Genomic DNA, 57,671 nt, shown 5'->3' on the forward strand with positions numbered 1-57,671 from the left:
GGTGTTCTCCTTTATCATATTCTTCCCATGTCGGGATATTTGATGTTTTCACTTCTTTACTTCTTCCCTGATCTTTATAAAACCAAGAAAGGATTGTCGCTTTATGGTCTTTATAGGTCTTTCCGGTGCTTTTGATATATGCTGATAGTCTTTCAATGTAATTATCAAGCTGTGAGTTCATTATGATTTGTAAATCGGATATATCTTCAGCAGCTAAAAATACATTTTGAAATGTTCCAAGTCCGTTTACACCAAAACTATATTCTCTCTTACTATACTTACTCTTATTATTCTCTATATAGTTACGGTCAACATTTTTAACCTCTTGAAGTTCATTTTCTTTACTTCTGAGGTCAACATCTTTTACTTCTGAAGTAAAGTTTTTTAACTTCTGAAAGTCATTTTCTTTTACCTGAAATACACTCATGAAATCTTTGACATATATGATATTCGGTTTACCAAGTCCAAGCCTTACTCTTTCAATCAGTCCTATCCCTTTTTTGCTGTCTAACTCATCTAATGTTTTTATGGCAGTAGGCTTTGAAATATTTCTTCTTTTCATAATTTCCTCTACTGTGAAATAGATAAATACTCTACCTTCCTTGTCTATCCAGTTATTCTTAAAGGACATTCCTGTTCGTTTCAAAAGCATAGAATAAAGGATAATTGCTTCAGCAGACAGTCCCTTAAATTCTTCTCCGTCTACCAATATTTCAGGTACTTTTAGAAAGTTAAATCTTTCTGCTTCTCTGTTATAGAAATAGTCAAAGTCCATCGCTTTACCTCCTTTCCTTAAAATTTTGCAAAGAAAAAGACGATAGTTTTCTTCTATCGCCTTTGGTAACCATTTTTATGAAATTTTTTATATTGATTTTATTGCTTCATTGATACCTTTAAGAAATGCTATAACTGTTGCTCCAACCATTGGTATTCCATATGGACTAACTAAGAATCCAATAATCAATGCTTCAATACCTAGTGATACATCTTTCTGCATAAACGAGCCTATTGCAGCAACTATACACATCAGCATTAAGAAATACAGAATAGTTGTTCCTATGCCAAGTATAAATGTCAGAAATGCTGTGAGGATACTCAGCAGCAAGCTGATTGGAAACAAGATTATTTTTACTATCCACCTAATCATTTCTTATTCCTCACTTCCCAATTCATTCCTTGTGTCTCCACACACCATATCAATGCAAACATTCACATCTATATAATTTTTTAGGACTTTTTTTCGTCCACCTTCGCCATCTTCTACAAATACATAATGCTTGTAAAACTGCTTAAAATGCAGGATTTTCACGATTTCACTCTTTGTATCAACGCTATGCACTCCACATGCATCGTCGCCACAAACATATCCACCGGTGTTGCCTCTATGAACTCGTATCCCAGCTCGCCCAGCACTTTCACATCTCTTGCCAGCGTACCCGGATCGCAGGACACGTACACTATCTTGTCCACATCACAGCTTGCGGCTGCTCGGAGAAGTGCCTCATCGCATCCCGCGCGCGGTGGATCAAGGATGGCGATTTTTAGAGCAGTTTCGTCGATATAGTCTACGAAAAGTTTATCTTCCTTGTCGAGAAGTCTCGGCATCATCTGTTCTGCACGGCCTGCGTAGTAGCGCGCATTTACAATACCGTTGATTACGGCATTGCGGTTTGCGTCGATAACTGCGTTTTTTACAGATTCTATTCCGATAATCATGCCAGCCTCAGATGCCATGCTGAGGCCGATAGTTCCGATGCCGCAGTAGAGGTCAAAGACTGTTTCACCGCCCTTGAGACAGGCATATTCCCTGACCTTGGCATAGAGCTTGATCATCTGCTTAGTGTTGACCTGATAAAATGCAGGTGCGGAAATCTCGAACTTCATGCCGCCGCCAGTTATGTCGGTGACAGTGTTTGAGCCAGCCACAACCTCATAAGCAGTCGCGGTTTCACGGATGTCCTTTGCCTTGTTTACCTCGACAACTACACTCTGCAGGAAGTACGGCTCCTCATCGGTCGAGACCGCATCGATTGCATCGCTGATAGTGTAGATGACCTTTTCGGCATTTGGCAGCTGCTTGGATGTGCCTGTAAATATTAACATCATCTCGCCCGTGCCCTCGCATACCTTGATGGTAAAGCCTCTTAGAAATCCGTTACCGTGTCTCGCATCGTACACGGAAATCAGTTTGCCTCTTAAGAGTTTGCGGATTGCATTGGCTGCCGCCATTGTTGCGCGCTTCTGGAGGAGACAGTCTGTGCAATCGACTATTTTGTTGCTACCGCGCTTGTTGAAGCCGACGAGCGGGCCGGAGCTCATCATTGCTACCGCGAATTCGGCTTTGTTGCGGTATCTGAACATGGGTTCGTGGACGGCGCTTTCGAAGCTGGTCCCGCTCTTGGCTCCCATCGCATCGGCGGCGCCCGCGATATTTGACTCCGAGTCCTGATTTTCTGATTTAAAGCCTTGATTTTCCAGCTCCGAGCCCTGATCTGTCGTTCCTATATCCGAACCCCGAATATTTGATTCCGAGCTCCTGCTTGTAATTTCTGTATCTGCAGCTTCAGCTTCGCTATTTGATTCCACATTCCGGAATTCAGAATCCGCATACGCCGATTCTGGTGTCAGCTCCGAATTACGGCTGCTTAATGCCGACTTCCGGCGCTCAAGCACCGCATTTGCGCCCGCAATATTTGATTCTGAATCCGCATATGCCCCTATTACATCCCTGACTGTCGGATTCTCAAGGGCGCCTATACGCTCGAGCTTCGTGATTATATTTCTGCGTTTAATTCTGAGCTGCTCTTCATAGGTAAGCTCGAGCATAGAGCAGCCGCCGCACTCCTTGTAGTATGGACACGGCGGCTGCACTCTGGCAGCGGAAGGCTCAAGAAGCTCCACCGTTTCAGCTATAGCGTAGCGCTTCTTGAGCCCGGTGATGCGGGCGCTCACCTTATCGCCCGGAACAGCGCCCATCACAAAGACAGCAAGGCCCGACAGCCTGCCCAGACCCTTGCCATCATCAGTCATATCAGTAATTTCGAGCTCTACTATCTGCCCTTCGGAAACTGCTGCAGCAGTCCTATGAATGTTGTCACTCATCAGTACCTCTACGATATTGGTTATATCAATCCGTCTGCGCGTCATACCCTTTTCATGTCCTGCATTAATATCAGATACATTCCTTCAAAACCGCAAGCAGCTCTTCATCCGTGAACTTCTTCACGCAGCCGTCTGTACGGATAGTGGATTTTGCAATCGCCTCAAGGTCAATATCCGCAATTCCCATCTCCGTGAGTGTAGTCGGCAAGCCGATCTCTTTGATGAAATCAGATAAGGCCGTGATAAAGCTCTCTGCAAGCTCCGCTTCGCTCTTTCCGTCAGGGGACACGCCCCAAACCTCTGCTGCCAGCCTTGCGAATTGTCTGTTTGCCTCCGGAATCATGTGGCGGTACAGCATGGGATGCAGCACGGCAAGCCCCCGTCCGTGGTTGCAGTCGGTATACGCTCCCAGCTGATGCTCCAGCATGTGGCACTGGAAATCCGTAACCTTGCCGAGCTTCAGAATTCCGTTTTCCGCCATCGCCGCCGCCCAAACCAATTCGCTCCTTGGCTGCCTGTCAGCCGGATTGATAAGCATTGCTCGGATATTGCGTATGATATTTCTCTGAGTCGCCTCGTTGATCTCGTCCGAATAATTCACTTCACGAGGAGAACCCATATATGTCTCCATGCTGTGTGAGAGAGAATCGAATGCGCCGGAGATCACCTGGTTCATAGGCATGGTCATCGTATATTCCGGATCAAGAATCGCAAAATCATAGAACGCTCCCATGACACCGTTCTTCAAGTTCTTTTCTTCATGTGTAATGACCGCGCCGCAGTTCATCTCCGCACCCGTCCCAAAGGCTGTCACAACAGCCCCCATAGGGATAAACGTCATCGGAAAGCGATGTTCGTCAAATTCCATCTTCCAGATATCGGTATCCGACTTTGCCTGTGCAGAAACAATCTTGCAGCAATCAATAACGCTGCCGCCTCCCACAGCAAGGATAAAACCAACATTCTTTTCTTTTGCCAGTCTCGCACCTTCCTGGACTTTGACATAGGTGGGATTGGACATGATGCCTGTGAATTCCGCGATCTCTTTTCCGGCTTCCTTCAAAATACCGACCAGTTCGTCATAAATGCCGTTTTTCTTAATGGAACCGCCGCCGTAAGCAAGCATGACGGTCTTTCCTGTTTTTGCCAGCTCGGCGGGCAGATGCTTCGTTGCCGCCTTTTCGCCAAAATAAACCTTTGTAGGATAGCTGTAAGTAAATGAATTCATCTTTCCTCCTTTATCCCAGCTTTTCATACTGTACGTCATCTACTGCCTCGCACCATTCCGTTGAGCCGTTTTCTGAAGGCACTTCAACAGCCAGATGCCGGAACCAGGAATCCTTCCTTGCCCCGTGCCAATGCTTTACGCCTTCCGGAATATTAACCACATCACCCGGATTCAGTTCTACAGGATCTTTCCCCCATTCCTGGTACCAGTCCTGTCCATAAACGCATAACAGCATCTGCCCTCCGCCTTTTTCCGCATGATGAATATGCCAGTTGTTCCGGCACCCGGGCTCAAATGTTACATTGAAAATCGGAACCTGCGAAGAACTGACCGGAGCCAGAAAGCTCCGACCGCTGAAATATTCCGCAAATGCCGCATTTGGTTTTCCAATCGGGAAAATGGAAAGTTGGGAAGGAATACCTTCCTCTGTTTCATTACCATATACCTCCTCAATAATCGGGAAGGTACTCCACGCCTTCGGCCATCCGCAGTAGAATGCAAGCTGCATCACAATCTCGACGACTTCACTCTTGGTGATCCCATCTTCCTTCCCGAGCACAAGATGCGATTTAAGCTGCGGATACAGCCCCGCGGAAAACAGTGCCGCAATGGTGATCATGCTGCGGTCTCTCGCGCTAAGCTCTTCCTCTCTGGACCACACTTCTCCGAAAAGAACATCATCGTTCAATTCCGCGAACTTGGGAGCGAGTGTCCCGAGTCTCTCTCTACCTGCTGTCTGTTTCTTAGCCATTTCTTTATCTTCCTCCTGACAAGGCTCAGTCTTTTGACTGAGCGGCTTTCATAATTTCCTTTCCTGCGTTCCATGCCTGTCCGACTTTTTCGGTCGCCACATAGTAGCCGGACTGGAACTGATCGAAGATCAGAGCGTTCAACTTCATAGGATCAATCTTGCCCTTTTCTCCGATCACTTTCTCATCAGCGCTGACATTGACGATTGTTCCGACTACCGCATGAAGATTTTCGGTATTGACAATTTCTGCAAGCTCACATTCAAGTGCAACGGGGAACTCCGTGATGATCGGTGCGTTCACATGTGCGCTCTTTTCCGCATGATATCCGGATTTTGCAAACTTATCCGGCATCTTGTTGCCTGTGGCAATGCCGTAGTAATCCGCCGCGTCCATGTGCTCTCTGTCCGCAAGGCTGACGGTGAACGCTTCTGTCTTACTGATCGCCTTGGTTGTAGCGTGATCTTTATTGATAAAGAGAGCAATCTTGTCCATGCCGCAGATCATACCCCATGCGGCGTTCATTACCTGCACGGTGCCGTTTTCATCATATGCCGTTACCATCAGAACCGGCATCGGGAATACTGCAGGCTGTTTTCCTAAATCTTTTCTCATTTTAAGTTTACCTCCGTATTTTTCTTTTCATTTTCAGCAGCTTTACGGTATAGTACACACCGCAAGCGAATATCACCATGATCGCCGGATAATCGGCAAAGCAGAGTATATCCGGAGAGTATATCCGGCTCACTGTAATCTGGGAATGCGAATATCTTACCTGTCTCACAGCCTCATACCCTTGCTCCATCAATGAAGATTCAGCACGAACTTCACAAATTCCGGATCATCGTGGTTGACGATCTCGCTGTGTTCCAGATCTTTCGCAGCGACTTTTGCCATCTCTTCGTCGGTCAGTGCAAAGTCACAGATATCAATGTTCTGCTCCATGCGCTCCACATGAACGGACTTCGGAATGATTGATACGCCGCGCTGTACATTCCAGCGAAGTGCGACTTGTGCCGCACTCTTGCCGTACTTATCTCCGATTTCCGTAAACTCCGAATCGGTGAAGATACCGTGCTTACCCTCTGCCAGAGGCCCCCATGCCTGCGGAACTACACCATAAGCCTTCATATTCTCCAGAGCTGCTTCCTGTGCAAAGAACGGATGAAGCTCTACCTTATTGACGGCGGGAGTCACCTCTACCGTCTCGCAGAGATTCGCGAGAATCGCCGGATAGAAATTCGCCACGCCGATTGCCATGGTCAGCCCTTCTCTGTAAGCCCGGGTTATACCCCTGTAAGCCGCGAAATAATCGCCCATCGGCTGGTGCAGAAGGATCAGGGCTACATAATCCATCGCCAATCTGCCGAGGGAGGTCTTTACCGCCTCATAGGCCGCATCCTCGCTCGTCATGTCGCTCACTCACACCTGGGTGGTGATGAAAAGCTCTTCACGGGTTGTCAGTCGATCCGCTATCGCACGTGCAACCCCCTTACCGACAACCTCCTCATTCGCATAGGCTGCCGCTGTATCCAGCAGCCGATATCCGCTCTTGATGGCGTTGTAAACGACCTCTTCGCACTGTGCGGTATCCGAGATCTGAAATACGCCGAAGCCCTCCAACGGCATTTTTGCTCCTGTATTCAGTGTTATATATGTCATTTTACTATCCTTCATTTCTATCAATTCAGGCTTTTTAGCCAGTTTTCTACTGCCTTCTCGGGATTGTTCTCCGCGTCTCGCATTGCGACGGGCAGACCTTCGAGCACCCTTGCCCCCGGTGCCAGTTCACGGATCGTCTTGTAAGTCCCGCCATCCTTTGAACCCATGTGAGTGTTAAAAGGTATGATTGTCTTTCCGCTGAAGTCATACTGCTCGAACAGCGTATAAATGATCATCGGGAAGGTATACCACCACATAGAATATCCTAGATAGATGCGATCGTAGGCCGTGATATCGATCCTGTTTTTGATCGCCGGGCGCTGATCCTCATCGTGTTCCTTTTTTGCGAGCCTGGTCAGTGCATTGTAATGATCACGATTGCTGTCATAAGGAATGACAGGTTCGATCTCTCTTATATCCGCTCCGGTCTGCTTCGCAATTTCCTCCGCAACGATCTTGGATGTTCCGTACACGGAGAAGTACAGCACCAGTTCTTTTGCCATTTTGGTCTCCTTTCAAATCGCATTATGCGTGACATTTTTAGTTTGCTTTCTTCTGATGCCCTCATTATATGCGGAAAGAGCGCTGGATGCCAACCGGGAGATGATCAATCGGGTAGTCATGTTCGACAGGTCCTTAAGAACCGTGAATCTGGGCTCCTGCGCACCTTTTCCGATCAGTGAGATCATGCCCTTGCTGCAAGAACGGCTTCCCGGGAAAACCCTGTCTGCAGAATTGCAGGACAGCGATGAAAAGCTGATCCGCGGGCTGAAGAACCAAATGTACCAGATTATCATTATCCATGAAGATCCGGACGATAAAACGCTGTACTGTCAGCGTTATATGGAAGAAAAGCTGTATATCACAGTATCGGAGGACCATCCCCTGGCAAAGAAAAAGAGCATTTCTTTTGATGATCTGAAAGGACTCCGTATTCCGATGACTGCCGGCATCGGCTTCTGGATGGATATCACGCTCGGACATCTTGCTGCTTCAGACCTGCTAATACAAAGCAGCATGGATGCACTGATGGAGCTGATCGATGCGTCCAACCTTCCGTTCTTCAACTCCGACCGGATGCTTAAAATCGGATATGAGATACCCGGAAGAATCTCCATCCCGATCACGGATCCGTATGCTCATGCCACCTACTGGATTGCCTGCTCGTCATCGGAACAGAAAGCTTATCGACCTTTGTTTAATGCGTTAAGAGGAAATCTAATCAGAGGCAAATGATAAAAACGGCAGCTCCCGCTTCGCATCGCTTAGCCGGTTGAGCTGCCTACTGTTTCCTATTCAATATAATTACCGATCTCTACAGCGGGGAAACGCGTCCTTGCGTTTCTACCTTGCAGCCTCTGCAGTCCGCTCACACACTGCAAACAGAACGATTTTACTATTTATCCAGACTCTCCGCTATCTCCTTGAGCTTGGCGAAGCGTTTGCTTACGCCCGGTTTCTTGATCGGAGGTCTGAGCGCTTCCCCTATATCGGTTAGACTTGCTCCGGGCAGCTCCAGTCTGAGCTGTGCCGTCTCGCGTAGCACCGGATCGAGGTTATCCAACCCCAGCTTCGCATCTATCAGTTCAATATATTTGATCTGCTGCTCGGCCGCCGATAAGGTCCTGTCCACATTGGCATTGTCGCAATTTGAAATGCGATTGACCTCGCGCCTGAGACCTCTGCCAATCCTGATATTCTCAAACTCCAGCATCGCCTCGTTGGCACCCATGATTCCGAGCATATCACTGATATACTCGGCTCGCTTCATGTATACGACGTGCTCTTCTCCGCGTTCAATCAGACCTGCGGAGAGATCTACAAAGCTGCCTATGAGCCTCTTCAGATCCTGTGCCACCTGAGAGCTGTTCAGCACGAACTCCAGATGATAGCTCTTCCGCGGATCTGACATGGTACCTACACCGAGGAACAATCCTCTGAGATACGCCTTCTTGCAGCATTTATTCCTGATTATCGGCTGATAGATACCGTCGCTGAGAAAATCATTCCCCTCTTTTATGAGGATCATTCCAGTCTCACGCAATATCTGTAAGCTCTTTTCATCCGGTCTTATCACCAATGAATATCTGTATCTGTAGCTGCCACGCGCCTTGCCCGGCACCTGTGAATTGCCGACTTCTATGCCGGCATTGCTTCCGAAATACTCCCTTATCAAGGTCTTGTAGTGCCTCGCAATTGCGGGGTTCTCCGTAGATGCGACAATGGTAAATTTGCCGCCGCCTACAAGTCTAAGGCTGCCGGCAACTCTGAGGAAACCGGTTATCTCTGCGAGCATGCAGCACTTCTTGGTCGGAACGACGCGCGCCAGCTCGCCCTTAGTCTGTGATGAAAATGACATCTACTTTTTGCTGTCTCCCTTCGCGATAAAATCGAGGTCACGATGCGTCACGGTAACTCGGAAACCGTCCGCCTTGAACAGCTCCGCCATCTTATTTGCAATAGCAACCGACCTATGATGACCACCCGTGCATCCAAATGCGACATTCAAATGATATTTCCCCTCGTGAATGTACCCGGGGATCAGCTCCTTAATCAGCGCATGATATCTGTCGACAAACTCGTTTGCCAGCTCGGACTTGAAGACGTAGTTGACGATTTTCTTGTTATTGCCGGTCAACGGCTTGAGGCTCTTGATGTAATATGGATTGGGGATAAACCTGACGTCGACCATTATGTCGGACTCGCTGGGAATGCCGTACTTGAAGCCGAACGAAGTGACGTTGATATTGAACTGATTGCCCTTGCTTCCGAGGAATATGCGAGTCATAGCCATATTGAAATCGGCAACCTTCATGGTGCTGGTATCGATGATATAATCGGCCTTCTTGCGCACGCTCTCCAGTCTTGCGCGCTCATCTTCAATTATCGACTGGTTGACCTTGCCGGGCGCGAGCGGATGATGTCTCCTCGTCTCATTGAATCTTCTGACCAAGGTTGGTGTTGAAGCATCTACAAAGAACACCGCGCTCTCGATATCCTCCTGCTTCTTGAGCTGGTCGATCACCTCGACTAAATCGGAGAAAAACTCACCTCCGCGTATATCCGCCACGAAAGCGATTTTATCCATACCATTTGCCTTGGACAAATCTACAAAATTCATCACAAGCTTGGGTGGCATATTATCTATGCAGTAGAAGCCTTGATCCTCAAGCCAATCTGCGGCCTTGGTCTTGCCTGCCCCCGACATACCTGTAACTATGATAATTTTCATACTCTACCTCTTCTCAATATTTACAATCCGCTCAAGATCGAGCCCGGCCTCGATTGCTCGTTCCACCCCGGCTATGTAGTTTCCGACTTTGTCAGGCACATGCGCGTCGCTGCTGATTGCAAACTTCACGTCGTAATTTGCAGCAATCCTAATCTCCTCAGCTGTGAGGTGAGTGTGCCTGGTACTGATCTCCATCAGGGTGTCGGTTTCCTCGCACGCCTTGCAAAGTGCCCTCATGTCGAACGGTCCCTTATCGCCGGGATGAGTGAGCAGAAATATGTCATTTTCATAGAGCGCTCTGAGCGCCATATCGGTATTCTTGTTGCGCAGCTGCGCTGTGCTTCCCGCCGGAAGTCCGGCGTGCCAATAGATGTAGTTTGTAGTCATGTATCCGCGTGGAAGTCCGTAGTGATACCCGGCATTGACGATATCGAACCGGTCGAACTCATCCTTGCTGACATCCAGGCCGTTAGCCGTGTTAACTATGTTAGCTTCCACTCCGAGGATGACCTTGACGTTAGGAAACTTCCTCATCGCTACCTCTATATCCGCACGCATCGCCGGAAGCTTGCTCATCTTGAGACCGTAGAATTTGTGACCCGGACCATGATCCGTAATCGCAAGCTCGCGCAGTCCTTTCGCGGAAGCGGAGGCGACATTTTCAAGAACTGTACCCTTGCCATGCGCATATATCTTGCCGTGCGAATACCTCGTATGCGTGTGGTAATCCGCAGTTAATCCATATAGCTTCTTAATGTTGTTTTCCATCTGATTATCTATTTCCTCTTTCCAGGCTGCCCCATGCCTAAACGCCTTCCGGCTTCGGCTCGGCATCTATAATCCTCACCTCGGGCTCCAGCTTGATCCCCGAACTTTCCTCAACCTCTCTAGTCACAATGCCGATAAGCTCCCTGACATCCTTGGAGGTCGCCGCCCCGACATTGATAATAAAACCTGAATGCTTCTCCGACACCTGTGCACCACCGACTGTCCTACCCTTGAGTCCGGCATCTTCAATCAGGGCTGCGGCATATCCTCCCACAGGTCTCTTGAAGGTGCTGCCGGCGCTTGGAAAGTTGACAGGCTGCTTGGTTCTGCGCTTATCAGCCAGCTCGTCCATTCTGTCTGCAATCACTTTCTTGTCCGCCTTTTTAAGACTGACCCTTGCAAAAAGTGCAATATCTTCGATTTTCTGCAACACACTATTTCTGTATGCAAAATCCATCTCTCGGCCTGACAGCTCATACACTGTGCTTCCATCCGCTTTCATCAAAGTCACGCTCTTGACCACATCCCTCATCTCTCCGCCGTACGCACCGGCGTTCATGAACAGCGCGCCCCCAAAGGTTCCCGGAATCCCCGATGCGAACTCAAGACCGCTGAGCCCATTATCTCTTGCAAAATTAGCAGTGCTCGACAGCATCCGCGCCGCGCCGACTCTAAGCTCCTCATCGTCACACGGCAGCACCTCGATGTGCTCAAATTTGCCCCCGAGCTTGATGATCACTCCGCGGTATCCATCGTCATCAAAGAGCAGATCCGAACCGTTACCAATCAGCAGATGTCTGACATTCTGACTGTCCAGCAGTCTGAGTAAATCGCTCAGCTCCTCTTCATTGCACACGATGACAAATACATCGGCAGTACCACCGATTCGGAAGGAAGTATGCTGTGCCATAGGCTCATCTGTCCTAATCCGGACATCCGGAACAATCTTGCGTATGCTATTTATTATGTTTATGCTCGACATATTCATCTTCAAAAAGTTCTCCTTGTTCAATACCGAACTTTGCATAATCCGTATATGATCTGACGTCTATCTCCTTGTTGCGCTTCTTGAGCTTGTTATTTGTAAGCTTTCCGGCATACCTGTATATTACCGCGAACACCGGTACTCCAAGAGCCATCCCCAGAAATCCGAACAATCCGCCGCCGATGAGAACTGCGATCAGTACCCAAAAGCTGCCGATTCCGATTACGCTTCCGACGATCTTAGGCCCGATTACATTGCCATCGAGCTGCTGGATAACCAGTATCATGATGATGAAATACCCTGCCTTGACCGGATCCTCGAGCAGCAGCAGGCAAATCGAAGGAATTGCTCCCAGAAACGGTCCAAAGAACGGAATTACATTGGTAACTCCAACGATTACTGCAATCAGCAAGGCTAACGGCATGTGGAATATGAGCATGCACACATAGGTGATGATTCCGATTATAATTGCATCAAGAATTCTACCGACAATAAATCCGATAAAGGTTTCGTTGATAATCTTGGCAAACTCATAGAGATTCCTCGCCTTTTGCTCGGAGCAGGTTGCCGCGACAATCTTGCGAGCGCCTGCGAATATTGTCTCCTTGTAGTTGAGAAGGTATATAGAAATCAGGATTCCGATAAACAGGTTTGCCCCACCTCTCACGACATTGATAATCTGCGTAGATACGAGGCTGGCCAGATTCTGGAAGTTATCCTTCAGGATGTTCTCCCTAATCCAGTCTATAATCTCGTTAGTCCCCGCATTAGCTGCTTCGTTGATCCATTTCACAACCTGGGGGAAGCGCTGCAGATGTTTTGTCGACCACGACGTGAAGTACGCAAGCTTCTCCGGCATGGTGTTCATCAGATTGACAATGCTCATGATTATCTGCGGTATTACAAAATATCCGATCAGAGCAAAGAATGCGACTATCAGAAGGATTGAAATCGTGCTCGCCCCTATCTTAGCTATAGCAAGATTGCGACGCATCTGAACAGTTATATCCTCTGCCGGCATACGGCGTCCGCCGGCAAGCTTCATGCAGACCGGCTCGTCACATGTTCCTTCTGCTACCCTGACGGTTCCCTTGAGCTTGGTATATATGACCTTGACCAGCTTATTATATATCGGGCATAGCAGGAATGCGATAAATACGCCTATATATACCGGCATCAGGGTCTTGTTGACGATTTCAATGCCTTTGGTAAATTTCGTCTTATTGAGCACGTTGAACAGCATGATCAACACGGAACCGCTGACCACAAGTGCAATTGAAGCCTTGATATAGGGACTTTTTACAAATTTCCTTAACAAGATTCTACCTCTCTATTCGTTTACACTTACACATAATTATATTACTATAAAAACGACGTCATTTGTGTTCTATCTTTGTGAAAATACACGTCAATCACGCAAACACCGCTCAATATTACATATTTCTATTTGAAGTAAATTAGCTGCGCTGTTATCATAGTGATGTATTTTATTTATATTATGAATTCGGAGGTATCGTACGATGAGACTAGATGCAGCAGGCAAGGCATGCCCAATCCCTGTAATCATGGCAAAAAAGGAACTGGACAACGGCACTCAGAGCCTCGAGATTATCGTTGACGGACAGACACAGATCGATAACCTGGAGAGACTCGGTAATACATACGGCAGACCAATCAGCACCAGCCCGAATGGCGACAAGTTCCTCGTAAGCTTTGCTGATGGAGACGGCAAGATTCCTGAAGCTGCAAACAGCTTTAAGGACGACAGCTATGCCGTATTCTTCAACAAGGCAGCCGTTGGAAGCGGAGATGCAGAGCTCGGACTAAACCTGGCCAAGATGGCTATCTACACGCTGTCCGAATCTGAAAATATTCCGACCTACGTTCTGTTTATGAACGATGGTGTCAAACTGACAACAGGAATTGAGCCACAGATCATTGACAATCTGAACACTCTTATTGAAAAGGGAGCTAAGGTTCTCGTTTGCGGAACTTGCCTCAACTTCTTCGGGATTAAGGATGATTGCAAGATTGGAACTGTAAGCAACATGTTCGACATACTCGGAGCGATGCAGGCTGTGTCCAAGGTTATCACTCTGTAACACCGGAGCAACGTTTATGACTGAAGAATATTTCCTGTATACTTTCGAGTCAACACACGGAGCTATCGCTACCGAGAAGCTGTTAAAGCCGATCGGTTGTACAGTAATGCCTGTCCCTCGTCACATCTCGACAAGCTGCGGCATCGCTGTGAGAGTAGAGAATGACAAATTTGCCAGTTCAAAGCGGACCTTCCTCGGCAAGACCGACCTCACACCTGAAGAATATCACGTATATCATATTAATGATGACAGGTCAGATAGAGACCACGGCTTCAGGTTTGAGTTGGTAGAGCTATAGCACTCGTCATGACCGGGGATTAATAATCGAGACAAGAAGAGGAGGCTGCAAGCATCGTTTGCAACCCCCTCTTCGCTTAACATTGCAGGCAGATTTTCCGAGTTATAGGTCTGTATTTTCAATCTGCACATTCACTCTTTCCCTGTTCCCATTCATTTACCAGAATAACCTCATTCTCAAGGCCTGAACGTTTCCAGAGCCAAAGCCCTGAACATATTATCAAAAGGCCTCCTCCTATCAACTCAATTTCGTAAATGATGTTATCACGTGCAGTACTCATTATCGGGAGTGCCGAACAGCAAATCGCAGCGCAACACAATGCGGTCTCCCACCAAGTCAAGAATTTCGCCAATCCTTTGTTTTTCGTCATAACATATAGACTATCTATGTCTTTCTTCTCCCGCTTTATTTTGCCGTAAGCTAAAAACAGGAGAACGTATGGGAAAAGTGTCGTCAGAGCCGTCATTGTAACGAGGATATTATAAATTGCGTCAACTCCCGGGAAAATCGACACTGCCGTAATCAAGGCTGTAATCAAAATTGCCTGAAACATGACAGCCTTTTCAGGGATTCCGTGCTTGTTCACCCTTGTTATATTTTCCGGAAATATCCCCGGCTCGGCAAAGCCAAAGAGCATTTTGGTAGGCTGCGCTATGTACAGCACAAGCGCTCCGAGAACAGAGAGTGCAATTCCGAAAGCTATTAGCTGTATAAAGCCGGAAGGAATTCCCAGCAAACGGCATGCTTTAAGCATTGCATCCAAAATTCCGGTTGATGATGTTATCTTCGAGGTCGGCAGCAACATAGTCATACATATTGATCCAACTGCGTAAAGAACACCTATGATTGTTGCAGCAACTATTATCGTCCGTGGATAATCTCTTCGAGGGTTTTCCATCTCTGAACAAAAGTTAGCCGTAAGCTGAGCACCTGTATATGCAAACATAATACTTGAAATTGCAACTAACGAGTTCATATTCAATTTAGGAGTTAAAGATGCTGCATTGTAGACAGATGCACTCGGGGCTTTTTGAAACACAACAATCGCCAGTAATGCAAAAGCAATGAGCACTATGGTAGGGGCTGTAGAACCTAGCGAACCTACACTCGTAAAATACTTCCCAAACTTCATCCCTCGCATACTGGCAAACGAGAGAATCCATATAACTACTATTGACATAATGAGTACAATCGGCTTATTGTCAGCCAGTTCGGGACGCCCTATCATATAGGTTGCATTTATCGAAAAGAACGTAAGAAACGATGCAAACCAAAAAATAAGGGAAGTCCAATTCATCCACGATACCAGAAAGCCATACTTTGCTCCAAATGCAATTTTCACCCAGTCATTTAATCCCCCATCGGTAGGGTAAGATGAAGCCATCTCGGCACACATTAGTGCTTGTGGAACAAAGAACACGAACATCAAAACTATCCACATAGGAATTGCTCCAAGTCCAAGGTACCCCTCTGAAGTCGAGCGAGCGATCCAGCGTATACCATACAGAGCAGATAAATTCATTAGAACGAGCTCCCAAAAGGTTATTTTTTTCTTACCCATAGCTCCCACTCCTTTCGAAAGTTTTCTCTAAAAGCATAAACAGAAGCATTGTCAGCACAAGCCGTTGTCATAAAAGCTGTTAGATAAAGAAGCCGCCCGGAAAACAGGGCTTATTTGCGTTAATCCGGGCTTTTGAAACAAATAATATTAATTTAATCGCGTTATACGTTATGCCTATGCGAATTTATTATATTCCGTTCCTTGGAATCTTAGAATTGTACTCTCTGTGAAAGACGTGCTCACCATTTATTGATGCATCCATGAAACCGGTAATATAGAAGTATTCCTTATCCGATGTTTGCGTCACATCAATATCGCAGTCCGTAAGCCAGCCATCACGACCGTTCCTCATCTTCTGGATGATCCTATATTTAGCAGACAGCGGATCTTTGTTTGACAATGTAAGCTCTCTTTTGAGGTTATGTTCTACAACAGTACCTATATCATCAAAACGATATACCCCTTCACCAAACACTCCGCCAACTCCATTTGTAATGGATATCCATGAATCATTTACAAGATCGTACTCAATCTTTCTTTCCACGATTCCTTCAGAAAGCGTAGTCATAGGGGTAAGTGGGGCACTGTATACCTCCTCACTCGGACCTTCCGTATCATCACCACTGAAAACAGGTAATGTAAACCTTGCAGTGGACAAATCCAGCTTCAGAGTCGCTAACTCCGGTGATGGCCAAATCATAGGCCAGAACGAATTTGCAATTGAAACTCTTATTCTGTGACCTTGAGGGAATCGATGTCCGCACACATCTAATTTTACTGTAGCTCTATATTTTTCTCCTTTTTTCAGATACACAACCTTCTCATGCCCTTCGAGATGTGTAAGATTCATCAATCCATAGGACACACGCGTTGAAGCACCGTTTGGATGAATATCTGACAGCTGAGCATACAGGAAGGCATTAGGCTTATCGCACGTAAACTCAACCGTAAATGTCGGATACCCCACAATTTCCAAGTCTTCCTTTAACACATCAGAATCAAAGGTCATGGACATGCCATCATCTACTCGCATATCTGCCGGGCTCTCTCCCGGAACACCTGCACCCATCCATTCGTTTGCAAGCAACCCATGGTTTGGTAAGGTGCAAAGCTCCACTACCTCAGCATTGATATTTTCCGTTTCTCCAAGATGACCATACGTCATGTACATAACCTTGTCGTTAATTTGCGACCAGTCATCTACACCAACCCACCGGCCATCGCTCACAACATGCACAGTTTCCGGCAGCATGCTATCTTCCAGCCACACCGTACTTTGAGGTCCCTCAAGACAATCATTATCTATTCCGCGAAGCCATTTGTCCCACCATTTCGTTGCCTCCCCGAGGAAGTCTACAGCAGGCTTAGGAGCCCCATCATGCGCAAAAACATGTGCCCATGGACCAATCCAGGCTTTTCTTGGTACGTTTAGCCCCTGCATAAGAGTAGGTACACTGTTGGTATATGAATCTGCCCATCCATCTATTGCAAATACAGGAATGTTAATATCGTCATAATTCACGCTAACAGAACCGTGCTTCCAATATTCGTCACGAGTCTGGTGATTAAGCCAATTCTCCGGCCACAGCGGCATTTCTTCAAGTCGTTTTATTGATTCTTCATACCATGTATCCGGCTTAATCTCTTTGTCGATCGCACGGCACATATACGCAAGCATAATATTACCCCACCAAAAATTGTCGTTGAGGAGACAACCTCCTTTATAGTGAATATCCTGAGTATACCTGTCGTCAACATAGCCCACACAGATTATTGCCTTAAGAGGTTTAGGCCGCCTTGCAGCTACCTGCAGACTATTAAATCCACTCCAAGACTTTCCCATCATACCGACATTGCCGTCAGACCAATCTTGCTCAGCAATCCAATTGATTGCGTCAATTGCGTCATCCTGTTCCTGTTTCAAATACTCATCATAAAAGCACTGATCGGATTCTCCCGCTCCTCGCATATCAACACGAACGACATTATAACCATGCCCTGCAAAGTATCCGTACATAGGTTCATCTCGTCCGCGCATACCGTCTCTCTTGCGATAAGGTTGCGTTTCAAAGACTGTCGGTAACGGAACATCAGTCCTGGGACGCCAGATTCTGGCAGAGCATTTGCAACCATCCGCCATAGGAATCCAAACATTTTCGATTACATCCCACTGATATGGAAAGTCTTCCATTCTAAGTGGAGTTTTTGAATTGAATACTGCTTTTGACACGATATCTCCTCCTTACTAACAAATCAGTTATTTTGCATAAATCCGACAAGTAAGCTGTTACAATCGATTTATTGCCATCACTTCACACTGTGCAGCGATTCTGAACTACTATTTCCGCACGCTGTTCATGTTGTTATTTTTCTTAATGTACCTCTTATAAATGGTAAGCATTGCAGCACCAATAAGCATCATTATGGAGAGGAAAATGAATATTTTTGTATATCCTGCGTTACCATATCGGTCGAGAAGAGAACCTGCCATAAGAGGGCAGAAGACCTCCGGAAGGTACCCTATTGTACAGATCAGACCAATAGCTGTCCCTCCTACAGCTGCGTCAACCCCACTTTCTTCAAGCATCGAATAAACCATACTGTATGCAGCATACATGCCAAAGTAAATCACTGCGCAAATTATGATAAAGGCTGTAGGTTGCAGCTTCTTTGCCAGGATCAGAATCACTGTCATCAGGAACATAAGTCCAAATGTAATATACATAAAGTTGGCTCTTCCAATTTTATCTGCCGCAATTCCTCCTGAAAAGCTTGCAATCGGTCTTACATACTGAGCCATGACCACAACCATCCCTCCTGCTGCCGCAGTCATGCCCATAGTCGCAGTAGCATATGGAGTAAAATAGTAAAATAACATATTCATAGTGTACGAGCAGCACATAATTATAGCCAGCATCCATACGGCCGGAAGCCTAACAACCTTGCCTATATCCTTTATACTGAATTTTCCTGCTTCATCTACCTGAGATTCCTTTGAAAAATCGGAGTCTTTCATAAATATAAATACAAGTATTCCAAGTATAATTATTATTGATGAATAAAATATAATTATTCCGTTGATACCGGCCATTTTGCCTGCTGCTTTTGTAACCTTTGCAAAAATTACAACTATAAGCGAGAAATGAATTGCATTAACAATACCTCTTCCCCCGTCCATAAACCCATACGCCTTGCTCTGCTCGCTAGGGTTCGCCATAGCACGAAGGCTCTTGAGCAGAGCCGGCCAAAATGCAAAAAGTGAAGTGAACCCCCAAAGTAGGTATATGAATATCAACATATTATAGCTTGGGTGAAATAGATGCAGCAAGCCTCCCAAACCTGTGAGGATAAGTGATACAGACATAAGCTTTCGAGGCTTTATCATATCGGCTACAACTCCTCCGAACAAGTAAGAGCAAGCTCCCATAACACCAAATATCGAACCGAATGTGCCCATTTGTGTATTAGTTAAACCATATGCTTCAAGGTATGCATCATAAACGTATGATCTGAAATACGGGAGTCCGTAAATGAGCGACCCGCATAAAGTAATCAATATAAGACGCCAAATATTCTTTTTTAATTTTGATCCTTGAATGTCTGTCATGACAACACCTCTCAAATTTCTCATAAAAACTGCTAACTTTTATTCTGCGACAGGTGGCCAGTGCGCATCAAATTCTAAACACTCTGATCCTTCGAAAAGACTCCCCCTTTGATTACCATTCTAATTAACAGAGTTAAACACGGCAAACTGATAGAATTTCACATAAAGAAACTTCTATTGCTAATATTTTCACAGCAATAAAATATATGCTTACTATTGATTTTTCCCGGATATAAGTCCTGTTAAAATATGCAAAAATAATCAATTTTTTTCATAATGCGACACATTTAATCGAATATAGGTGATTTTTAGAAAGAAAGAACTTAAAATATAAACAGAGGGGATTTCAGAAAGAATCACCGGCGGAGGCCTGTAATGGATAATAAACAATTGTACACAGAAATCGGTTTAAAGATTCGTTCATTCCGCAAAAGTCGCGGGATGACCTTAATCGAGTTGGCGCAGTTAATAAACAAGAGCGTTCCTACAGTTTCTAAATACGAACATGGAGAAGTATCAATAGGAATAGATATCCTCATAGATATTTGCCGTATATTCGATGTGGATATAGATATATTCCTGCCCTGCACGTCGACACATCCGGAGAATGCAGATATTGTCCGATATGAAAAATTTTTTGAAGATATCCTCTACATTTACTGGTACAACGGCGAACACAATCGAATCAGGTCTGCGCTGATTGATAATAGAAGTGCATCCAGAACAAAATCCATACTGTATTATGACATCGAGAGCACCAAGAATATCGATAATTCGACATTCATCTATTTAGGAACTATGAACTATAGTGATACCGGAAGTGTATTCGTATACACCAACTCACTCCCTCCGTTTGACAAAATGACAATACGGATTCCTTCATTTACGAGGGCACAGAATTATCGCTTCGGCTTGATGACAACGCTGTCATACTTTTATCAGAACGTTGCCACTAAAATCATCGCAGCTTCAAAACCGTTAAGTGAAGCTGACAAAAAAGCACTGCTCCCGCAATTAAAGATTTCAGCAGAAGAGATAAAGGAAATCAAGCGTACCAACTTTTTTATTGTTTAAAAGTCTCGACATTTGTATTTTATGCATTTTAAGACGTATTTGTTGCAAAAGAACAGGCAAATAGAGTAAAACTACATTAAGGCTTAAATACAGTTTATTGCCGAACTGCACCCCTCGCTCATTTCTATTTCTATTTCTTGTCCCTATTCCCTTTATGTCTCTTCTCGATATGCATTACCATGCCGGTTAGTGCAAAGAGCGCGATTACGTTAGGAATTACCATCAGCTGATTGAACATGTCCGAGAGCTCCCACACAAGATCATTGGAAGCACAGGTTCCGAGGAATATGAACACCAGCGCGATAACCGTATACACCTTGACCGACTTTTCTCCAAACATATAGATCATATTGATCTTGCCGAACATGTTCCAACCGAGAATGGTAGAGAAGGCAAAGAAGAACAGACACACCGCTACAAACACAGGTCCGGACTTGCCGCCAAATGCCGCCGCGAATGCGGTCTGCGCGAGATTGGTCTTGTCAATTCCATACGGAATAACACCTGCGCTGAGCGGCCCGTCCGGCGTATAGAGCGTCGAAATTACCACCAGCGCGTTGAGCGTAAGAATTACGAATGTATCGATAAATACTCCGATCATCGCGACGGTCCCCTGCTCATGAGGATCCTTCACATTTGCCTGTGCGTGCGCGTGTGGAGTAGAACCCATACCGGCCTCGTTGGAGAAAAGTCCCCTCTTAGCACCCTGCGAGATAGCCGTCTTGAGCGCTATACCGAATCCACCGCCGATAATAGCCTGTGGACGGAACGCATACTTGAATATCATGCCGAATGTCGCCGGGATGTACTTGATACGCATAATCAGCAGGATCAGTCCGCCGAGAATAAAGATGGCAGCCATGATAGGCACGACCTTCTCAGTTACGGAAGCCAGTCTCTTGGTTCCGCCGATAAATATAAATCCGCACAGAGTAACCAGCACGATTCCAACCGCCCATCCGGGCACTCCGAAGGCTGTGCTAAATGTAGCTCCGATGGAGTTGGACTGCACCATACATCCGAAGAATCCGAGGGCAAGAGTAATAGCTACTGCGAAAAATCCGGCCAGAAACCTGCCGCATCCGCCCTTGAAAGCCGTTCTTATATAATATACAGGTCCTCCGAGCACATGCCCCGACTTAGATATCTGTCTGGTCTCGACAGCAAGTGTCGCCTCGGCATAGATGGTAGCCATACCGAAGAAGGCGATAACCCACATCCAGAATATAGCCCCGGGTCCGCCCGTCAAAATCGCGCCGGACGCACCTACGATATTGCCCGTTCCCACCTGTGCTGCAATCGCTGTAGCCAGAGCCTGAAATGAACTCATGCCGCTTTCGTGCTTACGACCCTTGAGCGACAAGCCGCCAAAGGTTCTCTTGAAGCCCTCCTTAAAATATCTGATCTGGATAAACCTCATCCTAAAGGTATACCACAGTCCGACGCCGAGCAGCATGAACACCAACACGTAGTCGGATAGATAAGCATTAATGGTCTGTACAATCGGAAGCATCTGTTCTCTCCTTGCTAATTCTTGCTTGATCCTGTCAAGCCCTCATGATGTGCCGCTGAGCTCTCAACTGCAGTAACATTGCAGCCTCAAGGTGTTTCACATCACGGGTTAATATTAGCAAAGAGAAATATTTGTGTCAACATCATAAATTATTTTTTATTTTATTGTAATTTTCGATAATTTATATGTCTAATTTTGTGATGCAATACAAGTAAGTATGTGTGGAAAATCCAACACTTTTTTAATGAGCCTGAATAAACGATCATCCCCGTACTCAAGCAAAGAGAGCATCCATAATGGTGCCCTCTTACTTTCACAGTTTTATTTAACCTTACATTTACAGTTTTATTTAACCTTGTTTAACACATATGTGCGGCCGTAGTTCGGATCCCATTCTTCGCCTTCGGTTTTATTTAACCTTGTTTAACACATATCTAAATATCATCTATAATTATAATCGAGCAGCTTTAAGACAACTTGTTAGTTCCGAATGTAGTTTTTACATTATACTTCTTATCAAAGGTTTCCCTCGAGAGAACTCTCGTACTCAACGAGGATTGCGAGCTTGTCTTTACAGTATTGGAATATTTCCCTGTTACCGTAACCGCCACGTCACTATTTCCCTTGACCTTTGTCTTTCCATTCACCTTGATTGTAACAGTTTTACCGTTTGAATCTACAATCTTTGCTCCCTTTTCAGCATTCAGGTTTGTTACTGAAGTATTCTTCGTTACAACCCATTTCGACGTTTTATCGACATTGACAGTCAGTGGTGCTCCGGACGAGCTTCCTGACGAGTTAGTCTCGATCTTTGCAGATCCGGTCCATGTTGTGTTCTTTGTAAGATACAGATTCACACTGCTGATAGTATCTACCGTAATATTACCCTTTAACACCTGGCTAACTCCCGTAAAGGTGAGCTTTCCTCCGTTATTACCCCGGCTTCCCCAGTTATTGGAATTGTTTCCGCCGGCATTGATCAGGTCAACATTTGCACTGTCGAAGTCAAGCTTTGTTTTCTTAAGTACTACCTTTGCGTTTGTATTTGTCACATAGAACATCGCCCCGCCGGAGATAGTAGATTTAAGTGTTGAATTCACCGCCTCAAAATCCCCCAGCTGCGAACTCACCGTTTCCGCATCTCCCGATGTCGACTGGTAGATGATGACTCCGTTTTTTATAGGATCACTTCCGGAAATTGCATCATTCGTGCTTGTAAGCGAAGAATTATATACTAAAATTCGATTCTTCCCTTCTATACCGGCAATCTGACTTCCTGTAGCTGTCCCTTTTACCGCATCGAGCTCGATATCGCCTGTTGAATAAACAATAGGTGATCCTGAGCCTGCTGTCTTAAGCTTACTGTTTGTGATGGAAATATACCCGCCGCCGCGATCTGTAGCTGTAGCTGCACTATGGTTTCCTTCCGTACTGATATTCATCTTATTGGCATAGATTTCACCGCCATAGGTTGCATCGAGGCCTCGTGAATTACCGCCATTTTTTGTCGTAATTTTGACGTCATTTGCATATACCTTCCCATTATCGGTTGAGAATATTCCGTTGCTGCCTTCGCTGGTTGATGTGATTGAGGTCTTGGATATGAATAACTTTGAACCCTTCCCAACAGCCAGTGCAGATGAGTTGATTCCATAGAAATTTACGTTATCCCCATTTGTATCATCACCGGACTTTGTAACTTTAGAATTCTTTACAGTTAATGTACCGCCACTCTTTGCCAGGAGCGCGTTCACATCTGCCGTGGCTGAATTTACAGTCTTATTGTTCGCTGTAACACTCTTCTTGTTCGCAGTCAGCTCACCCTTATTTGTACCGCTGTAGTCGTAGCTCTGTGTGTTCGCTCCACCGCCCTGTCCAAAAGCTCCGTTCTGACCATCCGGCGGTTGTTTTTTGCCTGACGGAGGCTGTCCGTCGGAACCCCCATGTCCATCTGATGGAGGCTCGCCCTGTGCATCTCCCGACGACTCATTCCCAGGCTTTGAAGATTGCTTGCTCTTTGATTTAGCAGTTTTGTCAGATTTAGATGATTTCTTCGCCTTGTCCTTAGACTTATTTGAATCACTGTATATCTTTGACGGACTCACATACGTGAGTTTAACTGAGTTATCAGCTGCTGAAGCCCGTCCACACAGCGATGTCCATCCACTCACGGCGGATACAACTACCATCACTGCTATGAGCACTGCCGCCAGCTTGCTTTTTACCGTTAATTTACTCATCTCGCCCACATCCTTTCCTGTATCGCTTGCCTGTATTATGCAATACTAAATTGGAGATGAATTGTGATTATATTGACGGGAATATAAATCTAAAAAGGTCACAACGTGGATAATTAATGACTTGCAGACAGAGGTGCTTTGCACAGATACAATAAGACCTGTATTGAGTTTTCAATGGTTACAGAAGCTTTTATCAACACATTTCGGCTTATAACTCTCAGTCCCCTATCATCCGGTTGGGAACTGTTTTCAAATCCTTCAAAAAGATATAACCGCTGTAGCCATCGGAATTCCAATGACCACAGCGGTTTTCATCGACATGTTTTACCTATAAATCTCAAGTCGGTTGTAATTAACCCGTCAGCATCATCATAAACTGCGCTTCGTTAATCTATGCGGCTAAGCATTGGTAGCTGCAGCCTTTGCCTCTGCTGCCTTAGCAGCCTTCTCAGCTGCGGCTTTTTTCTTAGCGTTGATTGCCATTTTGGCATGTCTCTCATTGTAGCTGTTGATTGCGCCTGTTGGACAAACAGACATGCACATGCCACAGTTCTTGCACTTATCATAATCGATAGATGCCAGATTATTCTCCACGTGGATAGCATCGAATTTACAGGTCTTAACACACTTCATACATCCGATACAACCGTTTGAACACTGCTTGCGAGTAACCCCACCCTTCTCGGTATTCTGACATAGAACGTGAACTTCCTTTTTGAAAGGAACCATCTTGATAATGGACTGAGGGCAAGTGTGAGCACATTTTCCGCAAGCCACACAGGTGTCCCTGTTAACCTTAGCTACGCCGTCGATAATTCCGATAGAATCGAAATCGCATACGTTAACGCAGTCGCCAAGGCCTATACATCCATGCGAGCAGGCCGAGTTGCCGTTAAAGAAGGTCTTGGCACCGGCGCAAGACCGCATTCCCTGCCACTCGAGGATTTTCTTGGAAGCATCGCATGTCCCGTTACACATTACCTGAGCAATCTGCTTGTCAGCACCGCCTGCCGAGCGTCCCAGGATTGCAGCAATCTGCTCCGCACAAGCTGCTCCGCCAACCGTACAAGCACTGCAGCTTGTCGACTCGTCGTTGACTACTGCATTTGCATAGTCATCGCATCCGGCGAATCCGCAGCCGCCGCAGTTAGCTCCGGGAAGGATTTCTCTCACCTCGGCGACTCTCTCGTCTACGGGAACGTAGAAAACGTGAGAAGCGATTACGAGCAAGAGAGAAGCAATGAAGCCTGCGCAAACTACAAGTACTACTGCTGTCATAACTGCATTCATCTGTACCCCTCCTTACTGGAATAATCCTGAGAATCCCATGAAGGATAACGAGAGTATTGTTGCACTTACGAGCACCATAGGCACTCCCTTAAATGCAACGGGAACTCCTTCGTCGTTCCAGAGCTTCTCTTCACGAACACCTGCAAACAGCACCATCGCAAGTCCGAAGCCGACTCCTGCTCCGAAGGTGTATACGATAGCCTGAATGTATGTGTAGTTATAATTGATAGCGTTGATTGTCGCACCGAGAATAGCGCAGTTCGTTGTGATCAGAGGGAGATATATACCGAGAGACTTCTGAAGTGCCGGCATAAACTTCTTCATGAACATCTCTACGAACTGTACTAGAGCCGCGATTACAAGAATGAATACCACGGTCTGCAGATACGCAATATCGAGTTTGTTGAGTAGCTGCTGGATTGGCCATGTAGCAATTTCCGCAATTACCATTACGAATACTACCGCACCGCTCATACCAACTGCCGATTCCATCTTGTTTGAAACTCCGAGAAATGAGCAGACTCCGAGGAACTGCGAGAGAAGGAAGTTATTTACAAGAACGATCGACATAAATATGATGACTAGATTTACCATTATGCCTCAGCTCCTTTCTCCTCTGCTGCAATCTCCTTAGCCTCTGCCAGGTTGCAGGAGTTGTACATTGGGCATGTGCCGCAGCTGAATGTCTTTTTCTTAAGTGCCTTACCCTTGGTGATTACGTTGAGCACCGCGATGAGCAGTCCAAATACGAAGAATCCGCCAGGTGCGAGGTTGAAGAATCCGATTGGGGTGAACCATGAACCGAATACTGTCATTCCGAACCATGTTCCGGCTCCGAGAAGCTCTCTGATTGTACCCATTACTGTAAGTGTGAGTGTAAATCCGAGACCCATACCGATGCCGTCGAGAGCAGAATCAACAACCGTATTCTTGTTTGCAAATGCCTCCGCTCTTCCCAGGATGATGCAGTTTACTACGATTAGAGGGATAAAGAGTCCGAGCGACTTGTATAGCGCAGGGACATACGCCTCCAGCAGGAACTGTACTACTGTTACGAATCCGGCGATTACTACGATGTAGCATGGGATCCTAACCTTATCCGGAATAACCTTACGTAGTAATGAAATTACTATGTTAGCTGCAATAAGTACCGCTGTAGTTGAGAGTCCCATTCCGAGACCGTTTGAAGCGGACGAAGATGTAGCTAGTGTAGGGCAGGTACCAATCAGCAGAACCAATACCGGATTTTCCTTGATGATACCATTTGTGATAATGGATAGCTTACTCTTTTTGCTCATTTATTTAGCCCCTCCCATAGCTTTGTACTGCTTGAGTCCGCAGAATACGGCCTCATGAATAGCCTGCGAGGAAATCGAAGCACCCGTGATGTGCTTAACCTTTGACTTCGCATCCTTGATCGTCTCACTTCCGAGATCGTTAAGCCCTTTATACTGTTCGAGGTGCTTAGGGTCCTGAGCCTTTGTACCGATTCCCGGTGTATCCTGAGCACTCATAACAAGCACCTTGGTAATCTTACCCTTATTGTCGATGCCGACCATAGCTGTGAGAGCTCCTCCATAGCTGTTCGAGCTTACTGTAACAACTACGCCTGAGCCGTTTACAGCCTTTGAAGCCTCTGTTGCATATATTTTGTTCTTCTGGACTACAACGAGCTTTCCGTCGTAATTCTCGAATTCGCCGTGAGCCTCAGGAATAAGCTCGGACTTCGCCTTGTTCGACTCCTTGAGGTTGTTCTTATCGATGATTGGCTTCGTAACACCGTACGCCATAGCAAGTGCAAATGTAACTACGAAACAAATCAGTACGAGCACGAGGATAGGCGAAACGAAATTTGAAAATGCACTATTGTTCTTCTTCATTATTTCGCACCTCCTTTTACATAGCCCTTATACGTCCATCTGTTGATAAGTGGCGTGCAGATGTTCATCAGCAGGATGGAGAAGGAAACACCTTCCGGGTAGTTGCCCCATAGACGAATAGCCATGGTGATAACTCCGCATCCGATACCGAATAGGATCTGACCTTTAGTTAGCTTAGGCGATGTCACATAGTCTGTAGCCATGAAGAATGCACCCAGCATCACACCACCTGCACACACATGGAATATAGCCATGTTGAAATCCCCCTTGTAGTATGCAAGAGCGATTACAAATACAGTTCCGATGAATGCACATGGAATAGCCGGTGAAATAACCTTTCTCCAGATAAGGAACAGTCCTCCGACCAGAAGTGCCAGAGCACTTACTTCTCCGAGGGATCCGCCCGTGAAGCCGAGGAACATGTCCATGTTGGACGGAAGATCAGCCTTGCCGGTCCCACCGGCAACGAGAGCTAGAGGTGTAGGCCCTGTTACGGCATCAGTCTGTGCTGCCATCCTCGGTAACGGCCAAGATGTCATCTGCGCTGCGAACGAGATAAACAGGAAGATTCTGGCTGTGATAGCCGGGTTTACAAAATTCCTGCCGATACCTCCGTACAGCTGCTTAATAACAACGATAGCTACAAAGCATCCGATGATTGCCATCCATACAGGGAAGCTGGATGGAACGTTAAACGCGATTAACAGACCTGTTACTGCGGCACTGAGGTCGCTAATTGTCTGTGGCTTCTTGGCTAGCAAATTGTAAATCCACTCGAATGCCACGCTGGCAACCACACATGATACGGAGAGTAGCAGAACTCTGGCCCCGAAGATGTATACGCTGGCAACTAGCGCCGGAAGCAGTGCAAGCAGAACAGTTCCCATTAATTTGGTAGTATCTTCGTCCGTAACGATATGCGGAGATGTCGATACTATCAGATTGTTATGAAATTTCTTATTATCCATTCTTCTTCGCTGCCTCCTTTACCAAGCCTTTCGCGAGCTTATTGGTAAAGCTCAAGGGTCTTCTCGCAGGACATACATATGAGCAGCTTCCGCACTCCATGCACTGCATAACCCTGAACTTATCAAGTGACTCTGCGTCATCTCTCTCGTAGAAATCTGCGTATAGCATAGGAACGAGCTTGAATGGACATGCGTGGTGGCAACGTCCACAGTTGATACATCCTGTCTCGGTCTTAACTGTAGCCGATTCCTTGCCGAAGCATAGAAGAGAACCTGTATTCTTAACAGTTGGAGTCTCATCCGAATGAGTTGCACGCCCCATCATAGGTCCGCCCATTACGATTTTCTTAGGCTCCTGCTTATATCCGCCGCAGAACTCGACAACATCAGCGATGCGAGTTCCGATTGGAACGAATACGTTCTTAGGCTCCGCAACAGCATCTCCATCTACAGTAATTCTCCTCTGCACAAGCGGCATGCCCGTTCTGAAGTACTGTCCTAGGATAGCGATTGTAGATACATTACAAAGGATTACTCCCAGCTGTGCCGGGAGCACACCGGCATTCATAACCTGACCGGTTGTCTCATATACAAGCACACGCTCGGCACCCTTAGGATATCTCGACTGCAGCTTGCATACCTCAATGTTATTGATACCGTTCTGCTGAATCAGTCTGTTCATATTGTCGATGGCATCAGGCTTATTCTCCTCGATGCCGAGAATTCCATTCTCGAGGTTGAGATACTTCATCGTTAGAAGCATACCGTCGAGGACATCCTGTCCATCCTCTACCATCACTCTGTTATCGCCTGTGATGAATGGCTCGCATTCAGCACCGTTAATAACTAAATACTTACACTCGTCTAGATTCTTTGGATCCATCTTGATGCTCGTAGGGAACGAAGCACCTCCTAATCCAACCATACCACTAGCTCGTACTGCCTTGACAAAATCCGCATGATTTTCAACGCGAGGAATCTGCACCTCTTCGCTGACATCCTGCTTCTTATCAGTCTCAATTACAATATGTGTCTCCATTCCGCCCATAGAAGAACGTACTGACGTAATATCGGTAACCGTTCCGGAAACGCTGGAATGAACCGGTGCGCTAACGAAAGCTTCTGTGTCACCGATCTTCTGACCGACCTTGACATAGTCACCCTTAGCAACGAGAGGCTGACAAGGAGCACCAATGCTCTGCGACATGCAGATTTCAACCACATCCGGAATCGGCATCACTTCGGTCTCACGACCTGCAGTATTCTTGTGATGCTTAACCAAAATGCTTGGTAGATGTTTACCTTGGCTCATCCTTAAGAACCCTTCCTTTCTTAGATTCGTACAAATAATATCCATTGCATAAGAGAAATTATACATCAAAAATACGTATAAGTCATCTTAAACTTCCTTGAAATCTTCACATTCAGGCGCAACTTTTATTCTTCCCTCTTCATCTACTCCGAGAACCACATGTTCTGCTACTAACTGATCTCTGACGTACAAGATAACATCTCTGCTGAGCACTTCACCCGGGCAGGCGATAGGGCTGCCCGGCGGATATGGGACCAGAGATTCATATAAGACTCTCCCCTCTGCGCTGTAAAGCGGCACGGTTTCATATCTGTCCGGAATTCCGCGCTGCTCCAGCATTGCCGAAAGCGCGGGATTCCGGGCAGGAGATGGAGAGTCCGCGGCTTTGCTGCTTGAATTCACAGCTTGCGAGGCGGAGTCCGCGGCTTTGCTACCCGCCTTCTCGATCTGCAAAGCGACTTCCGCAATTTTGCTATCCGCCTTCGTGTATTTAGAGGTGGAATCTGCAATTTTGCCACCTGAAGCCCCCGCCGAATCGGAATCCTGCAATTCGGTGCGGCGGATTCCGCCGCTATACTGCACCGAGATCTCACGCAGGGCGGCCAGCATATCCTCGTAGTCGCCTCTCTCGTTGCCGATTCCGGTCATCATCATTGCGTAGCCGCCGTGCGTGAGTTCAACCCAGATGTTCCGCTTCCGGAGCTCCTCCGCCAGCTGATCTCCGGATAGGCCGAGGGCTGACATTGTGAGATTTATCTTGGTATTGTCCAGTTCCGGACGCCGGATGAGATTGAGCCCTCGGATCCGGGCAGCCTCGCGGTAGAAATATTCGACGTCTGCTGCCCAGCTCTTGACCAGATTGTAGCCGTCCATTCTGAGTATCTGCTGATTGATGTCGAGGCTGCCCATCAGCAAATAACTCGGGCTGGTTGTCTGCAGCATGCGGATGAGCTCAGCTATTCGCGGAACATCCGGCCTCTCGGTGCAGATGTTGAGAATTGCGGAGCCGGTAAAGGACAGCAGAGTCTTGTGCGTGCTGTCGACAACGATGTCGGCTCCGCAATTCTCTGCCGCTCTGCAGCCCGCAGATAGTATCAATCTCTCGGGATCAGAACTCGGATTGCCGCTATTGCCACCGGCAGCAGCCCTGCCGTATTTGCTACTATCCAATCCCCTCAATCCCTGACTGCTGCCAGCGGGCTGCGGCGCACCGTCCCGCCTCAGGTAATCAAAAAAATTGAGGTGTGCACCGTGCGCCTGATCCACAATAAGGATGCGGCCGTGCAGGTGAACAATATCAGCAATCCGTTCAATATCAGACAGCACACCGTAGTAATTCGGACTGGTCACCAGCACGGCCTTAATCATAGGATCCGCCATCAGCGCTGCTTCTATCCTGTCAGGATCCAATCCCAGCTGCAGGCCGGTCTCCTCATCAAGCTCAGGCATTATATAGGACGGATTTATACCCCCGAGCCTGAGAGCCCCATAAACTGACTTGTGCGAGTTCCTGCCCATCAGCAGAGTATCCCCCCTTGGAACAGTGGCCAGAATAGCCGCCATCAGACCTGTGCTGCTTCCATTTACGAGAAGCTCGGTGTGTTTGACCCCGTACAGACCGGCGTAGCCGTTCATAATATCCTTGATGCGCTCCCGCGGCTGCTGCAGCGCGTCCGCACCCGGGATCTCGGTTATATCATTGCCCATAACAGTCTTGACGAAGTCGCCAAAGCCATATATCCCGTACAGCGTACTCCTGCCCTTGTGCCCCGGCATATGGAACGAAATCGGGCGTGACTCCTTGTGATATATCAGAAAATCCGTAAGACTTATTTTATTTTTCATATTTTCTATTCCTCCGCCTCCCGCTCTCCGTTTCAGCAATTCAGCTGCCACGCAGCTTTGGTTGGTATACATCACGTTGAGGTGTGTTTCTGCAGCCGATACATGGACTGCACATCCCCCTCAGCACGATGCCGTAAATGCAGTTCCTGAAATCAATGTGTATTTTTACAAATTGTGCGCATTGATACTAAAGTATGCATCGCAATTTGTTCTTGCTCTTGTAAGTAAAAAGCACAAAGAACAGATGCGACCTTATGGGTCATCCAATCCTTGTGCTTACGTCGCATTTCCAAAGGTAGGTGCGTATATGTGCATATATAACTCGTGTACGAGCTGTGATTATTCAATTTAAACTGTATCGGTCAGTGACCAGCTTATCCATCGTCCTTTGAACCTCATTCGCATTCAATTTAAACTGTATCGGTCAATGCCGATTACCGGCTCGGCACACATCCCCGGACTTCCGGGCAATTCGCTGTTGACAATTCGCCGTTGAACTGATAAACAGTCTGTTGCTGAACCGCAGATAAACCTCTGCTGTACAGACATAACTGTCACGCATTGGCGTCACACACAATCCGGCACCGAACTTACAGATAATCCGCTCAGGATCGACAGACAATCTGCCACCTGACAACAGCTATTCCCATGTACGGTCTAAACATGTAAGGATGCTTCGGAGTACAGGATTCGCAAGTTAATCGATAACAGATCTTCCCATGTATGGTCTAAGCACCTTCGGCACTACTACGCTGCCGTCTTCCTGCTGGAAGTTTTCGAGAATTGCTGCAACTGTTCTGCCGACTGCGAGGCCGGAGCCGTTGAGAGTGTGAACAAACTCAGGCTTAGCCTTTTTCTCTCTTCTGAAGCGGATATTGGCACGTCTCGCCTGATAATCCTCGAAGTTTGAGCAGCTGGAAATCTCTACGTAGCGGCTGTAGCTCGGCATCCATACCTCGATATCATACGTCATAGCTGAAGAGAATCCGAGGTCGCCTGTGCATAGCCTAACCACTCTGTAAGGGATACCCAGTCTCTGCAGTATCTCCTCTGCATCATGCGTCAGCTTGTCCAGCTCTTCATACGAGTTGTCGGGGTTTACAAACTTGACCATCTCGACCTTGTTGAACTGGTGCTGTCTGATCAGTCCTCTGGTATCTCTGCCTGCGGAGCCTGCCTCCTTGCGGAAGCATGGCGTGTAAGCCGTGTAGTACACAGGCATATCTTCCGGCTCGATGATTTCATTTGAATGAAGATTTGTAACAGGTACCTCGGCCGTCGGGATCAAGAATAAATCCTTGGCCGGCACGTAGAACATGTCGTCCTCAAACTTGGGCAGCTGACCTGTTCCGGTCATAGCATCGCGGTTAGCCATAAAAGGCGGCAGTATCTCGGTGTAGCCCTGCTCCTCGGTATGGAGGTCGAGCATAAAATTGATAACCGCTCTCTCGAGCTTAGCGCCAATGCCCTTATATACTGTAAATCTCGCGCCGGAAATCTTGGAAGCGCGCTCGAAATCAAGGATATCGAGATTCGTACCGATATCCCAATGTGCCTTTGGCTCAAAGCTGAACTCGGTCGGCTCGCCGAACTTGCGCATCTCGAGGTTCTCTGTATCGTCCACCCCCTCCGGCACATCAGGATTAGGGGTGTTAGGGACATTGAGCAGTGCATTGTGCAGTTCATCCTCCACTTTGCTAACCTCTGCGTCCAGAGTCTTGATCTTGGAACTCAGTTCCTTCATCTCCGCAAACAGCGCCGAAGTATCCTCGCCTGCCCTTTTGAGCTTAGGCACCTCGCGAGAGGCCGTATTCTGCTTATTTTTGAGCTGCTCCACCTCTGCGAGAAGTTCTCTTCTCCTCGTATCAAGCTTTAGCACATTGTCTATGCCGAAATCACCCTTGCCGCGTCTTTCGACTGCAGCCTTAACGCTGTCAAAATTCTCTCTGACTCTCTTGACGTCAAGCATTTCGTAACCTCCCTCTTCCTGCATCTTCCCGGTACATTCCTGAATTACTTAAATATTTAAAACAGATTCTTTATATAAGTGCTGTATGCACTCCTCAGCTCTTCGACCATCTCCTGAATCTTTAGCTCATAATCAGCAGCCGCATCGTAGTCACGGTTGTCGAGAGCCTCGCGTGCCAGTGTCAGAAGCGACTTGCTGTCGATGGAGTCCTTGCCGAGCTCGATTCGGAGCGCATTGACTCTTCTCCAGTTCATTATATCATAATCGGTTGCCTCAAGCTCATTGTGTCTCTTCTTGCAGTTTCTGACAAAATCCATCGAATTTGGCAGAATCCTATCGCGGTACTCCATCACCCACTTCATCGACATCTGAGCACGGTACGACATCACCACGTCTCTGGCGGTATCATCTCCGCCGGTGATTTTGGCAATCTCCTCCTCGGTCGTGTCAAATGCTCTCAAATTCTCCCACACTGTAGCCGGAGCCTTTCCGAACAAACGTGTTCTCTCTTCCTTCGTGAAGCATTCAAACACATTGAGCTCGGTCCTGTATTCTCTGTCCCTCTCCAGATAGAAGTCCGCCTGTCCGGCCTTCTTGGAGATAGACTCTGCGAGCCCTCTTGGTGTCTTGCCGGCCGCCAGGACAGCCTCGATTCCGTCGAGCATAAGCATGAATGCAGCTCCGACAACCAGATATGTGTTGCTATGCGGATTAGGCGATCGGAGTTCGAATCTGGTAGCCATCGGGTTCTTCTGGTCTCTCACCAGGCCGATCAGAACCGTTCTGTTTCTGGACGGTGTCACGCAATCCTTACCGAGCGAAGTTACAATGCAGACCGGAGCTTCATATCCCGGCTTGAGCCTTCTAAACGCATCGTGAGTCTGTGCCACAAACGGATTGAGCAGCTCGTAATTCTTGAGGATTCCCATCAGAGCTCCAAAGCCTACAGGGCTCATGTACTCGTTCCGTCTATCCTTTGACTCGAACAGGTTGACCATCTCGCCTGACTTAAGCTTAGCCGATACGCCTAGGTGAGTGTGCTCTCCGCTGCCTGCCACGCCCGGCATCGGCTTGGCGAGGAAGGTTACCTCGAGGTTGTTTGCGCGGAACACATCTCTGACGATGTGCTTGATCTGACCTTCGTTATCTCCAGCCTGAACCGGGCTCGAGAATTTCCAGTCTATCTCCAGCTGCTCCATGATATGGTCGTAATTTCCGGAGTTGCCCATCTTGGCTCTGACCCCGCCGACCTCTTTGTGTCCCATCTCTACGCCAAAGCCGTAGCGGTCGAGAATCTCAAGGGTCTGCTCGAGGGCTGTATTTACCGGTCCGATAGTCCTCTTCCAATATTGTTCCTTGAGCTCCTGTGAGGTGGACAGCTGATCTCTGTCCGCTTTGTCGTCCGGTGTCTTAACCCAGAACTCCAGCTCTGTCGCACTGGTCAGCGTTATCTCGTCGATGTCATCCACTGAACTGATGCCGTCCAGATAATCTACAACGTACGGGTATTTATGAAGCAGTCCCACAAGCCTGCTTGCGAACTTATCTATCGCTTCCTTGCAGAATATACGCGAACCGACCATTCTGTCGTTGTTGTGTCTGAGGAATGATGGGATTCTCAAAGTTCCGATTGGCAGACCTGTCGCATAATCCATGTTGCTGAAATTATACTCAACGTACCAGTTGACTTCCTTATCCGGAAGAATGTCTACTCTGGCATTTGCAAGGTTGGCAATCTCAGGAAGCGCAACACTGGATCCGTCCGTCTGAACTCCGTTTTCCAGCATTCTCCCCATATCGTCTATGAACGTCTTGATTGGAATCTTCTCATCTGTGAAATGACCTCCAAGGTCTACTCCCGCAAATGATACGAACTTAACCTCGGGGTGCGCTTTCAGCACCTCCTGTACCGACGCAATCCCATGCTCATCAGCCGGAATTGTAAAGAGCATCTTCTCCAGATCGAAGTTTATCATGTCTCTCTCCTTATCTAATAAAGTTCAAATTACTTGGTAAGCTGATCCAGATATCCTGACAGCTGATCTAAATATTCTCCATAAGCCTTCCAGTCACCTTCCTTCTGCGACTTGATGGCGTTATCGTAAGCTTCCTTGGCCTTGACAATCAGCTCGTCCTTGCTTGCGCCGGAGTTACCGCTCGACGCTGCTTGACTGCTTGTGCTGCCTGTATTCCCGGCACCATCACCGAACAGGTTCTCCAGCGCCTCATCGAGTGTTGATGCGTATGCAATCTTGTCGCCGTACGCAACGATAACTCTTCTGACCTCCGGAATTGCCTGGTTAGAAGCCTCAAGGTATACCGGTTCGACGTACATGATGGAATTATTTACAGGAATTACAAACATGTCGCCGCGCCTATATGTTGTACCCGACGAATTCCAGAGCGAGAATTCCTTGGCGATCTCGGAGTTCTGGTCTATCTGCGCCTCGACCTGCATAGGACCGTACACTGTCTTGTTCTTAGGCAGCTTGTACACGACGAGCTTGCCGTATTCATCTCCGTCATTTCGCGCCATCATGATGGCTGTCATGTTCTGCTTGGACTTAGGTGTAAACGGAATCATATTGATAAATTCCGCTTTCTTCTCGCCCGGCAGGTTGAAGATGAAGAAGCTGGAGCTCATCTGCTTCTCCTTCGTGCCGTATATCTGATGGGCAACGTCCCACATGTCTTCCTTCTGGTAGAATACCTTGACCTCGTTCATGTGATACTTGGTATAAGCATTGGACTGAATATTGAGAAGCGTCGAAGGATATTTGAAATGCTTCCTGATTCCCGCAGGAACCTCATCACTGCTCTTAAACAGCGTTGGGTATATCTTGGCGTACGTCTTGGCAATAGGATCGTTGTTATCCACCACGTAGTAGTTCACATCGCCGTTGTAAGCGTCTACAACAACCTTAATTGAGTTCCTGATATAGTTCGTCGTTCCAATCTGACCGGAATATGGTTCAGAGTAAGGATAGTTGCTGCTGGTCGTGTAAGCGTCAATAATCCAATATAATTTGCCATCGACAACTGTCATATATGGATCCTTCTCGTAGTCGAGATAAGGCAAAATCTTGTTAACCCTCTCGAGTATGTTACGGTTGATGATGATCCTCGAATCCTTGTTGATGTTCGACGACACAAGCATCTGCATGCTGCCCTCTCTTATGGAGAAGAGCAACCTGTTGATAAATCCGAGCTTAATGCCCGCCTTACCCTTGTACCTGGTATACTTGTTAGCATTTCCGTCCGGATAATCGAACTCCTGCTCGTCGCCGTTAACTATGATGTAATTGTTGGTGAGCTCACCGAAGTATATCTCCGGTCTCCTGATCTTGATCTCCGGTATGCTTGACTCCGGCGGAATGTTCTTGATCATTACATCCGGCTGTCCGTTCGCCGTAACCGAGTTGACCTTGGACAGCGCTACTCCATACCCGTGAGTGTATTTGAGATGCTTGTTGATCCATGTGTCGCTGATTTTGTTCTCGTTAATTTCTCTAGTCGAAAGGTAGGCCTGTGTCTCTGAGCCGTTGATCTCGTATCTATCTACGTCGACGTCATTGAAGTCGTAGTACTGACGTATACTCTGCGTCTGATTGTAATAATCCTTTACAGGCTCATAATCGTTAATCCTGATATTGCTCATTGTCGGCTTGTTGTTAGCAATATCCGCTGCAGTCAGATTGTTATCCGCTGCAAAGGAATCCACCTTAATCTTGTCAAGTCCGTACGCGTGGTTCGTATACTCGATGTTGTTCTTGATATACTTGCTTTCCTTGTTGATCTCGTCAGGAGTTACTATCAGGCTCTGTACACCGAGCTTGAGTGCAGTGCCGATAACCAGTACGCCAATCATGATAGCGGGGATCCTTATCAGCTTCCGATACTCCTTCTTGTGCACGTGTCTGACAAGCGTGACAGCTCCGATAACGGAGAGAACTGTTATCAAGATATAAGCCTTCTGGGTAATAGCGATATCTGTAAATCCTGCGCCATAGACCGTGCCTGTGTGTGCATGCAGCAGGGTAAACTGCTTGAGCACAAAATGTATTCCGAGCATGATATAGAAGATAACACCCAGAATCATCGCCTTTCCGGACGCCAGGCTGAACAGATGATCGATGTTGAGGCGGTTGACCTCTCGCCTCTTCGCTCTTCCCTTCCTGTTCTCCTTGGTGACGCCCTTGACAAACTTGCGAGCCATATCTTCGAAGGGATCTCTGCGCTCAAACGGTATGCTGTTATCCGATCTGTCGTAGTTCTCACGCTCCTCGTCAGCTGTATTTCCAAACTCCTCAAAATTATCATCTCTATCGAATCTGTCGAAGATATCCGGTGTCCTGACGGACAGCAGGATTGCATAGTAGATGAGAGTTACGATTACGACTCCGACGATAACGAAAATCGCAATCGAGTTGAGCTTGGTAAGGAACTCGAGCTTGAACACATAAAAAGATATATCCAATCCGAATATCGGATCCTTGAGGCCAAACTTCGTAGAATTTGCGAACATCAGGAATGACTGCCATGTGTTTGTGGCGGAAACAACTGCAGCAATGAGACCAAACACCACTGAAACCACCCAAGACAGCACGTTGAGTCTGTGCATGTTGGGAATCTCATGTGACTCTATCTTGCTGAAATAGCCCTTACGAAGACTGTTGAGGTACAGTCTAACCAGTAGTCCGGCGATTATGAATATCGGAATACCGAGCTTAACCTCTGTCAGAATCTGTGTCCAGAATACCCTCGTGAAGCCCAGCTCGCTGAACCACATCCAATCAGTCAGGAAGCCTACGCAGGTGCCGAGCACAATCAGAATCAGAAGCACAAACAGCAGAACGCTACGTAATCTCTTGCCGCGCTTCTTTTTACCTGAGTGGTCCTCCGACCTTTTAAATTTTCCAAAATTATCCAGTATACGCATGATTTTCTCCAAAAACCACATAATGCAGCGGTAGCTGTTAAGCCTGCCGCTGCATTTACGTTTAAATTACCCTTACAATAGCAATTCAGATTTATCACCCAGCGATGCGAAATTTGTAAATTTTCCAATGATTCCGCTAATCTGTTGGGCGATACCGCTATCCGGTGCAAAGTTGAGTATCAGTATTACCACCAGCAGCAGAACCAGTAATATCGCTACAATTACCGCTATTACAGTGAGCACACCGCCTTTGCCTACTTCTTCATCATCGTCGTCATCGACAACTGTAGGATCTGCTGCACTTGCTGCGATAACAGCCTTCTGAACGGGTGAGCTAACCAAGGTGGTGGCAGGCGTAACAGGCTCAGTCACGTTTGCACTCATGCTCAGCTCTGATCCTTCCTCATTCTTAGCAGCCTCAAGCTTAGCCGACTCTGCCTTAACTGCAGCCTCAACAGTCTCATGATGACCCTCAACTGCAGGAGTCTCCTCAGTCTCGTTCTCATCCTGATAGTCCGCAAGCACGTCTTCCATCAAAGTGTAATCTGCGCTTCCGTCCTGCAGCTTCTTGTACTCTTCATCGAGCAGCTGCTGGAATTCTTCGTTCTTGCGATATAGAGTATAGAATTTGTCGATCTTACGAGTTGCCTCCATACTCTTGTCATCTACGTCTTCTCCAAAGAGGTCTTTCTGAAGGTCATCAATCGACATAACCTCTTCCTGCGTCGGAGTATCTGTATCATCAGCAACTGCATAATTATTAGCATCTGCAACATCATCTGCCGAGAACAGTATATTTGCCTCTTCATCCGGTTCACCATCTATAGTGTCAAAGCCAAGTCCGGCAAGCTCTGTTTCTGCACTTGTAAGTCCGCCCTTTGCGGTCGAAGCGTCCTTGCCAAGCGCTGCTGCAGATTTTGTCTCGGCTGCAGGCGCAGCAGTCGGTGCTGCAACCGGCTCGTTTGTCAGCTCTTCAACTGATACGATGTCTCTAGACGGCAGCTCAACAGTTTCAGATGGATCTTTGCCGAGTAGCTCAGCTAATCTCCTCTGAAGATTTGCAATCTCGCTCTCGATTTCCTTAGCTACTGCAGACTCAGCATCTGCCGTTGCAACTACTGCACCATTTGCTGCCCCGGCCTTAACCTCAACTGCCGCTTCAGAAGCCTGTGTAATCGGCGCCTTGACATCCGTCTCAGCTTCTACTGCTGAAACCACAGGTGCTTCAACCTTAGTCTCTGCCGACTTCACTTCATCACCGGAAGCGTCCCCCATATAGAGCTCGGAATAGTTCACCGGCTCATCATAAGGAACATCTATATCCTCGTCACCAAACGTGAAATCATCAACCTCGACATCCTTAAGCTCTGTCTTAGGTGCGAGATCATACTCTGTTTCCGGTTCCTTGCTGTCGTCTGTAACCTCATCGTACGAGAATGTCTCCGGTTCATCGTCGTCATCCTCATCGTCAAGCTCTACGTCTTCAGCTGCACGCTCCTCGGCACGTGAGACTCTACTTGGCGTCACGTAGTCGAGATACTGACTTAAAGTTTCTTCGTCCTCATCTGTGTCTTTGATATCTACATCGAAGTTAAACAGGTCATCGTCGGTCTTGTCTGCCGGCTCTTCGTCCTTGTCATCGCTTCCGTGCATAAACTTGGACAGCTCGGACTCAAATTCATCCTCCGGAAGCTTAAACTCATCTCTGGTCTCAGCCGCTGAAACGTGAACCATGTCGTCAACAAAGTTATGTGGCGGCTCTGCCCGGAACACCTCCTCGTGCGACTTGCGACGAGCGTTGATATACTCATCGAAATCAGCCGAAGCTGCATCGAGTCTATCCGAAGCTTCCTTCTCACCTGATTCTGCTGCTTTCTCGTTCTGCTCGAGCTCAGCAACTATATCATCCTTGAGTTCTGTATAACCATGTGTATGTTCTCTGTCTGCGTCAGGAAGAATCGGTTCGCTGTAGTCAAAATCGTCAGCAGTCGACGCATCTTCAGCTGCCTTAGCCGCCTTCTCCCGTTCTTTCTTCTCCTGCTTCATAACCTCGATAAAATTCATCGTGCGTCCACGCCCGGCTGCCGGAGCAGCGGCAGAATCGCGCTTAATCATTTCCTCGAGCGGATCAACTGTCTCGGTCTTAACCTCGGGCTCGGCTGTCTTAGGCGCTTCCCACCCGGTATTGAATGCATTGAACGAATGAGTTGCCGTCTCCGTGTCTCCATCGTCTATGCCGGTTGTCTCCCAAGGCGATCTGACGTTTCTCACAGGTTTCTTATGACTCTCCTCGATCACCGAGCTCCAATCAAAAGAGACTGAAGAGACTGAGCCGGTTTTCTTCTTAGGCGCTGTAACTTCGGAGTCTACAGCTCCGAAACCAAAGTCGAACTTCGTAGAAGATTCGCTCTTGTCCATCATATTTCCTTCTGTATTCGACGAACTAAATGCTGTATGTTCGTGTACTGACTGTTCTGCATCGGGATTGATTCTTGCACCACATACGCTGCAAAATCTAGCGCCCTCTGCTACTTCGTTGCCACAATTGCTACAGAACATTATTACCTCCCAAATTGCTTAAGCACACACTTGATATACCATCCAGCATGCCCGGTTGTTAATCTTCTATAAAGATTCATTGGAAATTATACATCAAGGAAATATTAATATCAAGATTTCGCTTGCAATTAGTGGAATTTGCGCACTATATGAGTTAATTATCGGTAAATTATCCTGATTTTGCACTATCCTTTTGTGTTTCGATTCCGAGGCTATTTAATTGCACCGCGGCGATGGTGCTGCTCCCACGCTTTATTGACTGTCTCCGCCAATTCATTTATATAGCTGTATAATAGCGCACCGGCTCGATCATGATCTTGGATCAACGCCGGTAGTTCTTAGCAATCTTTATTGTTGCCGGCGGATACAGGCGGATACTTTTTTCAAAAAATCCCATTATTATGCTTGACGAGATATTAAATCGATGCTAGAATACATAAGCTGTCAGGCAGACAAATTAATATGTGTGATTAGCTCAGCTGGCAGAGCACCTGACTCTTAATCAGGGTGTCCAGGGTTCGAACCCCTGATCACGCACCACGCAAAACACCGCAATTCCAATGAGTTGCGGTGTTTTTCTGGGTCTATACCTTTCTTTGTGGTTTAAGGGGTAGCTATTCCGCAGATTGGGGTCTAAAATACACCGTGCCTATGTCAGCTTTTGTGGTGTAAGTGCGGTGCTTTTTCCCTTTGCCATGCTATCATTTTTGGGGAATCGAGAAAGCATGAAAGGAACTTAATAAATATACGAAAAAACTTATCATAAATATGTTTAACCTGGAACAGCATATATTGAACAACTGGATATTATATCGTGCGGTAATGAGAGTTTTGTAACTATTACATTACAAGTTAAACCTGCTGTTTGCCCTCGATGTAGTAACTACTCCAGCATAATCTACGATTTTTCTCATTAGTTCATAAATGCACAAGATTGTCAGTTAAGTATGTTAGTATTGATATGTGGAATACTTTATAGAGATATTGTCTCTGAGTATTTTCCTAAAGCAGTGATTTGCGTTGACAGTTTTCATGTCATACGAATGATTAATCATGCTCTTGCAGCTAAGCTCCTTTTGCCGAATGGCCTTCTATTTTTTAATTTTTTGCCACATATGCATTATCATCTAACACTTGTTTCTCAATAGTATTTTTTATTTTTACACCCAAAGCCAATACCGTTTCCATATCGGATACCGTACCTGTTCCGAAAGGGTTGAACGACGTATTCCCTGTAATAGTTCTGTATTCTTTTGGCCTGGCTCTAAATGATATATTATCTTCTTCAGTTCCTATATCTACATGGACCAGCTTATCGTTTGAAGCTTTTATTTTACAGGACAGGATTTTACCCGACACAACTTCCTTTTCATTTTTCCAAATTCTTATACTGAGCTCGTCTAAATTCACAACAAATTTATTTGCTGCATTTTTCCGAGCTTTCTTAATCAAAAAATATGTCAGATACAGTGCCGGCACAAATACAAAAGATCTAAAGAGTAGCGGTGCGCTTCTGAAAGAAGCATACATTTCTGAATAAAATATTATCAAATAAGTTGTCAGCGCGGGAAGCAAAATACTTACCGGCAAGCATAACCCCATAACAATATCATCCTTTGATGTCCCGGCTACAAATTCAAACTTCTTCATTTTGTTTTATCCACTAATATCATCCTTCTACTACAATTTCAAATTCTCCAGCTTGTTGTCCTGTCGCTTTATCTTGCGCGTAGTCGTCCTGACGAAGTCCTCCTTGCGCACGTAGACCTCGCGTATACGCTTGAATGGGGCGAGTCCCATATTCAGCTCAGTGATCACGCCCTTGAGCAATGTCTCCAGCTCACCGTCCGCCGGAACGCTACCGAGCTCGTACTTTATCTCATCCTTGTCAGGCAGCAGCTGCACTGCAACCACGTCCTCGGCTTTGCCGGACGCAAAAACCATCGAATCGGAGATATAAGGATGTCTGTTGATATAATCCTCGATTTCCTCCGGATAAATGTTCTCCCCGGCCTTTGTGACGATTACGTTCTTGGCGCGTCCTGTCAGGAACAGCCAACCATCCTTATCAAAATATCCGACGTCCCCGGTTCTCAGCCAGCCGTCCTCAAGCACTGCCGAAGTCTCCTCGGGAAGGTTGTAGTAACCAAGCATGACATTTGGCCCCTTGTAGATGATCTCTCCGACACCTTTGGCGTCCGGGTTGATGATGCGCACGATACCTGTCTCGACCGGAACTCCAACCGAGCCTGACTTATCGTACCTGGTCTTAGCAGAGCTCTGCGGAGTGCCTGTGATCAGCGGCGTGCATTCCGTCATACCGTAGCCCTGAAGCACGATGATACCGAAGTCTTCAAAATCCCTGCAAATATCAGGTGCCAGTGCTGCAGCTCCCGTGATAACTATGCGCAGCTTGCCGCCGAGCTCGTTGATAATCTGCTTGAATACTGTCCTGCTGACGTTGATACCGAACCTGCGTGCATTGCGGCTAGCCTTAACGGCTCTCCTGAACGTCTTCTCCTTACCGGACTTTTTGATAGTCTTCATGATGCGACCGTGAATCATCTCCAGCACCCTCGGTACTACGATGACTACGGTATTCTGCGCCTCGTGCATGTTCTTAACTATATATTTCATGCCCTCGCAGAACGCTGTGCTGGCTCCGCGGTAGAGTACCAGCAGCATTCCCAGTGTACATTCGTACGTATGATGGATAGGCAGGATTGACAGCGTCTTGTCCCACGGATGGATGTTGGCGATACGGCACACGTCCATGATGTTGACCGTGATATTTCGGTGGCTGAGCACCACACCTTTAGGGGTGCCGGTCGTTCCCGATGTAAACAGGATTACCGCCATGTCGTCAGGATTAAGCTCTGCATCCGTGAATGCAGTGTTACCCTTCTTCAGCTCAGCTTCGCCCTGCATTAACAAATCTCTCCAGCGGTATAACCTTCTACCGATTCTTTCAAATGCACTTGTATCCTTGAGCAGCGATTCCGGCTTCGCGTCGAGAGACGTTCTATCCCCGTAGAACTCGGTGACTATCAGGTTCTCGATTGTGATGATATTTGACAGCTTGAAAGCGCATTCTGCCGAGCACACAACCGTATGGCAGTTTGCAGCATCCAGCAGATTCTTGATCTCATCTCCGCTGAGATCCTTATCGATCGGTACGACAACCATTCCCGAATTCATGGTTGCCAGATATGAAGCAATCCACTCATAGCTGCCCTCGCCGATAACCGCAACGCGGCGTTCGTCATCGACTAACTGCAGCAACATAGTTCCAAGTGCTTCAACGTCGTGAGCCAGCAGTTCATACGAGATGGGCAGATATTCTCCACCTCTCTCGGCTTTGACCCAAAAGGCCGCTCTCTCACTGTATCGCTCTACGCTACCATTCAGCAGATCCTTGAGCGTAGTCATCTCTCTGATATCCTTGTACCAATAACGACCGCATTCCGAGCCCCTTCGTTCAATGAAGTCATTTGCCCCAAACGGCTTTGACACGGATTCTGCTGCAGCTCCGGCTTCAATCACACTATTGTTCTCATTCATGGCAAGCTCCCCCTGCTCGTTTCCCCTATTTTCAGAGTTTCGTCCTATATGATATCACAAATTTTATATAAAAATAAGGCGCACGTTCTTTGTACGAAACTTTCGCATCGCTTTGTGTGCGGAATTTTCACACAGACTTTAGATTCAATTTAGACGTGTTTGGTACAATCAGCTCTGTAAGTTATTCTGAACGTAAGGAGACTGTATGAATTATACTAAGATTAGAACGACTGCACACATCGTGTCACTCATATGCTTACTACTCATTTTCGTAGTATCTACGAGCAAGTATGTTGCAGCTGCTACTCAATCTGATTCTACTCGTACCGGCATCCCCGCTAAGATAACTGCTCAGCACAAGCAGGAATCCGACATTCCAGATTGCACTGAGATCGAAGTTGCTGTCGATGCTGCTTCCGTATCTCTTCCTAACATAGCAGATGCAGCAGCAGATAGGGTCGCTGATCATGCGACCGCCAGCACGTATTCAGCTCCTTTGGTTGCAACCGGAAACAGCAAGATCAAGGAAGCCGAAGAACAGAAGAAGGAAGAATCCAGGAAAAAGGTTGCAGAAGAGGCTAAAGCAGGTGGTTCAAGCCGTGACGGCTCTGTTACTTACACTTACAACGGAAGCATTCTCAGCAAGTCCAGAGGCACCAACAATGGACCTTCGGGCAAGGAGACTTACTACAACCTCAACATGTCGAGAGTGGTTGCTGCTATGAGCAGATACGGGTATTCGTCCTCAGACTACTGGGTCAGAGCAGATGGAGCTAAGATGCTCGGCAAATATGTAATGGTTGCTGCTAACTATAATAAACACCCTAAGGGTTCTCTGGTTGCTACATCACTTGGAACCGGAATCGTCTGTGATACAGGAGGTTTTGCAGCGAGTCATCCAACTCAGATAGACATCGCGACAAATTGGTAAGATTTTAGGGCTTTAATGTTGGCATTTGCACAAGCAAAGGCTCCCATGATCCTAGCGCCGAATGGATGTCAAACGATAAACCTCTATACTATAGATTTATATAGCTGATGCGGGTTTTTGTTAAAATAAGAAGCTGTACGTGCTTACCACCGGCTTGTGTGCCGCTTACAGCAGCAGGAGTTTTTGTTAAAATAAGAGACTGTACATGTTTTGTGCAAACTATAAGCGCTGATATAGGATTTGTTAAAAATTACGGATGGGCAAGAACCGCTTTTTCGGTTTCTGCCCACTCTTCAATAATACAGCAGTTTAGTCAGATTCATAAGGTCTGCCTAAAACAAGCTTATTTATATTATAGGTTTTTCCTGCCGGGCGTTCTTCAAAACAGATTCCCGGCGGGGAAGGCTGTTTCTTCGGTAGGTGAATAGCGCAATCATTCTTCATTGTTGTGCTCGGAATATTGTAAATTTTCATTCACACTGCCCCTTTTCAGATTCTTTTATGATAAAATCCAACCTATGAAAATTTTAGTAATTGTGATGTTTATACTCATGTACGTTGTGATGATCTTCTTCCAGAAATTCCGCGTGCATGCCGCGTTGATTTCAGCAGCGGTTTTTTTAATAGCCGGTGTAATGTCACTGAGCACTGCGATTCAATCTGTGAACTGGAATATCCTGCTGATGATATCCGGCACGATGATTCTCGTGCATTATTTCATCGATTCAAAGATGCCGAACAAGCTTGCCGACATACTTCTGGACAGGTCAAAAAACATGATGATGGTCATCATCTTCATGTCCCTTTTCTCCGGATTTATTTCCGCATTTGTTGACAATGTTGCAACGGTTCTAATGGTTGCGCCTGTAGGACTCGCCATCTGCCGCAAGCTCAATGTATCTCCGGTTCCGATGACTCTATCGATCGCAGTTTCTTCAAATCTGCAGGGGGCGGCAACACTCGTTGGAGATACGACTTCAATGATGCTCGCTTCTTATGCAAAGATGGATTTCTCATCCTTCTTCATATTCCACGGAAAACCGGGGATGTTCTTTGCCGTTGAATTGGGAGCTCTTGCGACAGTACCTGTTATGATGGTGTTATTTAGAAAAAGCAAACAACCTGTTGAGGCTAAAGAATTTACTGAGATCAAGAATATAGTTCCAACCTACATGTTGATCGGATTGATAGCAACACTGATATTCGTGTCATTCTTTCCTAACAAGCCGGATATGACGAACGGCGCCATCTGCATGACGTTTGCAGTCGTTTCCATCATTATCGACTATGCGAGAACAAGAGATGGAGACCGTACAATCGCAGCTTTGAACGGCGCGGATATAGAGACACTGCTCCTGTTGTTCGGACTGTTTATCATAATTGCCGGGCTTACCGAAGCAGGTGTGATAAGAGACATTTCAAATCTTATCGTGCGCACAGGTGGGAACAATATGTTTCTCCTATACACTATTATCGTCTGGGGTTCAATACTCATCTCGGCATTTGTCGACAATATCCCATACGTTGCAACCATGCTCCCTGTCTTGCAGGGTGTAACCGCTTCGTTGGGTATCGACCCGACAATGCTGTATTTCGGGTTGCTCTGCGGAGCAACGCTGGGCGGCAACCTCACTCCGGTCGGAGCATCTGCAAATATCACTGCGGTGGGGATTCTCCGCAAGAACGGCGAGATAGTAACCTTTGCCGACTTCATGAAGATCGGTGTTCCGTTTACGCTGACGGCTGCTACAGTCGGATATGTATTTATCTGGTTCGTATACAGCTAGGCAGACATATAAATATTCACCAAAGGTGAGTCTATATCCTCTTTTTGTGAATTTAACGACTGCATCTAAACGATGCTGCCCCTGCTCCGACTTGCCGCAGCAATATCAATCTTCCGCATAGCAGTCATTAAGAGCAGGCTTTATTTAACTTGCTATTTACCAAGCTTCCTGAGCACCTCTATCAGACTCAAATCCGAATCGTAAACCGGCTTTCCGGCGGTATTGAGCTCACCGATCGACACATTCTTATTCTTTCCGTGAAAGTCGCTGCCTCCGCTGACGAGCAAGCCTCTCTCTCGAGCCATCTCGATCAGCATGGATATCTCCGCCTCGTCATATCTGGAATAGTAGCATTCGAGACCCTGAATTCCGAGGGTCTGCAGGATATCCAGTCTACTCTCGAGTTCGGCTCTGCCCATGTGCTTCTCGTTCTCACCACCCAGCGGATGTGCCCAGACGGCAATTCCCCCGGACCTTCGGATAGCCCGTATCGCCTGCGCTGCGGGGATCCTGTTGTCAACTCCAAATTCCAGATACCTGTTTATAACCTCAGTTCTGGTTCCCGGGATACCTCGCCTCATCAGAATGTTGGCGATATGCGGCTTGCCGGCAGCCGGAATCGCTTCCAGCTCACCTATCTCATTGGCGGTCAACTCTATACCATTCACCTCCTTGAGGTGCTCTATCCTGATAGCCAGCTTAGCCTCACGCTTGGCTTCGGCTTCCGTGAGAGCCTCTACGAAGGCCGGATGTGTCTCATCGTACGAGTATCCGAGGATATGGCATTTGATAGTGCCGGATTTGCAAGAGAATTCTATCCCTCTGTAAAATTCCATCCCCTTCGGAATCATGTCTGCCACTCGAGTCGCCCCGGCTACCGTGTCGTGATCGGTAAGCGAGAATACTCTCACCCCCGACGCCTGCACTCTGCGCACGACCTCCTCCGGACTGTAAGATCCGTCGGATGCGTTGGTGTGCAGATGCATATCGACCAACAGTTGATCCTCCTTCAATGCCTACACCAACCTTTCAACTCAAACTTTGCTTAAACTGCAGGACAGCTACTTCTCCGGTTCAAACTTCATGCCTTTAGTCTTGGCCACTTCCTTGCCCTCGGCGCTAAATACAGCTTCGACACCCTTCTGCTTCTTGATGAAGGCCTTGCCGCCGTCGACACCCTTCATAAGACAGATTGTGCTCATAGCATCGACATCCATCGAACGACCTTTCTTTGCTACCAGGCTGACTGCTTCAAGTTTAGTCTCTGCCGGATAGCCAGTCCTGCTGCTCAGCACGTGATGATAGATCTTGCCGTCCTGCTTGAACTGCCTCTCGTAGATTCCCGAGGTTACGACCGTCTGATCTTCGGCCTTTGTTGTACCGATTATCTCTGTCCTGTCTGTAAAAGGCTTCTCGATGCCTATAACGAAATCGCTGCCGTCCGGCTTACCTCCAATAGTCACAATATTGCCGCCGAGGTTGATCACCGCCGAGGTTACACCCTCCTGCTCCAGCACCTTGGTTATCTCGTCTGCAACATAACCCTTGGCGATTCCTCCCAGATCAAGCTTGGCCTGCGGGTCAGCCAATCTGATCTTGTTGCCGTCAAACTGCACGTTCTTGTAGTTGACATGCTTCAGTGCCTCGGAAATTTTGGAAGAATCGGGAACCTGCGGATTTTCCGCCTGAAAATTCCACAGACCCGATACGGAGCCGATGGTGATATCGAAGTCGCCGTCGGACAGCTCGCCGTATTTGACACCTGCCTTTACGACCTTCAGGGTATCCTTCCCTACAGTAACCCAGTTTCCGCCGGCACTGTTGATCCGGCTGACCTCACTGGAATCGATGGTGTTGCTGAGCGTGTTCTCAAGCTCGCGGCAGCGGTTGTAAGCCTTGTCAATAGCCTTGTTGGCGCGATCCGCATCCAGTCCGCCCTTCATATCGTATACAGATAGCTTGCAGACAGTATCCAGATAGAAGCCCTCCTTTGAAATCGGCTCAACATCCTTGGTGTTATGGCATGCGGTCTGTGTTATAATTACCGTTGCGATTATTATGAATAATAATGAAAGTTTTATGGTTTGTCTTTTAATTCTTATCAATGTAGTACCTCATATCGTGGGGTGACGGGGAATAACATATAATGATCAAAGGATTTGTAAGAAAAGCTGATATTGTCCTCTTCATCATCCTCATATCGTGTGGTATCGCCTCATCAGTATGGCTCAGCATGACAAGCCATTCGGGTGACAAGGTGAATGTGACAGTAGACGGCAGAGAGTACGGTGTGTACAAGCTGTCCGAGGATAGAACAATCGCTATCAAGCGAGGCAATAAGCTCAACATAGTCAAAATAAAACACGGTTCCGTGACGATGGCCGAAGCGTCGTGCAACAATCAGGTATGCGTCAAGCATAAATCGATCAGCAAAACCGGCGAGAGCATCATCTGCCTGCCTAACAAGGTGGTCGTTGCAATCAGCGGAAAGGGGGCGAACAGGTATGACTCGGTCTCGAGCTAAACGCTCAAAGGGTTCACAGCTCGGCACACCGCGCGGCCGCAGCAAAAGTGTCGCAACCGTTGCGCTGCTTGCATCTCTAGCGCTAATTCTATCGTATGTCGAAGCTATTATACCATATACACCGGGGATTCCGGGCATCAAATTAGGGATAGCTAACTTGGTTGCAGTGGTTGCTCTCTACAAGCTGTCTGCCAAGCATGCGCTTCTGTTAAATTCCATTCGTGTTGTAGTTGCAGGTCTGCTCTTCACGGGAGTTTTTGGCATGCTGTACTCACTCGCAGGTGCGACAATCAGCCTTATCGGAATGATCCTGCTCAAGAAAACCGACATCTTCAGCGTCACCGGTGTCAGCATGGCCGGAGGCTTCCTGCACAACATGGGGCAGCTGATGATAGCAGCTATCCTGATTCACGATATAAGGATCTTCTACTATCTGCCGGTGCTGATGATATCGGGGACCGTCGCGGGAATTGCTATAGGTATTGCGTCGGAGATGGTGATAAGACGTGTGAAGCTTATATAATAGCATTCGCTATTGTATTTCCGTGGTTATGTCCTATACTCTGTTGTCCTAATACCTTATATATAATCATGCCGCCAGTCGGCTTGCTGCCCGTATTCCACAGACCGCGCAGGTCGAGCCACTTGTACTCGCTGTAAGTGACAGCTTTTACCTTAAGTCCCTCAAGTGTCTCCTCGTATCCGTTGACGAGATACCAGTGCCACACATACTCCTCATATCGCTTGTCCTTATGCCTGAGAGTCAGGAACGGTATGGGAAGTCCCGCGTCTATCTGCCGCTTGACCTTTTCCGCAGCCACCTTGTAGGAGTTATCGCCTCCAAAAGCATCCACCGCTATCCGCTCTTCCCCGGCATCACGCAGGTATCTGCTGTAACCGTCTACATATATGGATAGCTTGTTGATGCCCGTCAGTCTTGGGCTTAGATATGGCTCCATGATGTGAGCAAAATCCACGTACTCCTTCCTGTTTATCTCCTTGCAATCGAAGGGATATAGCTCGGTCATGCCAAATTCACGCGCAAAATAAATGCTGCTCTCGCACGCTGTCTCCGCACCGCAGCCACCGAGCCGCATCCAGTAGGTTCGGAACCAATCCTGGTTGCCGCCATATGAATTCCCTATGTAATGATGATTTAATTCACTCTTCATACCCTATAATCCCCATCCGCAATTATCTGTCAGCAATCTATAAAAGTAAAAGCAGGGCAATCATGCCCTGCGTCGTATCGAAGTCCTAAATTCCAATCGGAATATGTCCTATGCCTCTAATGCTGCATTGAGCGCATTCACCAGCTGATCGGCGTCGATTCCGTGAACTGCAGCTGCCTGGCCTATTGACTCGCCCTGAGAAGCCGGGCATCCGATGCACATCATTCCGTGCTGGAAAAATGTCTGAATCAGATCAGGGTTCTCGTTGATAACGTCTCCGATAATCATATCCTTGTTGATAGTAGCCATATATATTTCATCCCCTTTCCGAATGTCATTTCTAAATGTCTACTGCAACATTAACATTTTTGGCTTTATAAAATCAATAGCTCTTACGTACATTTTTAAATTCCTACTAATTCACTGTGAATTCACTTTACATATTGAAATTTAGTGCTATAATGAATTGTCAATTTTGTAAAATCTAATCGCACAATGCAATAAAAAGGATGCACAAGGGAGATGCTAATGTTAGAATTCAGACCTGTCAAACTGGAAGATCAAGACTTTGTCAAGACCGTCATTTGCTCAAGCGGATGTCACGGCGCTGACTACAGCTTTGCAAATCTATACATTTGGAGGCGCGCATATGAGCCTGAAATTGCGTTCGTGGGAGAGCGTATGGTCATAAGAATGCCGAAGTACGGATATATATTTGCATATCCTAAAGGCAGCGGTGACGTGAAGCCGATAATCGAAGAGCTGCGCACCGACGCACACTCTCGCGGACAGAGGCTGGTGATGCGCGGACTCACACCTAAGACAATGGAGGAATTTGAACCAATCTACGGGGATCAGTTCAACATAGAAGAGAACCGCGAAGATGCCGATTATATCTACACAGTCGAGAAGCTCCGCGATCTGCGTGGCCGCAAGCTTTCGTCCAAGCGCAATCATATCAGGCATTTCGAGAGAAACGGCGAATGGGAGTTCAAGCTTATCGAAGGAGGCAAGGATATACAAATTGCCAAGGCTTTTGTGACAGAGTTCTACAAGGAGAAAGGCGACTCGGATCTGGTCAGGGAGGCCGACGCTATAGATCAGATGTTCGAGCACTACGAGGCACTCGGATTTTTTGGGGGACTACTATACCAGAAGGGCGAGCCCGTTGCTTTTACAGCAGCAACGCAGCTCGATCCTCTCACGATGGACGTCCATTTTGAGAAGGCTCTCCCCGGAGTCGAGGGCGGCTATACTATGGTCAACCGTGAATTTGCCAGGGCAATCTCCGAGAGGTTCCCTGACGTGGAATACATCAACCGCGAGGAGGACATGGGCATTGAAGGTCTCCGCAAGGCCAAGGAGAGCTATCATCCTGACATATTGCTCATGAAGTATACAGCTTATGAAAAATAAATATATCATCAGACCCAGAGAAGCCCACGACGACAGCGAGTTCATCGATCTGCGCAGAAAAGTATTTGGGGACGACAAGGAATTTATAGACTTTTTTGACAGCTGCTTCCAAGATGACTATCTGGATCTTGTAATCATCGAATCACTTGATGACAAGGAAGTCCTGCAAGCAGCGCTCACCCAGTTCAATATGGGACAGCTCGTAGTTCCCGCCTGGAAGCAGTCTTCCCTAGACGGCAAACAGATCGAGATCAGCTATGCCATCTGCACTGATAAAATCGCACGCGGTAAGGGCTACGGCTCTCATATTACAGTATATGCCAGAGAATTGGCCGAGAGCAGCCGCAAGCTGTCGATGCTCTCACCTGCTGAGCCGAGTCTGATAGATTTTTATGCTCCGCTCGGCTACAGAGAATTCATGTACGCAGAGCAAGGCGTCGTAGCCGCAGATCTTGCCGCTGCGCAATGCGAAATTAGGGATATACTGGCTGCAAGCAGTGCGGTTGCGAGCTGCGCTGAGTCCGATACCCTGACTGCGAGCTGTGCGGCTGCGGGTTGTGCTGAGTCCGATACCCTGACTGCGAGCTGTGCGGTTGCGAGCTGCGCTGAGTCCGATACCCTGACTGTGAGCTGTGCTGAGGCGAATAGTGATGATACAGATGGTAATATTCTCCCGGTTTCTGACGACTGGATAATAAAATTCGAGAATATTACCCCCGAAAAATACAACTGCTACCGGGAAGCGATTCTAGCGGAGCGCGCCCACATCAAATTGTCAGAGGGCGCGCTTCGATTCGTGGCCGGCTCTGCCGCCGGTGCGGGCTGTGCCGGCCTACTGCTTGTCAGCGCTGTCAGATGCGCAGGATCAGCAGATGGGGCGCAGCGGACTGCGCGCGCCGAGGCTGCGCACACTGCGCATGTGGCTACAGCAGCCGAGGCTGCTGCGGATGGGGCGCAAGGGGCTGCGCGGAATGAGGTCGGATTTGCTGTGAACCGAGCTGCGCGGGATGAAGCTGCTACGAGTGTGAACCGAGCTTCATCGGCTGATGTCGGACTCGATACAGGGGATGCGCTGCCCCTTGCGATCGCAGCGTGTGAGACCGGCGAGGTGCCGGGCTCTCTCGCTGCGTCCGAGCTCCTTACCTTTAGTGAAGTCGGAGGCGACAAGGAGCTTGGCACTGCAATTGCGAAGGCGCTCGCTGCCAGATCCGGCAAGCATAGCTGTGAATACATGATGCCCGGCATAGCCGGCAGCAAATCGACTGCTGCGTTGGGTCTGCTTGCTGCCGACGACGATGATCTGACGGAGATATACGGGGGAGAACAAGGTGAGTATCTGCCTTATATGGGATTTACATTCGGCTAGGAGCTTAATAGGCTATCTAAATTTGGAATTGTCAATTATAGTGCAGTCAGTAAACCCACAAAATTATTCTAGGCAGCCAGTAACTGGTCTTCCTCCATCTTCCTCCGGTATGCTGCCGGAGGAAGACCCTCCGGATTTGAAGTATATATTCTAATCCGGTTGTAATAGGCAAAGACATATCTGAAGATGATCTTTTTCACTTGCTCCTTCTTCATCCTGTATAGGAGCTCCTTCTTAAGGGTGGCAAAGAAGCTTTCCATGCGAGCATTGTCATAGCAGTGACCTACTCCGCTAAGGCTTTGACTTACATTGTGACAGGCAAGCGCCGATTTGAAATCTTCACTGGTATACTGGCTGCCGCGATCGCTGTGCAGGGTAGCTCCTGCAATAGGGAACCTGTTCGCAGCCGCCTTAAAGGTGTCAATGCACAGTTCTCTTCGCATATTGTCACGCATTAACAATGAAAGTATTTCGCCGTTGAAACAATCCATTATTGGGGATATGTATAATTTGCCATCGCAGCAAACTACTTGAGATATATCCGTTAGCAACTTCTGATATGGTTCATTGGAATGGAAGTTCTGTTTTATCAGATTCTCTTGCTCCTGAATCTCCGTAGTTGCTTTCGTTAGACCAAAAGGTCTGCGCCTTCGTTCATGTAACCAGCCGTTTTCACGCATTATGCGTGTTGCCCTGCGTTTGCCGACTTTGATACCTCGCTGAGCTAATGCGAGGATCATTCGCTCAATACCGTAATTATCGTTAAATGGGGATTCGTTAATAACTTCCCTCATAGTAGCCGAAAGAACCTCATCCTTCTTACCGGGGTTATCGAGACTCCTTACATATCTGTAATAACCGGTCTCGCTTACCTCTAGTATGTCACACATGATGTTTATGAACCATCTGTTACGATGTTCATAGATGAAACCGAACCGTTCACGTGCCCTTACTTCTTCCGGCCTTTTGCGAAAAAACCTAAAGCCTCTTTTAGAATTTCATTGGCTCGTTCTGTTTCACGAAGCTGAGCTTCCAGTTCCCTGATCCGGCGATCCTTGTCGGAAAGAGGCGGCGCGCTGTATCCGCTCCCAACGAAAGCTTGCTCACCGCGCTCCTTACGTAGCTTACGCCAGTCGGTTAATGTGTAATATTTGAGGCCGAGCTGTTCAGCAGCCGCCTTCACACCGATCTCATCGGATAGCTGAAGAGCTTGCAATTTGAATTCTTTGTCGTATTTCATAAGCTTCCACCTCTCTGCTGATATGATATCACTTATTGGTGGATTTAATGACTGCATTTAAATGATACTACTCCAATTCGATTACTCCCACTCTTCTTTTTCTACTGTCCATTATATCCCAAAGCGTCATTTCCGCTTGACCACCGAAAAAGTTATAGCACCAATATAACCGCAAAAGAGGGAATCCGATTAACGAATTCCCTCTTTTGCTAAAGGATAATCAATCTAAAATTAATCATCTTCATTAGACACTAATGTCTTTTTCTCCTGATAGTAACAGTACCTCCAAGACCTCCAAGAGATGCAAGTAGAAGAATTGCGAATGGTATGATGTTATTATCATCACCAGTTTTAGGCTTACGTATGCCTGGAACTGTTTTCTTAGGTGTTGGATTCTTAACAACGTTAGTGTCTGAATCGTTGAATCCGTCTCTAACAGTTGCTTTGTTAATTACCATCACTTCATAAGCATCTTTATTAACTTGTACGGTAAATGTTACCTTATAGGTTTTTCCAGCCGCTACCTTTTTCGTCCATGTTACCTTTCCATCAGCAAATACACCATCATTATCCGCAGATACGAATGTTGTGTATGTCGGTATATTATCTGTAATGGTTACATCACGTTCCGATCCGGTTGTATTCTTATAAGTAATTGCATATGTCAATTTTTGCCCTGGTTCAACTTTCTTACCATCAATATTGGTTGTTGTACCATACTTGAATACTTCCTTTCTTGGTTCGGTTGGTGTTGGGTTATGAGTTTCATTTGTTTTGTACTCATTTACTCCGTCATTAACCTTAGCTACGTTATCAATTGGCTTTCCGTTAACGTCCTTATCCACCTTTACAGTGAACTTAACTGTTACGCTCTTGCCTTTCTCAACATTAGCTGTCCAAGTTACTACTCCACCAGACTCCGTTCCACCATTCTCTGCTGATACAAATGTAGTGTGTGCAGGTATCTTATCCGTGATTGTAGCGTTTACGTCCTTACCTGTTGTGTTCTTGTAGGTGATTGCATATGTGAGTTCCTGTTCAGGTTCTACACGCTTACCATCAATATTGGTTGTTGTTCCGCCTTTGAACACTTCCTTCTTTGGCTCGGTGCCGGTAGGGTTGTGAGTTTCATTAGTATCTGACTCGTTTACTCCATCCTTTACATGAGAGATGTTGTCAACAGGGTTACCGTTTACGTCGTCATTTACTTTCACCCTAAAGCTTACTGTCAAAGACTTTCCATTTTCCACTTCCTTGACCCATGTTATGGTGCCATTTGATTCTGCTCCGGAATTATCTGCCGATACAAATGTTGTGTACTTTGGAATCTTGTCCGTGATAGTTACCGTCTGTTTAGTTCCAGTAGTATTCTTGTAGGTAATCTCGTAACGCAGTTCTTGTCCTGCCTTTACAAGCTTGCCATTGATACTGGTTGTATCAGAACCCTTAAATACATCTTTCTTTGGCTCGGTTGGTGTTGGGTTATGAGTCTCATTAGTTTTGTACTCATTTGTTCCGTCATTAACCCTAGCTACGTTATCTATAGGTGTTCCGTTAACATCCTTATCTACCTTTACGGTAAACTTAACTGTTTTGCTTTCACCCTTTGGTACAGCAACATTCCATGTAACAGTTCCGCCGGATTCTGTTCCGCCATTCTCTGCTGATACAAACTTGGTGTGTGCAGGTATCTTATCTGTGATTGTAGCGTTTACGTCCTTACCGGTTGTGTTCTTGTAAGTGATCTCGTATGTGAGTTCTTCTTCTGGCTGTACTACCTTACCATCTATCTTAGTTGTTGTACCGCCCTTGAATACTTCTTTCTTTGGCTCGGTTGGCGTATGTACCTTTACCGGTTTTGACTTAACCGAATACTCATTATTGATAGTTAATTTGAAATCGTTTTTATAAGTTGTTCCTTCCTTTGTAACCGTTCCAGTTATTACAGGTGCAGAGATATTCACTTCTGCATTCAAATCTGCATTTATCGTGTTTAGATAATCTGATTTTGCACTAAATTTGATCTCATTAGCATCTTTATCATAAGCAACATCATAATTAGGACTCGCTTGCTTTGTTCCCGCTAGATCCAGCTTATATCCTTCCGGTAGCTTATCGGTAAACACAAGTGAATCAATTTTCTCATGACCGGCAGGTAAAGACGCTACATTCAAAACGAATTTTACAATAGAGTCTTTCAAGACCGCATGATTATCTATATCAGCATCATTCTGATCGTTTACTTTCTTTTCAACAGATGGTTGATAGAACAACACATCATAATGATAGCTTGCCTGTATATTAGGGCACTGTGGTTCCTCAGGCGGTGTCGGTTTTACAGGTTCTACCGGCTTAACTGGTACACCGATTGCTTTGATGTCCGAGTTAAATGCAAACCATATTGCTTTTCTGTTTCTTGATCCAAAAGTGACTTTAATCGTCTTCCCTACTGTTTTTCCTACAATAGCCCCATACCATTTATTTGGAGAATTACTTGTATCCCAAGCAACAACCTCAAATCTTGAACCATTTTTAACATGCTCATTTGATCGTGTGCTTGATATTGCGACTCCATTACCATTATCTCTTATTGAAGATCCGTGAATTTGAATGTACTGTCCATTAAAATCACGAACATACTCGCTTCTATCCACACCATTATCATAGTCACGATTTAAAGAAGCAAAACTTATCAGCGCTCCAGTCACATCAATCGGCTGACCATCTTCTCCATAATAAGTAACTTCCATTTCAATTTCGGCATTTGCTCCCAAATCGGAATAGTTGATTG

49 protein-coding genes, 1 tRNA gene and 1 pseudogene (1 of these 51 running past the window's edge) are annotated in these 57,671 nt (G+C 46.8%); 12 read left to right on the top strand and 39 right to left on the bottom strand.

The features are described from left to right. The 8 genes and pseudogenes from HMPREF1152_RS03220 to HMPREF1152_RS03260 all read right to left on the bottom strand — a co-directional run. A partial coding sequence (locus HMPREF1152_RS03220) for a replication initiator protein A (protein ID WP_009643753.1) occupies nucleotides 1-775 on the bottom strand: 775 nt, incomplete at its 3' end. 87 nt (nucleotides 776-862) lie between these two features. Then, on the bottom strand, nucleotides 863-1,144 hold the full coding sequence (locus tag HMPREF1152_RS03225) for a CD1845 family protein (protein ID WP_115352724.1): 282 nt from the start codon (nucleotides 1,142-1,144) through the stop codon (nucleotides 863-865). Nucleotides 1,145-1,305: 161 nt separating this feature from the next. Next, the gene (gene rlmD, locus HMPREF1152_RS08940) at nucleotides 1,306-3,147 is read right to left on the bottom strand and encodes a 23S rRNA (uracil(1939)-C(5))-methyltransferase RlmD (protein ID WP_009643757.1); all 1,842 of its coding nucleotides are present in this window, start codon (nucleotides 3,145-3,147) and stop codon (nucleotides 1,306-1,308) included. A gap of 25 nt (nucleotides 3,148-3,172) precedes the next feature. Then, the gene (locus tag HMPREF1152_RS03235) at nucleotides 3,173-4,330 is read right to left on the bottom strand and encodes an iron-containing alcohol dehydrogenase (RefSeq protein ID WP_009643751.1); all 1,158 of its coding nucleotides are present in this window, start codon (nucleotides 4,328-4,330) and stop codon (nucleotides 3,173-3,175) included. Nucleotides 4,331-4,340: 10 nt separating this feature from the next. Continuing rightward, nucleotides 4,341-5,081, bottom strand: coding sequence for a carboxymuconolactone decarboxylase family protein (locus HMPREF1152_RS03240; RefSeq protein ID WP_009643741.1), 741 nt, complete (start codon nucleotides 5,079-5,081; stop codon nucleotides 4,341-4,343). A 25-nt stretch (nucleotides 5,082-5,106) separates the two neighbouring features. Further along, entirely contained in the window at nucleotides 5,107-5,694 is a 588-nt protein-coding gene (locus HMPREF1152_RS03245) for a flavin reductase family protein (RefSeq protein WP_009643743.1), read from the bottom strand. Nucleotides 5,695-5,883: 189 nt separating this feature from the next. Then, nucleotides 5,884-6,756 (bottom strand): annotated as a pseudogene (locus tag HMPREF1152_RS03255) (aldo/keto reductase). Nucleotides 6,757-6,761: 5 nt separating this feature from the next. Continuing rightward, entirely contained in the window at nucleotides 6,762-7,244 is a 483-nt protein-coding gene (locus HMPREF1152_RS03260) for a flavodoxin (protein ID WP_009643763.1), read from the bottom strand. Between the two features lie 55 nt (nucleotides 7,245-7,299). Between HMPREF1152_RS03260 and HMPREF1152_RS03265 the strand changes: the two genes are divergently transcribed. Next, complete coding sequence (locus tag HMPREF1152_RS03265; protein ID WP_198004073.1) at nucleotides 7,300-7,977, top strand: LysR substrate-binding domain-containing protein; 678 nt, start codon at nucleotides 7,300-7,302, stop codon at nucleotides 7,975-7,977. Between the two features lie 160 nt (nucleotides 7,978-8,137). Here HMPREF1152_RS03265 and whiA read toward each other — a convergent pair whose 3' ends face one another. The 5 genes from whiA to HMPREF1152_RS03290 are packed head-to-tail and all read right to left on the bottom strand — an operon-like array spanning nucleotide 8,138 to nucleotide 13,044. Then, a complete protein-coding gene (gene whiA, locus HMPREF1152_RS03270) occupies nucleotides 8,138-9,100 on the bottom strand; it encodes a DNA-binding protein WhiA (RefSeq protein WP_009643748.1) in 963 nt (320 codons plus the stop codon). Next, on the bottom strand, nucleotides 9,101-9,973 hold the full coding sequence (rapZ, locus tag HMPREF1152_RS03275) for an RNase adapter RapZ (protein ID WP_009643740.1): 873 nt from the start codon (nucleotides 9,971-9,973) through the stop codon (nucleotides 9,101-9,103). Between the two features lie 3 nt (nucleotides 9,974-9,976). Continuing rightward, nucleotides 9,977-10,807, bottom strand: a complete 831-nt coding sequence (locus HMPREF1152_RS03280) for a PHP domain-containing protein (RefSeq protein WP_083844310.1) — start codon at nucleotides 10,805-10,807, stop codon at nucleotides 9,977-9,979. Then, nucleotides 10,779-11,729 (bottom strand): UDP-N-acetylmuramate dehydrogenase, encoded by a 951-nt coding sequence (murB, locus tag HMPREF1152_RS03285; protein ID WP_009643762.1) that lies wholly within the window; start codon nucleotides 11,727-11,729, stop codon nucleotides 10,779-10,781. The genes HMPREF1152_RS03280 and murB overlap by 29 nt, the downstream gene beginning before the upstream one ends. Then, nucleotides 11,698-13,044 (bottom strand): AI-2E family transporter, encoded by a 1,347-nt coding sequence (locus HMPREF1152_RS03290; protein ID WP_009643729.1) that lies wholly within the window; start codon nucleotides 13,042-13,044, stop codon nucleotides 11,698-11,700. Before HMPREF1152_RS03290 ends, murB begins: the two co-directional genes overlap by 32 nt. A gap of 202 nt (nucleotides 13,045-13,246) precedes the next feature. On the opposite strand from HMPREF1152_RS03290, the gene yedF reads away from it, so the two are divergent. Both yedF and HMPREF1152_RS03300 read left to right on the top strand, forming a co-directional pair. Then, complete coding sequence (gene yedF, locus HMPREF1152_RS03295; protein ID WP_009643778.1) at nucleotides 13,247-13,828, top strand: sulfurtransferase-like selenium metabolism protein YedF; 582 nt, start codon at nucleotides 13,247-13,249, stop codon at nucleotides 13,826-13,828. A 16-nt stretch (nucleotides 13,829-13,844) separates the two neighbouring features. Continuing rightward, the gene (locus HMPREF1152_RS03300) at nucleotides 13,845-14,126 is read left to right on the top strand and encodes a DUF3343 domain-containing protein (protein ID WP_009643775.1); all 282 of its coding nucleotides are present in this window, start codon (nucleotides 13,845-13,847) and stop codon (nucleotides 14,124-14,126) included. A gap of 118 nt (nucleotides 14,127-14,244) precedes the next feature. Here HMPREF1152_RS03300 and HMPREF1152_RS03305 read toward each other — a convergent pair whose 3' ends face one another. From HMPREF1152_RS03305 to HMPREF1152_RS03315, 3 genes are all read right to left on the bottom strand, one after another. Next, nucleotides 14,245-15,687, bottom strand: a complete 1,443-nt coding sequence (locus tag HMPREF1152_RS03305) for an APC family permease (protein ID WP_009643728.1) — start codon at nucleotides 15,685-15,687, stop codon at nucleotides 14,245-14,247. 187 nt (nucleotides 15,688-15,874) lie between these two features. Continuing rightward, nucleotides 15,875-17,917 (bottom strand): CocE/NonD family hydrolase, encoded by a 2,043-nt coding sequence (locus tag HMPREF1152_RS03310; RefSeq protein WP_009643765.1) that lies wholly within the window; start codon nucleotides 17,915-17,917, stop codon nucleotides 15,875-15,877. Between the two features lie 108 nt (nucleotides 17,918-18,025). Then, on the bottom strand, nucleotides 18,026-19,318 hold the full coding sequence (locus tag HMPREF1152_RS03315) for an MFS transporter (RefSeq protein ID WP_009643752.1): 1,293 nt from the start codon (nucleotides 19,316-19,318) through the stop codon (nucleotides 18,026-18,028). 351 nt (nucleotides 19,319-19,669) lie between these two features. On the opposite strand from HMPREF1152_RS03315, the gene HMPREF1152_RS03320 reads away from it, so the two are divergent. After that, entirely contained in the window at nucleotides 19,670-20,368 is a 699-nt protein-coding gene (locus HMPREF1152_RS03320) for a helix-turn-helix domain-containing protein (RefSeq protein WP_009643768.1), read from the top strand. A gap of 130 nt (nucleotides 20,369-20,498) precedes the next feature. On the opposite strand, the gene HMPREF1152_RS03325 is transcribed toward HMPREF1152_RS03320, so the two are convergent. The 13 genes from HMPREF1152_RS03325 to HMPREF1152_RS03385 all read right to left on the bottom strand — a co-directional run bounded on the left by HMPREF1152_RS03325 (nucleotide 20,499) and on the right by HMPREF1152_RS03385 (nucleotide 40,883). Next, the gene (locus tag HMPREF1152_RS03325; protein ID WP_009643779.1) at nucleotides 20,499-21,881 is read right to left on the bottom strand and encodes an alanine/glycine:cation symporter family protein; all 1,383 of its coding nucleotides are present in this window, start codon (nucleotides 21,879-21,881) and stop codon (nucleotides 20,499-20,501) included. Nucleotides 21,882-22,348: 467 nt separating this feature from the next. After that, nucleotides 22,349-24,121: an adhesin gene (locus HMPREF1152_RS03330; RefSeq protein ID WP_156791951.1), complete on the bottom strand. Its 1,773-nt coding sequence runs from the start codon at nucleotides 24,119-24,121 to the stop codon at nucleotides 22,349-22,351. Nucleotides 24,122-24,520: 399 nt separating this feature from the next. Continuing rightward, the gene (locus tag HMPREF1152_RS03335) at nucleotides 24,521-25,411 is read right to left on the bottom strand and encodes an RnfABCDGE type electron transport complex subunit B (protein ID WP_009643774.1); all 891 of its coding nucleotides are present in this window, start codon (nucleotides 25,409-25,411) and stop codon (nucleotides 24,521-24,523) included. A gap of 12 nt (nucleotides 25,412-25,423) precedes the next feature. Continuing rightward, nucleotides 25,424-26,005 (bottom strand): electron transport complex protein RnfA, encoded by a 582-nt coding sequence (locus HMPREF1152_RS03340; RefSeq protein ID WP_009643731.1) that lies wholly within the window; start codon nucleotides 26,003-26,005, stop codon nucleotides 25,424-25,426. After that, nucleotides 26,005-26,709 (bottom strand): electron transport complex subunit RsxE, encoded by a 705-nt coding sequence (gene rsxE / locus HMPREF1152_RS03345; protein WP_009643760.1) that lies wholly within the window; start codon nucleotides 26,707-26,709, stop codon nucleotides 26,005-26,007. Before rsxE ends, HMPREF1152_RS03340 begins: the two co-directional genes overlap by 1 nt. Next, nucleotides 26,710-27,291, bottom strand: coding sequence for an FMN-binding protein (locus tag HMPREF1152_RS03350; RefSeq protein WP_009643771.1), 582 nt, complete (start codon nucleotides 27,289-27,291; stop codon nucleotides 26,710-26,712). Next, nucleotides 27,291-28,259, bottom strand: a complete 969-nt coding sequence (locus HMPREF1152_RS03355; protein ID WP_009643736.1) for an RnfABCDGE type electron transport complex subunit D — start codon at nucleotides 28,257-28,259, stop codon at nucleotides 27,291-27,293. Before HMPREF1152_RS03355 ends, HMPREF1152_RS03350 begins: the two co-directional genes overlap by 1 nt. After that, on the bottom strand, nucleotides 28,252-29,571 hold the full coding sequence (gene rsxC, locus HMPREF1152_RS03360) for an electron transport complex subunit RsxC (protein ID WP_009643745.1): 1,320 nt from the start codon (nucleotides 29,569-29,571) through the stop codon (nucleotides 28,252-28,254). The genes HMPREF1152_RS03355 and rsxC overlap by 8 nt, the downstream gene beginning before the upstream one ends. Nucleotides 29,572-29,658: 87 nt before the next feature. Continuing rightward, nucleotides 29,659-31,416 (bottom strand): aminotransferase class I/II-fold pyridoxal phosphate-dependent enzyme, encoded by a 1,758-nt coding sequence (locus HMPREF1152_RS08945; protein WP_009643747.1) that lies wholly within the window; start codon nucleotides 31,414-31,416, stop codon nucleotides 29,659-29,661. Nucleotides 31,417-32,113: 697 nt separating this feature from the next. Further along, entirely contained in the window at nucleotides 32,114-33,385 is a 1,272-nt protein-coding gene (gene serS, locus HMPREF1152_RS03370; RefSeq protein WP_009643759.1) for a serine--tRNA ligase, read from the bottom strand. Nucleotides 33,386-33,441: 56 nt separating this feature from the next. Next, nucleotides 33,442-35,361, bottom strand: a complete 1,920-nt coding sequence (locus HMPREF1152_RS03375) for a glutamine synthetase (protein WP_009643769.1) — start codon at nucleotides 35,359-35,361, stop codon at nucleotides 33,442-33,444. 29 nt (nucleotides 35,362-35,390) lie between these two features. After that, nucleotides 35,391-38,324: a UPF0182 family membrane protein gene (locus HMPREF1152_RS03380; RefSeq protein WP_009643756.1), complete on the bottom strand. Its 2,934-nt coding sequence runs from the start codon at nucleotides 38,322-38,324 to the stop codon at nucleotides 35,391-35,393. Between the two features lie 72 nt (nucleotides 38,325-38,396). Next, a complete protein-coding gene (locus HMPREF1152_RS03385) occupies nucleotides 38,397-40,883 on the bottom strand; it encodes a zinc ribbon domain-containing protein (RefSeq protein ID WP_009643772.1) in 2,487 nt (828 codons plus the stop codon). A gap of 464 nt (nucleotides 40,884-41,347) precedes the next feature. Between HMPREF1152_RS03385 and HMPREF1152_RS03390 the strand changes: the two genes are divergently transcribed. Together HMPREF1152_RS03390 and HMPREF1152_RS10035 are read left to right on the top strand one after the other, a co-directional pair. Beyond that, nucleotides 41,348-41,423, top strand: a tRNA-Lys gene (locus HMPREF1152_RS03390). Between the two features lie 407 nt (nucleotides 41,424-41,830). Next, nucleotides 41,831-42,031 carry a transposase gene (locus tag HMPREF1152_RS10035; protein ID WP_083844312.1) on the top strand — a complete coding sequence of 67 codons (201 nt, stop codon included), beginning with the start codon at nucleotides 41,831-41,833 and terminating at the stop codon, nucleotides 42,029-42,031. Here HMPREF1152_RS10035 and HMPREF1152_RS03395 read toward each other — a convergent pair. Continuing rightward, nucleotides 41,982-42,533 carry a hypothetical protein gene (locus tag HMPREF1152_RS03395; RefSeq protein WP_009643739.1) on the bottom strand — a complete coding sequence of 184 codons (552 nt, stop codon included), beginning with the start codon at nucleotides 42,531-42,533 and terminating at the stop codon, nucleotides 41,982-41,984. The two genes, HMPREF1152_RS10035 and HMPREF1152_RS03395, sit on opposite strands and share 50 nt — an antisense overlap. 30 nt (nucleotides 42,534-42,563) lie before the next feature. After that, the gene (locus HMPREF1152_RS03400; RefSeq protein ID WP_009643767.1) at nucleotides 42,564-44,444 is read right to left on the bottom strand and encodes an AMP-dependent synthetase/ligase; all 1,881 of its coding nucleotides are present in this window, start codon (nucleotides 44,442-44,444) and stop codon (nucleotides 42,564-42,566) included. A gap of 205 nt (nucleotides 44,445-44,649) precedes the next feature. Between HMPREF1152_RS03400 and HMPREF1152_RS03405 the strand changes: the two genes are divergently transcribed. Then, nucleotides 44,650-45,375: a hypothetical protein gene (locus tag HMPREF1152_RS03405; RefSeq protein ID WP_009643749.1), complete on the top strand. Its 726-nt coding sequence runs from the start codon at nucleotides 44,650-44,652 to the stop codon at nucleotides 45,373-45,375. 309 nt (nucleotides 45,376-45,684) lie between these two features. Here the strand turns inward: HMPREF1152_RS03405 and HMPREF1152_RS09535 are convergent, their stop codons facing one another. Beyond that, complete coding sequence (locus HMPREF1152_RS09535) at nucleotides 45,685-45,849, bottom strand: hypothetical protein (RefSeq protein ID WP_009643735.1); 165 nt, start codon at nucleotides 45,847-45,849, stop codon at nucleotides 45,685-45,687. Between the two features lie 44 nt (nucleotides 45,850-45,893). On the opposite strand from HMPREF1152_RS09535, the gene HMPREF1152_RS03410 reads away from it, so the two are divergent. Beyond that, nucleotides 45,894-47,162, top strand: coding sequence for an SLC13 family permease (locus HMPREF1152_RS03410; protein WP_009643755.1), 1,269 nt, complete (start codon nucleotides 45,894-45,896; stop codon nucleotides 47,160-47,162). Nucleotides 47,163-47,314: 152 nt separating this feature from the next. Here the strand turns inward: HMPREF1152_RS03410 and HMPREF1152_RS03415 are convergent, their stop codons facing one another. Next, nucleotides 47,315-48,148, bottom strand: coding sequence for a PHP domain-containing protein (locus HMPREF1152_RS03415; RefSeq protein WP_242822271.1), 834 nt, complete (start codon nucleotides 48,146-48,148; stop codon nucleotides 47,315-47,317). Between the two features lie 75 nt (nucleotides 48,149-48,223). Further along, nucleotides 48,224-49,267 (bottom strand): FAD:protein FMN transferase, encoded by a 1,044-nt coding sequence (locus tag HMPREF1152_RS03420; protein ID WP_009643777.1) that lies wholly within the window; start codon nucleotides 49,265-49,267, stop codon nucleotides 48,224-48,226. A gap of 41 nt (nucleotides 49,268-49,308) precedes the next feature. Between HMPREF1152_RS03420 and HMPREF1152_RS03425 the strand changes: the two genes are divergently transcribed. Both HMPREF1152_RS03425 and HMPREF1152_RS03430 read left to right on the top strand, forming a co-directional pair. Further along, nucleotides 49,309-49,686 carry a NusG domain II-containing protein gene (locus tag HMPREF1152_RS03425; RefSeq protein ID WP_009643730.1) on the top strand — a complete coding sequence of 126 codons (378 nt, stop codon included), beginning with the start codon at nucleotides 49,309-49,311 and terminating at the stop codon, nucleotides 49,684-49,686. Next, on the top strand, nucleotides 49,667-50,209 hold the full coding sequence (locus HMPREF1152_RS03430) for a Gx transporter family protein (RefSeq protein WP_009643733.1): 543 nt from the start codon (nucleotides 49,667-49,669) through the stop codon (nucleotides 50,207-50,209). Before HMPREF1152_RS03425 ends, HMPREF1152_RS03430 begins: the two co-directional genes overlap by 20 nt. Here the strand turns inward: HMPREF1152_RS03430 and HMPREF1152_RS03435 are convergent. Together HMPREF1152_RS03435 and HMPREF1152_RS03440 are read right to left on the bottom strand one after the other, a co-directional pair. Next, a complete protein-coding gene (locus tag HMPREF1152_RS03435; protein ID WP_009643742.1) occupies nucleotides 50,202-50,858 on the bottom strand; it encodes a hypothetical protein in 657 nt (218 codons plus the stop codon). The genes HMPREF1152_RS03430 and HMPREF1152_RS03435 overlap by 8 nt on opposite strands. 108 nt (nucleotides 50,859-50,966) lie before the next feature. Further along, nucleotides 50,967-51,167: a DUF1858 domain-containing protein gene (locus tag HMPREF1152_RS03440; protein ID WP_009643732.1), complete on the bottom strand. Its 201-nt coding sequence runs from the start codon at nucleotides 51,165-51,167 to the stop codon at nucleotides 50,967-50,969. A gap of 219 nt (nucleotides 51,168-51,386) precedes the next feature. Here HMPREF1152_RS03440 and HMPREF1152_RS03445 point away from each other — a divergent pair, with 219 nt between their 5' ends. Both HMPREF1152_RS03445 and HMPREF1152_RS03450 read left to right on the top strand, forming a co-directional pair. Beyond that, nucleotides 51,387-52,274, top strand: a complete 888-nt coding sequence (locus HMPREF1152_RS03445; protein WP_009643773.1) for a DUF2156 domain-containing protein — start codon at nucleotides 51,387-51,389, stop codon at nucleotides 52,272-52,274. Further along, nucleotides 52,264-53,640: an N-acetyltransferase gene (locus HMPREF1152_RS03450; RefSeq protein ID WP_009643766.1), complete on the top strand. Its 1,377-nt coding sequence runs from the start codon at nucleotides 52,264-52,266 to the stop codon at nucleotides 53,638-53,640. The genes HMPREF1152_RS03445 and HMPREF1152_RS03450 overlap by 11 nt, the downstream gene beginning before the upstream one ends. Before the next feature lie 68 nt (nucleotides 53,641-53,708). On the opposite strand, the gene HMPREF1152_RS03455 is transcribed toward HMPREF1152_RS03450, so the two are convergent. The 3 genes from HMPREF1152_RS03455 to HMPREF1152_RS08950 all read right to left on the bottom strand — a co-directional run. Continuing rightward, nucleotides 53,709-54,566 carry an IS3 family transposase gene (locus HMPREF1152_RS03455; protein WP_156791953.1) on the bottom strand — a complete coding sequence of 286 codons (858 nt, stop codon included), beginning with the start codon at nucleotides 54,564-54,566 and terminating at the stop codon, nucleotides 53,709-53,711. Nucleotides 54,567-54,589: 23 nt separating this feature from the next. Next, nucleotides 54,590-54,880: a transposase gene (locus tag HMPREF1152_RS03460; RefSeq protein ID WP_009643776.1), complete on the bottom strand. Its 291-nt coding sequence runs from the start codon at nucleotides 54,878-54,880 to the stop codon at nucleotides 54,590-54,592. 251 nt (nucleotides 54,881-55,131) lie between these two features. Beyond that, nucleotides 55,132-57,671: the 3' portion of a GbpC/Spa domain-containing protein gene (locus HMPREF1152_RS08950; RefSeq protein ID WP_207634899.1), read on the bottom strand. 781 nt of this gene lie beyond the right edge of the window; only the last 2,540 of its 3,321 coding nucleotides appear in the window; its start codon lies beyond the right edge, outside the window — the gene reads right to left on this strand; it ends in the stop codon at nucleotides 55,132-55,134.

Source organism: Mogibacterium sp. CM50 (assembly GCF_000293155.1).
In the GTDB taxonomy this organism is placed as follows: Bacteria; Bacillota; Clostridia; order Peptostreptococcales; family Anaerovoracaceae; genus Mogibacterium; species Mogibacterium timidum.

Coding starts and splice junctions, on each gene's coding strand:
- rlmD (WP_009643757.1), bottom strand. CDS start 3,147: ATGACGCGCAGACGGATTGATATAACCAATATCGTAGAGGTACTGATG.
- HMPREF1152_RS03235 (WP_009643751.1), bottom strand. CDS start 4,330: ATGAATTCATTTACTTACAGCTATCCTACAAAGGTTTATTTTGGCGAA.
- HMPREF1152_RS03240 (WP_009643741.1), bottom strand. CDS start 5,081: ATGGCTAAGAAACAGACAGCAGGTAGAGAGAGACTCGGGACACTCGCT.
- HMPREF1152_RS03245 (WP_009643743.1), bottom strand. CDS start 5,694: ATGAGAAAAGATTTAGGAAAACAGCCTGCAGTATTCCCGATGCCGGTT.
- HMPREF1152_RS03260 (WP_009643763.1), bottom strand. CDS start 7,244: ATGGCAAAAGAACTGGTGCTGTACTTCTCCGTGTACGGAACATCCAAG.
- HMPREF1152_RS03265 (WP_198004073.1), top strand. CDS start 7,300: ATGCCCTCATTATATGCGGAAAGAGCGCTGGATGCCAACCGGGAGATG.
- whiA (WP_009643748.1), bottom strand. CDS start 9,100: ATGTCATTTTCATCACAGACTAAGGGCGAGCTGGCGCGCGTCGTTCCG.
- rapZ (WP_009643740.1), bottom strand. CDS start 9,973: ATGAAAATTATCATAGTTACAGGTATGTCGGGGGCAGGCAAGACCAAG.
- HMPREF1152_RS03280 (WP_083844310.1), bottom strand. CDS start 10,807: ATGCCGAGCCGAAGCCGGAAGGCGTTTAGGCATGGGGCAGCCTGGAAA.
- murB (WP_009643762.1), bottom strand. CDS start 11,729: ATGAATATGTCGAGCATAAACATAATAAATAGCATACGCAAGATTGTT.
- yedF (WP_009643778.1), top strand. CDS start 13,247: ATGAGACTAGATGCAGCAGGCAAGGCATGCCCAATCCCTGTAATCATG.
- HMPREF1152_RS03300 (WP_009643775.1), top strand. CDS start 13,845: ATGACTGAAGAATATTTCCTGTATACTTTCGAGTCAACACACGGAGCT.
- HMPREF1152_RS03305 (WP_009643728.1), bottom strand. CDS start 15,687: ATGGGTAAGAAAAAAATAACCTTTTGGGAGCTCGTTCTAATGAATTTA.
- HMPREF1152_RS03315 (WP_009643752.1), bottom strand. CDS start 19,318: ATGAGAAATTTGAGAGGTGTTGTCATGACAGACATTCAAGGATCAAAA.
- HMPREF1152_RS03320 (WP_009643768.1), top strand. CDS start 19,670: ATGGATAATAAACAATTGTACACAGAAATCGGTTTAAAGATTCGTTCA.
- HMPREF1152_RS03325 (WP_009643779.1), bottom strand. CDS start 21,881: ATGCTTCCGATTGTACAGACCATTAATGCTTATCTATCCGACTACGTG.
- HMPREF1152_RS03330 (WP_156791951.1), bottom strand. CDS start 24,121: ATGAGTAAATTAACGGTAAAAAGCAAGCTGGCGGCAGTGCTCATAGCA.
- HMPREF1152_RS03335 (WP_009643774.1), bottom strand. CDS start 25,411: ATGAATGCAGTTATGACAGCAGTAGTACTTGTAGTTTGCGCAGGCTTC.
- HMPREF1152_RS03340 (WP_009643731.1), bottom strand. CDS start 26,005: ATGGTAAATCTAGTCATCATATTTATGTCGATCGTTCTTGTAAATAAC.
- rsxE (WP_009643760.1), bottom strand. CDS start 26,709: ATGAGCAAAAAGAGTAAGCTATCCATTATCACAAATGGTATCATCAAG.
- HMPREF1152_RS03350 (WP_009643771.1), bottom strand. CDS start 27,291: ATGAAGAAGAACAATAGTGCATTTTCAAATTTCGTTTCGCCTATCCTC.
- HMPREF1152_RS03355 (WP_009643736.1), bottom strand. CDS start 28,259: ATGGATAATAAGAAATTTCATAACAATCTGATAGTATCGACATCTCCG.
- rsxC (WP_009643745.1), bottom strand. CDS start 29,571: ATGAGCCAAGGTAAACATCTACCAAGCATTTTGGTTAAGCATCACAAG.
- HMPREF1152_RS08945 (WP_009643747.1), bottom strand. CDS start 31,416: ATGAAAAATAAAATAAGTCTTACGGATTTTCTGATATATCACAAGGAG.
- serS (WP_009643759.1), bottom strand. CDS start 33,385: ATGCTTGACGTCAAGAGAGTCAGAGAGAATTTTGACAGCGTTAAGGCT.
- HMPREF1152_RS03375 (WP_009643769.1), bottom strand. CDS start 35,361: ATGATAAACTTCGATCTGGAGAAGATGCTCTTTACAATTCCGGCTGAT.
- HMPREF1152_RS03380 (WP_009643756.1), bottom strand. CDS start 38,324: ATGCGTATACTGGATAATTTTGGAAAATTTAAAAGGTCGGAGGACCAC.
- HMPREF1152_RS03385 (WP_009643772.1), bottom strand. CDS start 40,883: ATGTTCTGTAGCAATTGTGGCAACGAAGTAGCAGAGGGCGCTAGATTT.
- HMPREF1152_RS10035 (WP_083844312.1), top strand. CDS start 41,831: ATGTTAGTATTGATATGTGGAATACTTTATAGAGATATTGTCTCTGAG.
- HMPREF1152_RS03395 (WP_009643739.1), bottom strand. CDS start 42,533: ATGAAGAAGTTTGAATTTGTAGCCGGGACATCAAAGGATGATATTGTT.
- HMPREF1152_RS03400 (WP_009643767.1), bottom strand. CDS start 44,444: ATGAATGAGAACAATAGTGTGATTGAAGCCGGAGCTGCAGCAGAATCC.
- HMPREF1152_RS03405 (WP_009643749.1), top strand. CDS start 44,650: ATGAATTATACTAAGATTAGAACGACTGCACACATCGTGTCACTCATA.
- HMPREF1152_RS09535 (WP_009643735.1), bottom strand. CDS start 45,849: ATGAAAATTTACAATATTCCGAGCACAACAATGAAGAATGATTGCGCT.
- HMPREF1152_RS03410 (WP_009643755.1), top strand. CDS start 45,894: ATGAAAATTTTAGTAATTGTGATGTTTATACTCATGTACGTTGTGATG.
- HMPREF1152_RS03415 (WP_242822271.1), bottom strand. CDS start 48,148: ATGCATCTGCACACCAACGCATCCGACGGATCTTACAGTCCGGAGGAG.
- HMPREF1152_RS03425 (WP_009643730.1), top strand. CDS start 49,309: ATGATCAAAGGATTTGTAAGAAAAGCTGATATTGTCCTCTTCATCATC.
- HMPREF1152_RS03430 (WP_009643733.1), top strand. CDS start 49,667: ATGACTCGGTCTCGAGCTAAACGCTCAAAGGGTTCACAGCTCGGCACA.
- HMPREF1152_RS03435 (WP_009643742.1), bottom strand. CDS start 50,858: ATGAAGAGTGAATTAAATCATCATTACATAGGGAATTCATATGGCGGC.
- HMPREF1152_RS03440 (WP_009643732.1), bottom strand. CDS start 51,167: ATGGCTACTATCAACAAGGATATGATTATCGGAGACGTTATCAACGAG.
- HMPREF1152_RS03445 (WP_009643773.1), top strand. CDS start 51,387: ATGTTAGAATTCAGACCTGTCAAACTGGAAGATCAAGACTTTGTCAAG.
- HMPREF1152_RS03450 (WP_009643766.1), top strand. CDS start 52,264: ATGAAAAATAAATATATCATCAGACCCAGAGAAGCCCACGACGACAGC.
- HMPREF1152_RS03460 (WP_009643776.1), bottom strand. CDS start 54,880: ATGAAATACGACAAAGAATTCAAATTGCAAGCTCTTCAGCTATCCGAT.